Source organism: Methylogaea oryzae (assembly GCF_019669985.1).
GTDB classification, from domain to species: domain Bacteria; phylum Pseudomonadota; class Gammaproteobacteria; order Methylococcales; family Methylococcaceae; genus Methylogaea; species Methylogaea oryzae.
This window is the reverse complement of record NZ_AP019782.1, coordinates 1-55,710: the sequence shown is the minus strand read 5'-3', so window position 1 is coordinate 55,710 and position 55,710 is coordinate 1. Positions and strand designations below refer to the sequence as shown.

Genomic DNA, 55,710 nt, shown 5'->3' with positions numbered 1-55,710 from the left:
GCATTTGTCCACCGTGCAGGACCGCCATGCTTTATATGTGGAACCGCTGATTTTCGAACGGCGTTGGAGCGTGCCGGCCGCGTCGTTGTCGCCGGAACAATTGGCGGCCCTGCAAAAGGAGTTCAACGTGGACTACGTGCCGGGCCGACCCCTGGCCGGGCTGTCCAAGCGCGTCACCGGCCACATCCTGGTCACCAATTACGATACGGCCATGCTCAGCAACGAGGAACGCATCCGCCTGCACGAGGAAGCCGACCAAGGCCCGCCCAACGCGATCACCGTGGACATCCGGCCGGAATATCCCGGCGGCGAACTCCCCTTCCACGGCAGCTTCCGCTTCCGCAGCTTCCACAACGTGCTGGACTTCATCGGCCAGGACATCGCCGAAGCGCCGGAATACGACGTGCCCAGGCATCCGCAAACCCCGCCGGTGAGCGAAAACCCGGTGCACACCATGGAAGTGCTGGTGGCCGACAGCGAACCGTCCGACGCCGACGTCAGCGTCAACCTCAACGGCCGTTATTACGCGGTGAAGCCGGATTCCGGCTATCAATGGAACCGCGAGGCGTTCCGTCTGCTGTCGCAAGTGTTCCAGATGACCATGACCGAACTGCCCCAATTCGGCGTGCCCAGCATCACCATCGCCAAGTAGCCGCCGCCGGTCTTTGGGCCAAGGCCGGCCGGTATTTATACGGAATTTTTACAACGCCTCTGCCATAGTGATCCCTTAAGGAAGCTCTGATCAAGTCAGAGCTTCCCGCGACACAGGGATGTGTCGCCCCGATCAAGGGCGCTAAGCCATTGATCGGGGAGCTTTCGGAAAATCGCATTTTTCGAAAGCGATCTCTGACAAGTCCTGGATGGACTTGTTCAGAGTTGCCTTAAGCGCCAACGCTTTCCCGCTTTGCAGGTGATCCATGGAATCGCTCTTCATCCTCCTGATCGTGGCGTTTTTCGCCGTCACCCTGGCGTTGGTATACGGCTGCGAAAAATTGCGAGGCGCGCCATGAGCGGCATTTATCTCCTTAGCGCCCTGCTGGCGCTGCTGGTCTTCGTCTACCTGGTCGCCGCGCTGCTCTACCCGGAGAAATTCTGATGACGGGCCAAGGCTGGCTGCAAATCCTGCTCTACCTCGCCGCGCTGCTGGCCCTGGCCAAACCGCTGGGCGTTTACATAGCGCGGGTTTATCAAGGGGAGTCCGCGGCGAATCGCTGGCTGGCCCCGCTGGAGAAGTTCGCCTATCGCCTGTGCGGCATCGACGCTCAGCGGGAAATGCGCTGGACCGATTACGCCGCCGCCATGCTGATATTCAACCTGCTGGGCGCGCTGGCGGTATTCGCCCTGCAACGACTGCAAGCCGGGTTGCCGCTGAACCCTCAGGGCTTGCCCAATGTTTCCGCCGATTCGGCCTTCAACACGGCCGTCAGCTTCGCCAGCAACACCAACTGGCAAGGCTACGGCGGCGAAACCACCCTGAGCTACCTGACGCAGATGCTGGGGCTGACGGTGCAGAATTTCCTGTCCGCCGCCACCGGCATGGCGGTGCTGGTGGCGCTGGTGCGGGGCTTCGTGCGGCGCAATACGGAGACCATCGGCAACTTCTGGGTGGACCTGACCCGCGGCACCCTGTACATCCTGCTGCCGCTGTCGCTGTTGCTGGCGCTGGCCTTGGCGAGCCAGGGCGTAGTGCAGACTTTCGCCCCCTATCAGACGGTGGCGCTGGCGGAAAAAGCCGAGACCAAGGAACAAACCATCGCCGTAGGCCCGGCCGCCTCGCAAGTGGCGATCAAGCAGCTGGGCACCAACGGCGGCGGCTTTTTCAACGCCAACTCCGCCCATCCGCTGGAAAATCCCACCCCCTTGTCCAATTTCCTGGAAATGCTGGCCATCCTGCTGATCCCCGCGGCGCTGTGCCACACGTTCGGCGCCATGGTCGGAGACAACCGGCAAGGCCGGGCCGTCCTGGCGGCCATGACGCTGGTATTCGCCGCCGCGCTGTTCGCTACCGTAAGCGCCGAACAAGCCGGCAACCCACGGCTCGCCGGCTTGGGCCTGGATCAGGCCGGCGGCAACATGGAAGGCAAGGAAACCCGCTTCGGCATCGCCAACTCGGCGCTGTGGGCCGTCGCCACCACCGCCGCCTCCAACGGCTCGGTCAACGCCATGCACGACGCCTTCACGCCCCTAGGCGGCATGGTGCCGATGTGGCTGATGCAACTGGGCGAGGTGATCTACGGCGGCGTCGGCTCCGGCCTGTACGGCATGATCGTATTCGCCCTCGTCGCCGTGTTCGTGGCGGGCCTCATGATCGGCCGCACGCCGGAATACCTGGGCAAGAAAATCGAAGCTTACGAGATGAAAATGGCGGCACTGGTCATCCTCATCCCACCGCTATTGGTGCTGGGCGGCACCGCCGTCGCCGTGATGACGGAAGCCGGCAGAGCCGCCGTCGCCAACCCCGGCCCCCACGGCTTCAGCGAAATCCTCTACGCCTTCTCCTCGGCGGGCAACAACAACGGCAGCGCCTTCGCCGGATTGTCGGCCAACACGCCTTTCTACAACGTCACGCTGGGACTGGCCATGCTGATTTCCCGCTATTGGCTGGCGGTGCCGGTGCTAGCCATCGCCGGCTCCCTCGCCGCCAAGAAAACCGTGCCGGCCGGACCGGGCACGCTGCCCACCCACACGCCATTGTTCGTCGCCCTGCTCGTCGGCACCGTGCTGCTGGTGGGCGCGCTGACCTTCATCCCCGCCCTGGCCCTGGGGCCGGTGGTGGAGCAGTTGCAGATGATCGGCGTGCGCTGAATCATTTGGTGGAGGTTGTGCCACGCTGGACACTCGATACCCAGCGTTGTACGTTAACGCGTACATTCACGGAGCCACCTATGGACGCGATTACTTACACGACCGCTCGTGCAAACCTCGCCAGCACAATGGATAGGGTTTGCAACGACCACGAGGCGTTGATCATTACCCGCAACGGCGAACAGTCCGTTGTGATGCTTTCGCTCGAAGACTACAAGGCGCTGGAGGAAACCGCCTATCTCCTGCGTACTCCCGCCAACGCCAAGCGGCTTCTTTCCGCCATTGCACAACTGAACGCCGGCAAAGGCGTCGAGCAAGAACGGGCCCCGTGAAGCTGATCTTCTCGGACGAGGCCTGGGAAGATTACCTGCATTGGCAAAAGCAAGATAAGCGCATGGTGGAACGGATCAACAAGCTGATCTGTGAAGTACAGCGCGAACCGTTCAGCGGAGTGGGCAAGCCCGAGCCATTGAAACATGCACTATCGGGCTTTTGGTCACGGCGGATTACGGACGAGCATCGCATGGTGTACCGCATAGCCAATGATGCGCTGGAAATTGTGCAACTCCGTTTTCACTACTGACCTCATGGCTGCGGACATTGCCAAGGCGTAACCCAATTCTGTAGGGCGCAATAGCGGTCCTCCGCGTATTGCGCCGCATGGCGGCCTATCCGATTTTATTTGCGCTCGCCGTCAACGACGTCAAGACTGGGTGGCGTCGCCCAATTCGCTGGATATATCCCCTGCTCGACATACCGATGGAAAGTTGAGTAAGGCCAATCCGCCACATGTTTGACCAAGCCATGCTTGATCGGATTGATATGGCAATAGTCGATATGTGCGGCGTAATCCGCATCATCCCGGATCACGTGATCCCAGAACCGCCGCTGCCAGATACCTCTTTCCCCGCGCGCGATGCGCACGGCCGATCTCCGCTCTGTGACAGGCAAAGCCTTGGAAAATTGCTGTTTGATGATCCGCCAACGATTGGCGTTGTCCACATCGCCCGGCGGCAATGTCCATACGCAATGCAAATGTTCCGGCAACACCACCCAGGCATCGATATGAAACGGCCGGCGATGGCGGGTTTCCCGGACAACCTCGCGCAGAATATCGACGTGGCGCGTAAGAAGATCGTTGGCGTATCTTTCGAGCAAGTTCACCGTGAAAAAGTACGTCCCTCCAGGAACACGGTAACGTCGGTAGTCGGACATCGGGTTTCCTTGAAATCGACCATGGACGGGGTTTATATAGGCGGCTCGTTGCTTAGCCAACCCTTATGTGGCCTTGAACGCCTCCATTCGGTGCAATACGCGGAGGACCGCTATTGCACCCTACGAATGCGGGTTACGGGTTGCGTGCTGCCGGGTTATGCCACATCGGTTTCAGCGCGTATGCCTAAGCAGTGCGCGACATCGGCGGAAATACGAATATTTTCCTCCAGTGGAAGGGCAAGCCATTCGGTCATTTCATTCAGGCCTGAGTATCCCAATTGAAGAAAGTCAACCACCTTGTCGGTGTCGTAGACAATTTGCTTGGCGACAAGGCGAGTCGATCTGCCGTCAACCCAAGAGACATTGGTCTGGCATAGGGCGAATGTCTTTAGCGTTGACGTGGGTTGCTGCGTTCGAACGAAGAAAAACAACTCTGGTAGAGCGGGGGAAAGAATCGAAATGTACTCTCGAACCACGGGGATCTCAAATAGTTCTCGCGGATCATTTTCGTAGCCGAAAAAGCTGAGTTCGACTTTCCCTTGATTCTCGAGTGCCAACTCTCTTGTCACGCGAAGGCGGTCAAAGAATTCTCGTGTTCGAGTGATGTCTTTCGACTCGACCTCTGGTCGGTCAATAATGAAGTGAAGATAGTCTGATTCGGCAAGAAGATTGTTTACCGCCCAATAGGCTTCTAGTGCTTCTCGGTGGTCCATCAACGGTGGAAGTAGTGCCTCGATCTTAGCTTTTGACTCGCGCAAAATATTCTCGAAAAACACTGTAATTTTCCAGTTGTCGCCGGCAGGCTGGGTCTCTTGGGGCAGAAAGCGGACCCAGTAGCATTCCTTTGACTCTGGATGGCATAGCACAATCAAGACGGGAATTGGGTAGTTGGCCAAGTAATTGAAATGCTTTTGCTCTCCTCGATAGATGTAGCCCCATCGATTCTTCTCTTGAAAGAAACTCTTTCCGTACTTGATCTGCACGGCGAGAAGCTGTCCAGTTACGTGGCCGTCCATGGTTACAACCTCAACCTGCCCATCGATGCCGAAATCGTGTTCTTGATGGTTGCGTTTGAATATCCATCCGAACTCATCGAATACGATGTTCGATACCACTTGAACACCACGCTCACCTTGTTGAGCTGCGTGGGAGAAACGCGGGAGATCGGTATTCATGGAGCATAACAAGTGATTGTACGGTTTCTACCTATCTATACAGGCCGCCAGACATCTTGACAAGCAGCTCATATTTTCCATCGCGCTCCTAACGGCCTATCTTCCCGGGTCGCCAAGTTATACAGATACGGAAATCCTGCCATGTGGCTGTTTCCTTCGATGTGGCCGGACGCTACCAGCGAGCGTCGCTATATCCGTGGTCACGGTCAGGCCTCGCGCTTCAATCTTGACGGCTTTTTTACAACGCCCGGTATAGGCTTTCCCGTGGCGGCCGTCTTTCAGCGGCAGCCTCGCCATTTACCGGGAGCCTTCCATGAGCCATAAGCCCCATTCCGCCGGCTTGTTCGATCGGGCCATCGTGCAACAGGCGCTGGTCGATGCTTTCCGCAAGCTGGCGCCGCGCCAGCAGTGGAAGAATCCGGTGATGTTCGTCGTGTATCTCGGCAGCTTGCTGACCACCGTGCTGTGGTTGCAGGCGCTAGGTGGCGAAGGCGAGGCGCCGTCCGGTTTCATCCTGGCCGTTACGCTATGGCTGTGGTTCACGGTGCTGTTCGCCAACTTCGCCGAGGCGGTGGCGGAAGGGCGCAGCAAGGCGCAGGCGGCGTTCCTGCGCTCGGCCAAGCGCGATATCGCCGCCAAGAAATTGGACGAGCCGCGTTACGGTTCCAACTATTCCAAAGTGGCCGGCTCCACCCTGCGCAAGGGCGACGTGGTGCTCATCGAAGCCGGCGATTTCGTGCCCGGCGACGGCGAGGTGATCGAAGGCGTGGCCTCGGTGGACGAAAGCGCCATCACCGGCGAATCGGCGCCGGTGATCCGCGAGTCCGGCGGCGACTTCAGTTCGGTGACCGGCGGCACGCGGGTGCTGTCGGACTGGCTGGTGGTGCGCATCGCCGTCAATCCGGGCGAAGCCTTCCTGGACCGCATGATCGCCATGGTGGAAGGCGCCAAACGACAGAAGACCCCCAACGAAATCGCCCTGACCATCCTGCTGGTGGCGCTGACCTTGATCTTCCTCATGGCCACCGTGACCTTGCTGCCCTTCTCCCTCTACGCGGTGGAAACCGCCGGCGCCGGCCGGCCCATCACCATCACGGTGCTGGTGGCGCTGTTGGTGTGCCTGATCCCCACCACCATCGGCGGGCTGTTGTCCGCCATCGGCGTGGCCGGCATCGGCCGCATGATGCAGAAAAACGTCGTTGCCACTTCCGGCCGGGCGGTGGAAGCGGCCGGCGATGTGGACGTGCTGCTGCTGGACAAGACCGGCACCATCACCCTGGGCAACCGCCAGGCAGCGGCTTTCCTGCCGGTGGCCGGCGTCAGCGAAAAGGCCCTGGCGGACGCCGCGCAGCTGGCTTCCCTGGCGGACGAAACGCCGGAAGGCCGCAGCATCGTGGTGCTGGCCAAACAGAAGTTCGGCCTGCGCGAGCGGGACGTGCACGCCCTGGACGCCACCTTCGTGCACTTCAGCGCCCAGACGCGCATGAGCGGCGTCAATTTGGGGTCACGGCAGATCCGCAAGGGCGCGGCCGACGCCATCCGCCAGTACGTGGAAGAATGCGGCGGCAACTTTCCGGCAGAGATGCGCAAGCTGGTGGACGACGTAGCGCGGCGGGGCAGTACGCCGCTGGTGGTGGCGGAAGGTCGCAGCGTGCTGGGCGTCATCGAGCTGAAGGACATCGTCAAGGGCGGCATCAAGGAGCGCTTCATCGAGCTGCGCCGCATGGGCATCAAGACGGTGATGATTACCGGCGACAACCGCCTGACCGCCGCCGCCATCGCCGCCGAAGCGGGGGTGGACGATTTCCTGGCGGAAGCCACGCCGGAGACCAAACTCAAATTGATCCGCGATTACCAGGCCGACGGCCGGCTGGTCGCCATGACGGGAGACGGCACCAACGACGCCCCGGCCCTAGCCCAGGCCGACGTGGCGGTGGCGATGAATTCCGGCACCCAGGCGGCCAAGGAGGCCGGCAACATGGTGGATTTGGACTCCAACCCCACCAAGCTGATCGAAATCGTGGAAACCGGCAAGCAAATGCTCATGACCCGCGGCGCGCTGACCACCTTCAGCCTGGCCAACGACGTGGCCAAGTACTTCGCGATTATCCCGGCCGCGTTTGCCGGCACCTACCCGCAATTGAACGCCCTCAACGTCATGCATCTCGCCAGCCCGGACAGCGCTATCCTGTCGGCGGTGATCTTCAACGCGTTGATTATCGTGGCGCTGATTCCCCTAGCCTTGAAAGGCGTTGCCTACCGGGCGCTCGGCGCCGAACAACTGCTGCGGGACAATCTGCTGCTGTATGGCCTGGGCGGGCTTGTCGTGCCGTTCGCCGGCATCAAGCTCATCGACCTCATGCTTACCCAGCTCGGTCTGATTTAAAGGAGCTGCACCATGCGTCAGCACTTGAAAACCGCCGCCGCCATGCTGCTGTTGTGGAGCATCGCCACCGGCATTGCCTACCCCCTGCTGGTCACCGGCATCGCGCAAATCGCTTTTCCCTTCCAGGCCAACGGCAGCCTGATCGTTCAAGACGGCAAGCCGGCCGGATCGGCGCTGATCGGCCAGCCGTTCAGCGGCCCCCAATACTTCTGGGGCCGGCCGTCGGCCACGGCGCCCATGCCGTACAACGCCGCCGCGTCCGGCGACTCCAACCTGGGTCCGGCCAATCCGGCCCTGGCGGAAGCGGTCAAGGCGCGTATCCAGGCACTCAAGGACGCCAACCCCCACAATACCGCGCCGATACCCGTCGATTTGGTCACCGCCTCGGCCAGCGGCCTGGATCCCCACATCAGCCCGGCCGCGGCGGAATACCAAGTAGAACGCGTGGCGCGGGCGCGCCGGCTGCCGCCGGAAAAAGTGCGCGAGCTAGTAAAAAAACATACCGCAGGCCGCCAACTGGGCGTGCTGGGCGAACTGCGGGTCAATGTGCTGCAACTCAACTTGGCGTTGGACGCCTTGCGCTGAGCGAATCCCATGGGCCGTATACCACCTGCTTGGGCTGTATGTGCGCTGGCGCTGTCGCTGTGGAACGGCAGCGCCGCAGCACAACTCGCCGACCCTTACCGCCTTCCGCCCAGCAAGCAAAACCTCGAACCGTGCCGGCTGGCCGCCCTGGCGTTGGCGCCCGGCACGGTGGAAAATCTCGGCTTGCTCTGGCAGCAAGGCCATTACCGGTTCCGCTTCGACATCCGCAGCAGCGACGGACAGGCGCGGAAAGTGTTTTGCGACGGCGCCACCGGCCGCATTCTACCCATGGAAACGAATCCCATGTCCAACACCACGGTGCCGCCGCTGGACCTCGCGCCCGACGGCCGGCCCGGAATCAAACATGGCGCCCCCTGACCAGCGCCCCGACCCCGATGACCTGCTCGCCAAGGTCGAGCGCGACGAGGCCAAGGCCCGGCGCGGCCGGCTGAAAATTTTTTTCGGCGCTTCCGCCGGCGTCGGCAAAACCTTCGCCATGCTGCTGGCGGCGCGGGAGCGGCGCGCCGAAGCGGTGGACGTGGTGGTGGGGCTGGTGGAAACCCACGGCCGCAAGGAAACCGCCGCCTTGCTGGAGGGGCTGGAAATACTGCCCGTCCATCACCTCGCCTACCGCGGCACCCGTCTACGCGAATTCGACCTGGACGGCGCCCTGAAACGCAGGCCGACCCTCATCCTGGTCGACGAACTGGCCCACAGCAACGTGCCCGGCTCGCGCCATCCCAAGCGCTGGCAGGACGTGAGGGAATTGCTGGACGCCGGCATCGACGTCTACACCACCCTCAACGTGCAGCACCTGGAAAGCCTGTGCGACGACGTGGGGCAAATCTCCGGCATCCGCGTGTGGGAGTCGGTGCCGGACACGGTGTTCGAAGAAGCCGACGAAGTGGAACTGGTGGACCTGCCGCCGGACGAACTGCTGAACCGCCTCAAGGAAGGCAAGGTTTACCTGCCGCAACAGGCGGAAAAAGCCGTTCAGCATTTTTTCCGCAAAGGCAACCTCATCGCCCTGCGCGAACTGGCGCTGCGCTGCACGGCCGACCGAGTGGACGCGCAGATGCAGGACTACCGCGACGACCACGCCATCCGCGACGTGTGGCAGGTGGGAGACCGGGTGCTGGTGTGCATCGGGCCTTCGCCCATTTCCGAACGGCTGGTGCGCGCCGGCAAGCGGCTCGCTGCCGGCCTCCACGCCGACTGGATCGTGGCTTACGTGGAAACCCCCAAATTGCAGCGCCTGCCCGCGGAACGCCGCGACCAAGTGCTGGCCGTGCTGCGCCAGGCGGAACGGCTCGGTGCGGAAACGGTGACGCTGAGCGCGCCGGACATGACCGAAGCGATCCTGGATTTCGCCAGGGAACGCAACGTCACCAAGATTTTCATGGGCAAGCCGACCCGGCGCGGCTGGAAACGCTGGCTGCTCGGCTCGGTGGTCGACCGGGTGATTGCCGAAGCCCACAACATCAACGTCTACCTATTGGGCAGCCCGCGGGGGGAACCGGCGGCACGGGAGGCGCAACGCGCCCCGCCGCGCGACGAAAGCGACTCGGCGCGCAAGCGCCACGATAGCGGCTATCTGTGGGCCGTCGCCACCATCGCCCTGAGCACGCTGGTCGCCAAGACCCTGCTCGGCCACTTCGAGCTTGCCAATCTGGTCATGATCTATCTGGCGGGGGTGGTGTTCGTCGCTTCCCGCTTCGGCCGCGGGCCATCCATCCTGGCCTCGCTGCTGGGCGTGGCGGCATTCGACTATCTCTTCGTCACGCCCTATTTCAGTTTTACGGTGGCGGACACCCAGTATGTGATCGTGCTGCTGGCCCTGTTGGCGGTGTCCATCGTCATCAGCCAACTGACCGCCAATATGCGCTCCCAAGCCAAAATCGCCGCTCACCGGGAGCGTCGCGCCTCGGTGCTCTACGCCATGTCGAAGGAGCTGTCCGCCAGCCGCAGCGAGGACGACATCGTGCGCATCGCCGTGCGCCACATCCGCACGGAGTTCGGCAGCCGCAACGCGATCCTGTTTCCCAACGGCAACGGCCGCATCGTCTATCCGACCGACGCGCCATTGCCGGAGTCGCTCGCCGGCTGCGATTTGGGCGTGGCGCAGTGGGTACTGGACCACGACCAGATGGCGGGCCAAGGCACCGACACGTTGCCCGGCGCACAGGCCGTCTATTTTCCTTTGATCGGCGCCGAGGGCTCCATGGGGGTGCTGGCCTTGCTGCCGGCCAACCTGCGGCGGATTTTCCTGCCGGAGCAGCGGAAATTGCTGGAAACGTTCTGCCGTCAAATCGCCCAGGCCGTGGAACGGGTGCGTCTCGCCGAACAGGCCAAGGCCACCTTTGTGCAGATGGAGGCCGAACGCCTGCGCAACTCCCTGCTCAGCTCCATTTCCCACGACCTGCGCACGCCCCTGGCCACCATCGTCGGCTCCGCCAGCACCCTGGCGGAAAACGACGACAAACTGCGGCCGGAAGACCGCCGCGAATTGAGCCGCGCCATCTACGACGAAGCGCGGCGCATGTCCAACCTGGTCAACAATATTCTCGACATGGCGCGGCTGGACGCCGGCATGGTAAGCCTCAACCGGCAGTGGAACTCCTTGGAAGAGATCGTCGGCACGGTGCTGACGCGGCTGGGCAAACCGTTGCAAGGCCGGCCGCTCCAGGTCCGCCTGCCCACCGCCCTGCCCCTGCTTTACGTGGACGCCGTCATGATCGAACAGGTACTGATAAACCTGCTGGAAAACGCCGCGCGCTACACCCCGGCCGGCAGCGCCATCGAAATTTCCGCCGAGCAGGAGGCCGATCGGGTACTGATCGCCGTCGCCGACCATGGGCCGGGGTTCCCCTCCGGCCAGGAAGAGCAGCTATTCGAAAAGTTCTACCGCGTCCATCGGGAAGGGGCGCAAAGCGGCGTCGGGCTGGGGCTGGCCATCTGCAAGGCCGTCGTCGAGGCCCACGGCGGGCACATCCAGGCCAGGAACCGCAGCGGCGGCGGCGCGGTCTTCGCCTTCGCCTTGCCGGTGGAGCGGACCCCGCCCGAAATCGAGGCGGAAAGCGAGACGCAGCCCTAGCCATGGCAACCGCCACAGCCACCATCATTGTCATCGAGGACGATCCTCAGATGCGCCGCTTCCTCCGCACCAGCCTGGGCAGCCAAGGCTTCCAGGTGTTCGAAGCGGATACCGGCCAACGGGGCCTGATCGAAGCGGGCCAGCGCAAACCGGACATCCTCATCCTGGACCTGGGCCTGCCGGACATGGACGGCGTGGAGGTGGTCAAGGCGCTGCGGCAATGGACGCAGCTGCCCGTCATCGTCCTCTCGGCGCGCAGCACCGAGCAGCATAAGATCGAAGCGCTGGACGCCGGCGCCGACGATTACCTGACCAAGCCCTTCGGCATCGGCGAACTGCTGGCCCGCGTCCGCGTCGCCCTGCGCCACTCCGCCGCCGGCCAGCAGCCGGCGGCGCTGTTCGAGGCGGGCGACATCAAGGTGGACCTGTTGCAGCGGCAGGTGTTCGTCGGCGAGCGCGAAGTGCACCTGACGCCCATCGAATTCCGCTTATTGTCCGTGCTGGTGAAAAACGCCGGCAAAGTGCTGACCCACCGGCAGTTGCTGAAAGACGTCTGGGGACCGGGCCATGCGGAGGACGCCCATTACCTCAGGATTTACATGAGCCAGCTGCGCCACAAGCTGGAAGCGGATCCCACCCGGCCGCGCTATCTGACCACCGAGTCCGGCGTCGGCTATCGCTTGCGCTACGGCCCGTCGCCGGACTGAAGGCGAACGCCCCCGCATCCGCGTCGCTCAGCACGCCGGCCTTCTCCATCGCGTCCGCCGTTATTCGGCCTCCATTTTTTACGCGTTTTTGATACCGGCCTGACTAAAGTCTGCGGCAAAGGGCGACATGCCCTCCCCAGACTGTCACGAGGTTATGAAAAAACGACTTGTTGCTGTCCTGTTAAGCGGTCTATTCATTTTATCGGCCTGCCAATCCGGCGACGGCGAAACCGAGCTGGCAGGCTCGGCACAGGGCACCACCTACCACATCAAACTGGCGGGCGACATGCCGGCGGCACAACGGGATGGCCTGAGCGCTCGCATCGAAGCAACTTTCGATGACATCGACCGCAAGCTGTCCAATTATCGCGACGACTCCGAAATTTCCCGCTTCAACCGCCTCAACAGCAGCGACTGGGTGCCGGTTTCGCCGGAAATCGCCCGGCTGGTGGATATCGCCAAGCAGGTGTACGAGCGCTCGGAAGGTTGCTACGACCTGACGGTGAAGCCGCTGTTCGATTTGTGGGGCTTTTCCAAACACGAAAGCCGCGTGCCCAGCCAGGAGGAAATCGACGGGGCGCTGGCCCACGTCGGAATGTCCCGCGTCGAGGTGGATTTGGCGGGGGCGCGTATCCGCAGGCTCGATCCGGCGATGCAGATCGATTTATCGTCCATCGCCCAGGGCTACACGGTGGGAGCCATAGCGGATCTGCTGGACAGCGCCGGAATACACGACTACCTGGTGGAAGTGGGCGGCGAGATGAAAGTCAAAGGCCGCAAGGCCAACGGCCAACCTTGGCGAGTCGCCATCGAGACGCCGAACCCGTTCACCCGCGAAGTCGAGCGGATACTGGAAATGCGCGAACAACAGGGCATGGCGATCATGACCGCCGGCACCTACCGCAACTATTTCGAGGCCGACGGCCAGACCTATTCCCACATCCTCAACCCGAAGACCGGCCGGCCGGTCACCCATCACCTGGCTTCGGTCACCGTCCTCCACGACGACCCCACTTGGGCCGACGCCTGGGACACCGCCCTGCTGTGCGTGGGCGAAAAGGAAGCCGCCAAGATCGCCGAAACCGAACGCCTCAAGGTGCTGCTGATTTACCGGGACGAAGGCAAATTCGTACAACACGCCAGCCAGGCGTTTATTTCCTCTCAAGAGCCACAGCCCTAAGAGCCAGCCCTTGCGGGGCTACCCACCCCTCCGTGCGCCCAATTAAAACCTCAAGAATCCCCTATGAAAACCACCTCGCGCCGCAGCAAAACCCTCCAACTATCGGCTTTAATATTCGCTTGCCTTTTACCCGTGCTGGGCTTTGCCCAAGAAACGGCTGCCGCAACGCCGGCTGACCTGAAATACAGTTTTCTCGGCTATTTTGCGATTGTAGTCACGGTGATGGCCTATGCCATCGCAATGACCGAAGACCTGCACCAACTCAGCAAGGCCAAACCGATGGTTCTAGGCTCCGCGCTAATTTGGTTTGCCATCTTTACTTACTATTCGATAGAGCACGGCAGCGCAAAAACCATCGCCCCAATTTTCCAAAGCAATTTGACAGCCTACGCCGAGTTATTTCTATTCATTACCGTATCGATGACGTTTTTAAATGCCATGACCGAACGAGGCATTTTCGATGCATTGCGAATCGTGTTAAGCAACAGGCAGTACAGCTATCGGCAATTATTCTGGATTACCGGCGCGCTGGCTTTTGTGTTGTCTACCGTCATTAGCAGCCTGACGGTGGGCTTGCTGATGGGATACATCATCCTGGAAATAGGCAAAGGCCAGCCCAGATTCGTCGGCCTGGCAGGGCTGAACGCCGTCGTTGCGGCTAATGCCGGCGGCACCATGAGCCCCTTAGGCGGCATTTCCACATTTTTCGTTTGGCAGCAAAACATGCTGCATTTCACCGAGTTCTTTTATTTAACCATCCCCTGCATAGTCAATTTCTTGGTGCCGGCAATCATCATGCACTTCTCTGTCACCAAGGAAGCTCCCGCGTTTTCGCGGGACATACCGATTTTGAAGCGCGGCAGCAAACGGATTATTTTAATATTCATACTCACGTTCAGCGCTACCGTTTTATCGAATGTTTTTCTTGATATGCCGGCAATCGTTGGAATGATGTTCGGCTTGGCTATACTGCAATTCTTTGCCTACTATTTAACGAAATCGGAAAAAACCTATCGCCTCGCAACCGAGCACGAAGCCTACGACGAACACGAAATACAAATCTACATAGCATCAAAGAAGGGCTTCGATGTTTTCAAGTGCATCGCGGGAGTCGACTGGGATACATTGATGTTTTTCTATGGCGCGATGATGATTGTCGGCGCGCTTAGCTTTCTCGGATATTTAGATGCCATGGCGCATTATTTATTTACGGAAATCAACGCCACCTTGGCGAACGTCATGATCGGCTTGGCTTCTTCGTCCATCGACAACGGCACATTGATGTTCGCGGTGTTGAACATGCACCCGCCGTTCCCGGTAGGACAGTGGTTGTTGCTTACCTTGACGCTGGGAGTGGGTGGCAGCTTATTGGCGATCGGTTCCGCGCCTGGCCTGCACGTGCTGGGATTGATGAAAGCGCATATGAAAGAAGGCGAAGGCTATACTTTTACCCTGCACCTGCGCTGGATGCCCGCCGTTCTGCTGGGTTTTTTCGCCAGTATCGCCACGCTGTTTTTAGTTAACGGCGGCAAGTTCTAGTTTCGATCCAGGCGTTTTTAATGTCCCCATCCGGCGCCAGCACACGCAGTCCGAACGCAAACGCCTCGCCGGCCCGCGCGTTGGGAGCCGAGGCAAGGCGGCGGCGCGGGCGCCTGAAGATTTTCTTCGGCGCGGCGGACGGCGTGGGGAAAACCTATGCCATGCTGCTGGCGGCGAAAGAGCGGAACCGGGACGGCGGGGAAACGCTCGTGGGCATCGTCGAAACCCACGGCAGCAAGGAAATCGCCGAGTTGCTGGAGAACCTGGAATCGCTGCCGCGGAAAATCGTCTTGCAACGCGGCCTTTCCCTGCAGGAATTCGACCTGGATCAGGCGCTCGCCCGCCGACCGTCTTTGATCCTGGTGGACGAACTCGCCCACAGCAATGCGCCGGGAGCGCGCCATCGCAAACGCTGGCAAGACGTCAAAGAGCTGCTGGACGCCGGCATCGATGTCTACACGACGCTGAATGTGCAGCACTTGGAAAGCCTGCACGAAGATGTCGGTAACATCACCGGCATACGGGGTTGGGAGACCGTCCCGGATACGGTATTCGACGAAGCCGACGAAGTGGAGCTGGTGGACCTGCCGCCGGACGCGTTGCTGGCACGACTGGCGCAGGGCAAGGTTTGCCTGCCTCGGCAAGAGGAAAGGGCGAACCGTCATTTCTTCCGCAAGGGCAATCTCATCGCCTTACGCGAACTGGCCCTTAGGCGCACCGCCGAACGCGTCGATGCGGAAATGCGCGAGTACCGCAGCGATCACGCCATCCGCAAAGTCTGGCAAGCGGGCGAGCGCATCCTGGTTTGCGTCGGCCCGGACTCCCGCGCCGAACGCCTGGTATGGGCAGGCAAACGCTTGGCATCCAGCCTGCACGCGGCGTGGATCGTCGCCTACGTGGAAACCCCGAAGTTGCAGCGCCTGCCGCCGACGCAACGCGACGAGGTGCTGCGCGTATTGCGCCTGGCGGAACGACTGGGGGCGGACACCGCGACCTTGTCCGGACCGGACATGACCGAAGCGATCCTGGATTTCGCGCGCGAACACAACACGACCAAACTGGTCATGGGCAAGCCGGGCCGCAAGGGCTGGCGGCGCTGGTTTCTCGGCTCCGTGGTGGACAGCGTCATCAGCCGGGCGCACGACATCAACTTCTACCTGTTGGGCAGCGAACCGGAAGACGCTTCCCTTGCCGAACCGGCCGCCGCCCTCGAACAGCTCGACAGCGGCCTTGCGCCCACCGCCGACAGAGCCGGCTATGCCGGCTATTTCTGGGGCATCGTCACGCCGCACCTGTGCACGCTGATCGCTTGGCCGCTGCGCAACCATATCGGATCGGCCAGCATCCTGATGGTTTACCTGCTCGGCGTATTTCTCCTGGCCACCCGCTACGGGCTGGGACCCTCCCTGCTCGCCTGCCTGCTCACCGCCCCCGCGTTCGCCTTTTTTTTCGCGCCGCCGATCTTTTCCTTCGCTATATCGGATACGCAGAACCTCATCGGGCTGGCGGTCATGACCCTGGTCGCCGTCATCACCAGCAACCTCATGCAGAATGTGCGTTCCCAGGCCAAGATCGCCGCCTTCCGGGAAAGGCGCGCCGCCGCGCTGTACGGCCTGAGTAAGGAGTTGGCCGGCGCCCGCGAGGAGGAGGATATCGTCGACATCGCCGTGCGGCACGTGCAAGGCGAATTCGGCGGCTCGGCCGCATTGCTGCTGCGTAACGAGAAAGGAGAACTGGCCTACCCGACCGCCGAGTCGCTGCCTGCGCCCCTGCGCGGCATCGACCTTCGCGTGGCGCAGTGGGTGTTCAAGCACGGCCAGGTGGCCGGCAAAGGCACGGACACGTTGTCGGAAGATCGGGCGATTTACATTCCCCTGTGCGGCTCGCAAGAAGCCATCGGCCTGCTGGCCCTGGAGCCGGCCAGTTTGCGCCGGGTATTTCTGCCGGAACAAAGACGGTTGCTGGAAACCTTTTGCAACCAGATCGTCCAGGCTTTGGAACGGGTCCAGTCGGCGGAACGGGCGAAAAACGCCTCCATCCGCGCAGAAACGGAAGCCTTGCGCAACTCCCTGCTCGGCTCCCTCTCCCACGACCTGCGGACGCCGCTGACCAACATCGTCGGCGCCTCCGGCGCCCTGGTCGTGAACGATGCCTCGCTGCAGCCGGAAGATCGGCGCGAACTCAACCGCGCCATTCACGAGGAGGCGTTGCGCATGTCGGACTTGACCAGCAAGCTTCTGGACATGGCGCGCCTTGAGGGCGGCGAAATCGCCCTGGATCGGCAGTGGTACGCACTGGAAGAAATTGTCGGCAGCGCCCTGGGCCAGCTGGAAAAGCCGTTGCAGGACAGGCCGGTGACTGTCCGGCTGCCGGAGGGCGTGCCGCTGGTGTGGGTGGATGCCGTGCTGCTGCAGCAGGTATTGGTCAACCTGCTGGACAACGCCGTGAAATACACGCCGCCCGGCAGCCCTATCGACATCACCGCCGAATTATCCCCCTATCGGCTGACGATTGCGGTAGAGGACCGTGGGCCGGGAATTCCGGCGGGAATGGAGCAAAAGCTGTTCGATAAGTTTTACCGGCTCCAGGCGGAAAGCGCGCAAAGCGGCGTGGGATTGGGTTTGGCCATCTGTAGAGCCGCCGTGCAAGCCCACGGGGGCGAAATGAGCGTCGAAAGCCGCCAAGGCGGCGGGGCGGCTTTTTCCCTAACCCTGCCGGTGCAAAAGGATCCGCCTCCCATGGCCGAAGAAGATGCATCGGAGGAACCGCCATGACGGACGAGGAACCCTTGGTGTTGGTCATCGAGGACGATCCGCAAACCCGGCGCGTCCTCAGAACCAGCCTGGGCGGCCTGGGCTGGCAAGTGGCGGAAGCCAATAGCGGCGACAACGGCTTGGCCCAGGCCAAAAGCCGCCCCCCCGATGTGGTGATTCTAGACCTGGGGCTGCCGGACATGGACGGCGTGGCGGTGGTTCGGGCGATACGCAAAAATTCCGAAGTGCCCATTATCATTTTGTCGGCTCGCTCCCAGGAAGGCGACAAAATACGGGCGTTGGATACCGGCGCCGACGATTACCTGAGCAAACCGTTCAGCGCCGGCGAACTGGAAGCGCGCCTGCGCGCCCTGTTGCGGCGCGCCGCAAAAAACACGGCAAACCGCGAGCTGTTCCAGGTAGACGACTTGACGGTGGACCTCACGCTACGCAAGGTCTGCCTGGCCGAATGCGAGATACGCCTGTCCCGCATCGAATACCGCTTGCTGGCTGTCTTGATCCGCAATGCCGGCTTGGTAGTTACCCACCGGCAGTTGCTCCGCGAGGTGTGGGGACCATCCCACGTACACGATGCCCACTACGTGAGAGTCTACATGGCGCAACTGCGCCACAAGCTGGAAGCCGACCCCGCACGACCACACTATCTGCTCACCGAAGTTGGCGTAGGCTATCGCCTTCGCTGCGGCAACGACTTCGGCAACGCCTAACCATCACTCACTGTCAGGAGAAATCATTGTGTTCGGACTTTGTCAGCGGCTAGTCGCAACGTTATTGATCGTCGCGGCCGGCAGCGCCAGCGCCGACGATGCGCCGCCCCAGGGCCTGCTGGAATCCCTCACCGGCAAGGACGCCGCCGCCTGGACCGGCCTGGATCGATTCGGCCTCAACGCCGGCGGCTGGGCCGCGGCGGGTTTCACCTACAACAGCGACAGCCCCGCCAGCCACAACAACGGCCCGGTGTCCTTCAACTACCGTTCCAACGAATTCCACCTGTACCAGCTCAACCTGTTCGTGGAACGGCAGACGCAAAAAGGCGACGATTGGGATTTCGGCGGCCGCATGGACGTCATGTTCGGCACCGACACGCCCTATACCCAGGCCACCGGACACTGGGACATGGGCCTGATCGACAAGCGCGACCTGCGCCTGTACGACCTGGCCCTGCCGCAGGCCTATGTGGAGGTTTACACGCCTTGGGGCAACGGCGTCACCACCAAGATCGGCCATTTCTACAGCATCATCGGCTACGAATCGGTGCCGTCCTGGCCCAACTTCTTCATGTCGCACACTTACAGCATGAAGTCCTCGCCCTTCACCACCACCGGTTTCCTATCCAGTTACGCGGTCAACGACAACGTCAGCGTGCAAACCGGCGCCGTCACCGGCCCGGACAACTTCGACCGCAAGCTGGGCGCCTGGAGCTACCTGGGCGGCGCCAGCTGGAACAGCGACGACAAGGCCACCGGCTTCAGCTTTTCCATCCTCAACGGCCCCACGGACGACACCCGCTCCTCCAACCTCAGCTATTACACCGCCGTTTTCCACCAGGACTTCGGCACCAAGCTGCACTATGTGCTGCAACACGACCGCGGCTTCCAGCACGCCGCCATCGGCAAGCAGGACGCCGAGTGGTATTCCGTGGTGCACTACCTCACTTACGACGTCGCGGATACTTGGGGCGTGGGCCTGCGCGGCGAGTGGTTCCGCGACGACGACGGCGTGCGCTACACGGACGGGGCGGCCAGTTATTTCGCCCTTACCGGCGGCGTCAATTGGAAGCCCACCGGCTGGCTGATGCTGCGGCCGGAAGTGCGCTACGACTGGGCCGACGCCCAGCGCAACCCCTTCGACGGCGGCCACGAGCCGGACCAGCTGCTGCTGGGCCTGGACGCGGTGGTGCGCTTCTGAACCGGCTTTTTCCCGCCGGGCGGCGGGCGTACACTGTCGCTCCATCCACCGCAGGCGAATCCCCATGGCCGAACCGCGCAGCTTCATTCCCCTACCCATCGCCGTCCTCACCGTGTCGGACACCCGCAGCGAGGACAACGACACCTCCGGCAAAGCGCTGGTGGAACGCCTGATCGACGCCGGCCACCGCTTGGCGGAAAAACGCATCGTGCCGGACGACATTTACCAAGTGCGCGCCGTCGTCTCGCGCTGGATCGCCGACGACGGCGTGGGCGTCGTCATCACCACCGGCGGCACCGGCGTCACCGGCCGCGACGGCACGCCGGAAGCGGTGCGCCCGCTGCTGGACAAGGAGCTGGACGGCTTCGGCGAAGTGTTCCGCGCGGTGTCCTTCCACGACATCAAAACCTCCACCATCCAGTCGCGCGCCCTGGCGGGCGTCGCCAACGGCACCTATATTTTCTGCGTCCCCGGCTCCACCGGCGCCTGCTGCACCGCCTGGGACCACCTCATCAAAGACCAGCTGGACTACCGCACCCGGCCCTGCAACTTGGCCGAACTGATGCCCCGTTTGCTGGAAAAATAATCCCCGTCAAGCAGAAGGAACGCCGCCATGAAAAGACCGATCCTCGCCGCCCTGCTCGCCTGCGCCGCCAACGCCCAAGCCGCCGGCCCCAATATGCGCCCCGGCCTGTGGGAAATCACCAGCCAAACGGAAATGCCCGGCCTGCCCATGGCCATGCCCGCCATGACCATGCAGCACTGCTTCACCGCCGCCGACGTGGCCCAAGGCGAAAAATCCGTGCAGCCCGACGCGGGCGACGCCAACTGCAAAGTGTCCGGCTACAGCCTGCAAGGCAACACCGCCACCTGGACCCTGCAATGCGACAACATGCGCGGCCAAGGCCGCATGACCTATTCCGGCGACAGCTACTCCGGCAGCACCGAGCTGCAAATGCAGTCGGACGGGGAAACGCAGACCATGAAACAGACCATGAATGCGCGGCGGGTGGGGGATTGCGCAAAATGAAACCGCAGCGCATAAGCCGGAGTTCGCGATTGATAGGGTGCGCGATCGCTTACCGCCTCTACAATCATCCCATTCTTGATTTCCCATAAGGAGCCAACCATGCACGTCACCTTCGAAGAAGCGCAAAAAGCCATCGCCGCCGCCATCAAGAAAGCCGAGGAAACCGGCACGCAGATGTGCATCGCCATCGTCGATTCCGGTTCCAACCTGAAAGCCTTCGCCCGCATGAACGACGCCTGGGTGGGCAGCATCGACATCGCCGTCAAGAAGGCCAAGACCGCCTGCTACTTCGGCATGCCCACCGGCCAGATCGGCCAGCTGTCGCAGCCGGCCGGCCCCTTGTACGGCATCGAGCATTCCAACGACGGCTTGATCACCTTCCCGGGCGGCCTGCCCATCGTCAACCAGGATGGCATCCTGGTGGGGGCCATCGGCGTGAGCGGCAGCTCGGTGGAAAACGACCACATCGTCGCCAAAGCCGGCGCGGAAGCCATCGGACTGTCCGATTTGCCGGCCCATCCCTGGCGCACCTGAGCCGGGGGATTAAAAGGCCTGGACCTTCTTAGCACTCCCTCACCCCAACCCTCTCCCGTAGGGAGAGGGAGCCGGAAGACGACTGACACGAATCGGCGGAACCGCTTCCCGTTCCGCCCTGCACATCCCCGCCTTTTCCGCCCCCGCCCAAGGGTATAATGCCCCCATCGCAACAAGCCCCGGATATCCCCATGACGATCCGCCTGGGCGTGGTGATGGACCCCATCTCACGCATCAACATCAAGAAGGACACCTCCTTCGCCATGCTGCTGGAAGCCCAGGCGCGCGGCTGGGAGCTGCACTATATGGAGCTCAACGACCTGTACCTGCGCGACGGCCGGGCTTACGCCCGCTCAAGGCGGGTGGAGGTGGAGCGCAACGAACAAGGCTGGTTCCGTTTCCTGGACGAAACCGACGCCGCCCTGGACGAGCTGGACGTGGTGCTGATGCGCAAGGACCCGCCCTTCAACCAGGAATACATCTACGCCACCTACCTGCTGGAGGCGGCGGAAAATCGCGGCCTGTACGTGGTCAACAAACCCCGCTCCCTGCGCGACGCCAACGAAAAACTGTTCACCGCCTGGTTCCCGCAGTGCTGCGCCCCCACCCTGGTGGCGCGCGAGGCGTCCCGCATCCGCGAGTTCCTCAAGGAGCAGGGCGAAGTGGTGTTGAAGCCCCTGGACGGCATGGGCGGCGCGTCCATCTTCCGCGTGCGGGAGGACGACCCCAACCTGAGCGTGATCCTGGAAACCATGACGGAGCACAACAGCCGTTTCGTCATGGGCCAGCGCTACCTGCCGGAGATAGTCAGCGGCGACAAGCGCATCCTGGTCATCAACGGCGAACCGGTGCCCTACGCCCTGGCGCGCATCCCCGCCGCCGGCGAAAGCCGCGGCAATCTGGCGGCCGGCGGCAGCTACGAAGGCCGCAAGCTGTCCGCCCGCGATTTCTGGATCGCCCAGCAGGTGGGGCCGGCGTTGAAAGAGCGGGGCCTGGTGTTCGTCGGCCTGGACGTGATCGGCGATTACCTCACCGAAGTGAACGTCACCAGCCCCACCTGCGTGCAGGAGTTGGACAAGCTGTTCGGCCTCAACATCGCCGGCCAATTGATGGATCACATTGAACAAGCGCTTACCGACCGCTGCTGAAGTGCTGGCCTGGGGCGAAGGCTCGACCGACCGCCTCAGCCTGGCGCTGTTCCTCGCCGCCCTGCTCCACGCCGTGGTGATCCTGGGGGTGAGCTTCAGCGCGCCGGACCGCCCGCGCGAGCGGGAACCGCTGGAAATCACCCTGTCCCACCTGCCGTCCAAGCAGGCGCCGAAAAAGGCCGATTACCTGGCGCCGGAAAACCAGGTGGGCGGCGGCGAGGGAAAAACCAAGGCGGCGCCCCAGGTCGAAGCCGCGCCGTCCCTGCCGTCCGGCGGCCAGCCGCAAGCGGGCGAGGCGGACACCGACCAACCCGCCCCCAGCCAGCAGCAGCCGCTGCTGACCCAATCCAAGTCCGCCCACCATAAAATCGCCGCCGCGCCGGCCAAGGACAAGCGCCGCCGCAACGAAGCGCCGCAAAGCATCGACCTGGCGGCGGTGCAGCGGCAGATCAGCGAATTCAGCAACGAATTCGTCCAGGCCCAGGAACAATACGCCAAGCAGTCGAAGATTCTTTACGTCAACTCGGTCAGCGCCCATAAATACGCCGCCGCCGCCTACGAAAAAGCCTGGCAGGACAAAATCGAACGGGTCGGCAACCTCAACTACCCCGACGAAGCCCGCCGCCAGAGCCTGTCCGGCAGCCTGCTGCTGAGCGTGGGCATCAACAAGGACGGCACCATCCACAGCATCAAGGTCCGCCAGTCCTCCGGCCACGTGGTGCTGGACGACGCCGCCAAGCGCATCGTCGAACTGGCCGCCCCCTTCGCCCCCTTCCCCGCCGGCCTGCGCGAAGAAGCCGACGTGCTGGTCATCACCCGCACCTGGAAGTTCTTCAGCGATTCGCATTTGTCTACGGGGCCTTAGCGCCCGTCCTTGCAGGCACCGCCCGCTAATCCCATACTATCCCCATGACCGAATTCGACAGCCTCGCCAACCAATTCCTGATCGCCATGCCGGCCATGGAGGATCTGTTTTTTACCCGCACCGTCACTTTCATGTGCCAGCACAACGCGGACGGGGCGCTGGGCATCGTCATCAACCGGCCGTCGGACCTGACCCTGGGCGACATCCTGACGCAGATGAACATCGAGTCCCACAATCCCGCCGTCAACCGCATGCAGGTGCTCATCGGCGGCCCGGTACACCCGGAAAGGGGCTTCGTCATCCACGAGCCGCCGGGCCAGTGGGAGTCGAGCATGCGCATTTCCGACGACATCGCCTTGACCACCTCCCGTGACATCTTGGAAGCGGTCGCCAGAGGCGAAGGCCCTCGGCACGTGTTGGTCGCCCTGGGTTATGCCGGCTGGAGCGGCGGCCAGCTGGAGAAGGAAATCCTCGGCAACGCCTGGCTGAACACGCCCATCGACCGCAGCATCCTGTTCGAACGCCCCACCAACCAGCGCTGGAAGGATGCCGTGGCGGCCATGGGGGTGGACGTCGCCCTGCTGTCGTCGCAGGCGGGGCATGCCTGAGGCGGCGCTGCGGCCTGCGGCGGCCGAAGGCACTTTTTTAGGTTTCGATTACGGCAGCAAGCACATCGGCGTGGCGGTGGGCCAGCGCGTCACCGGCACGGCCAGCCCGCTGGAAACCGTTCGCGTCGTCGGCCATAAGCCCGATTGGGAAGCCATCGCCCGTCTCATTGCTACTTGGCGGCCGGAAGGCCTGGTGGTGGGCATCGCCTACCAGCAGGACGGTTCGGAAAACCCCATCACCCAAGCCATGCTGCGCTTTTCCCGCCAGTTGCACGGACGCTTCAGCCTGCCGGTGCATACGGTGGACGAAACGCTGACCACTTTCGACGCGCGGCAGATGCTGTACGACGACCTGAAAGTGCGGCGCAAAACTTATTTGCAGGCCAAGGACGAGCTGGCCGCCCAACTGATCCTCCAAACCTGGTTAAGCCTGTGACCGATCTCGATATCAACCAACTGCTGGACACGCTGGAAGCGGAACTGCGCCGCGAAATCGCCGCGCGCGGCCTCGCCGACCCCGCCATGGTGGGCATCCTCACCGGCGGGGTGTGGATCGCGCAAAAGCTGCACGAGCGGCTGGGACTGAAGGACCCGCTGGGCCTGCTCAACATCAGCTTTTACCGCGACGATTTCTCGCAAATCGGCATGCATCCGCAGGTGACGCCCAGCAGCCTGCCCTTCGACGTGGACGGCCGCGACATCCTGCTCATCGACGACGTGCTGTACACCGGCCGCACCATCCGCGCCGCCCTCAACGAGGTGTTCGACTACGGCCGCCCGGCCAGCGTGATGCTGGGCGTGCTCATCGAGCGGGACGGCCGGCAGATTCCCATCCGCCCCGATTGCTGCGGCGCGCGGCTGACCCTGCCGCCGGGCCAACGCATCAAACTGACCGGTCCAGAGCCCTTGGGCTTGGAACTGCGCGAGGCCGCTTCCGGAGCATAAGCAAACCAGCCATGGCAGACCATTCGCTATCCCAAGACTTGCAGCTGGACAGCCAGGGCCGGCTGCGCCACTTCCTCACCATCGAAGGACTCAGCCGCGACCTGCTGGTGCGCATCATGGACACGGCGGAATCCTTCACCAGCGTCACCGAGCAGACGGTGAAAAAAGTCCCGCTGCTGCGCGGCAAAAGCGTGGTGAACCTGTTCTTCGAGAACAGCACCCGCACCCTGGCCACCTTCGAGCTGGCCGCCAAGCGGTTGTCGGCGGACGTGCTCAACCTCAACATCCGCACCTCCTCCACCGCCAAGGGCGAAACCCTGCTGGACACCATCCGCAACCTGGAAGCCATGCAGGTCGACCTGTTCGTGGTGCGCCACGCGGAAAGCGGCGCGGCCCACTTCATCGCCCGCCACTGCGCGCCCCACGTGTCCGTCATCAACGGCGGCGACGGCCGCCACGCCCACCCCACCCAGGCCATGCTGGACATGTTCACCATCCGCCGCGTCAAAGGGCCGGATTTCGGCAAACTCAAGGTCGCCATCGTCGGCGACATCCTCCACTCCCGCGTGGCCCGCTCGCAGATCGCCGCCCTCAACACCCTGGGCGCGGGCGAAATCCGCGTGGTGGCGCCGAAAACGCTGTTGCCGGTCCAGGTGGAAAGCCTCGGGGTCGCGCCCTACACCGATTTGGACGCCGGCCTGGACGGCGTGGACGTGGTGGTGATGCTGCGCCTGCAGCGGGAGCGCATGAACAGCGCCTTCCTGCCCAGCGAGAGCGAATATTTCCGCTGCTTCGGCCTCACCGAGCAGCGTCTGGCCCGCGCCAAGCCCGACGCCATGGTCATGCACCCCGGCCCCATCAACCGCGGCGTGGAAATCGACTCGGCGGTGGCCGACGGCCCCCGCTCGGTGATCCTGCAACAGGTCAACCACGGCATCGCCGTGCGCATGGCGGTGCTGTCCATGTGCACGCCGGGAGGCCACGCATGAGCGGACGCATCCTGATACGCGGCGGACGGCTGATCGACCCAGCCAACGGCGTCGACGCCGTGGCCGACCTGTACTTGGCCGACGGCCGCGTCGCCGCAGTGGGCCAGGCTCCCGACGGCTTCCAAGCGGACGAGACCGTCGACGCCGGCGGACTGGTGGTCTGTCCCGGCTTTATCGACCTATGCGCACGATTGCGCGAGCCGGGCCACACCCACAAAGCCACCATCGCCAGCGAAACCGCCGCCGCCGCCAAGGCCGGCGTCACCACCCTGTGCTGCCCGCCGGACACCGGCCCGGTGATCGACACGCCGGCCGTCGGCACCCTCATCCAGGAAAAGGCCGAACAGGCCGGCAAGGCGCGGGTGCTGCCCATCGGCGCGCTGACCCGCGAACTCAACGGCAAGGACCTGAGCGCCATGGCGGCGCTCAAGGCGGCCGGCTGCGTGGCGGTGGGCAACGCCTACCAACCCTTGGCCAACAGCCAGGTGTGGCGCCACGCCCTGGAATACGCCGCCACCCACGACCTGTTGGTGATGATCCGGCCGGAAGACCCCTGGCTGAAGGAACAGGGCTGCGTCCACGAAGGACGCTTGGCGACGCGGCTGGGCCTGCCCGGCATTCCCGAATCGGCCGAAACGGTGGCGGTGGCCCAGGCCCTGGCCCTCATCGAGCAAACCGGCGCCCGCGCCCACTTCGGCCAGCTGAGCTGCGGCCGCGCCGCCGCCATGATCGCCGAAGCGCAAAGCCGCGGCGTGGCGGTGAGCTGCGACGTGGCGATCCACCAATTGCACCTGACCGAGGACGACGTGGACGGCTTCGACGCCCGCTGCCACGTCTCTCCGCCGCTGCGCACCGCCGCCGACCGGGACGCCCTGCGGCTGGCCGTGGCCAGCGGAGCCATCGCCGCGCTGTGTTCCGACCACCAGCCCCACGAACCGGACGCCAAGCTGGACACCTTCCTCTCCACCGAACCGGGCATGGCCGCGCTGGAAACCCTGTTGCCGCTCACCTTGCGCCTGGTGGAACTCGGCCTGTTGAGCCTGCCTGCCGCGCTGGAACGCCTCAGCGCCGGCCCGGCGCGTATCCTCGGCCTGCCGCGGGCCGGCCTGGCGGTCGGCGATGCGGCGGACGTATGCGTGTTCGATGCGAACCAGGTATGGAAAGCGGAAGGGGCGCACTGGGCCAGCCGAGGCCGCAATACGCCATTCTGGGGACAGGAAATGCGCGGGGCGGCGCGCTTGACGCTGCTCGCGGGAGAGACGGTCTACCGGGCGGACAACCGCTAGACCGGATCGTTACGGGCGCGCCCGGCGAAAGGCCCGCCCGTCCCGAATCACATAAAGGCCGACTTGTTGGCGGCTTTTTCCCTGGCGGCGTTCTTGGTGACGAGCCGCTTGTCCACCAGTTCTTGCAGGCATTGATCCAAGGTCTGCATGCCTTCCTTGCGGCCGGTCTGGATGGCGGAATACATCTGCGCCACCTTGTCCTCGCGGATCAGGTTGCGGATGGCCGGGGTGCCCACCATGATTTCGTGCGCCGCCACGCGGCCGCCCTCGGCTTTTTTCAGCAGGGTCTGGGAAATCACCGCTTGCAGGGATTCGGACAGCATGGAGCGCACCATGTCTTTTTCCGCCGCCGGGAACACGTCGATGATACGGTTGATGGTCTTGGCCGCCGAGGTGGTGTGCAGGGTGCCGAATACCAAGTGGCCGGTTTCGGCGGCGGTCATGGCCAGGCGGATGGTTTCCAAGTCGCGCATTTCGCCCACCAGGATCACGTCCGGATCTTCGCGCAGGGCCGAGCGCAACGCCTCGTTGAAACCCAGGGTGTCGCGGTGCACCTCGCGCTGGTTGATGAGGCTTTTCTTGCTTTGGTGCACGAATTCGATGGGGTCCTCCACCGTGAGGATGTGGGAATAATCGTTTTCGTTGATGTGGTTGATCATGGCCGCCAGGGTGGTGGACTTGCCGGAACCGGTGGGGCCCGTCACCAGCACCAGGCCGCGCGGGAAAGCGGCGAACTCGGCGAAGGACGACGGACAGTTGAGTTGCTCCAGGCTGAGGATTTTCGACGGGATGGTACGGAACACCCCGGCGGCGCCGCGATCCTGGTTGAAGGCGTTGACGCGGAAGCGGGCCACGTTGGGCAGCTCGAAGGAGAAGTCCGTTTCCAGGAACTCTTCGTAATCGCGCCGCTGCTTGTCGTTCATGATGTCGTAGATCAGCGCGTGGGTCTGCTTATGGTCCAGCGGCGGCACGTTGATCTTGCGCATGTCGCCGTCGACGCGAATCATGGGCGGCATGCCCGCCGACAGGTGCAAGTCGGACGCACCGTTTTTGACGGAAAAGGTAAGCAGCTCGGCTATATCCATACGATCACCCTGCGGGTTATTGGTAGACTGAAAATTAAAACGTCGATGGCGTCGGCGCACCCCTCGGGTTGACGCGAAAAGCCCCCGCAGCAAACGCCGGCCACAGTATAGACAAAAAGGTTTTCCCCCATGAATCCATTGGAACAGCGCTTGGCCGCCGTCAAGTCGCGCCTGCTGGCGGCCGAACTCGCCGCCGGGCGCCGCGCCGGCGACGCCCGGCTGGTGGCGGTGAGCAAAACCCATCCGGCGGAAACCTTGGCCGCCGCCTACCGCCTGGGCCAGCGCCACTTCGGCGAGAACTACCTGCAGGAGGCCCTGGACAAGCAGGCCCGGCTCGGCCACTGCGACATCACCTGGCATTTCATCGGCCCGATCCAGTCCAACAAAACCCGCCCCATCGCCCAGCACTTCCACTGGGTGCACAGCGTGGACCGGCTCAAAATCGCCCAGCGCTTGAGCGAGCAACGGCCGGCCTACCTGCCGCCCCTCAATGTGTGCCTGCAAGTGAACGTCAGCGGCGAAGACAGCAAGTCCGGCGTCTCGCCCGGCGAGGCGGCCGAGTTGGCGGCGGCGGTGGCCGCCCTGCCCCGTTTGCGCCTGCGCGGCCTGATGGCCATCCCCGCCCCTTGCGACGATCCGCACCAGCAAAGACGCCCCTTCGCCCAGTTGCGGACGCTGCTGCAACCGCTGCAAGCCAGCCTGGGCCTGGACACCCTATCCATGGGCATGACCGACGACCTGGAAGCGGCGGTGCAGGAAGGCGCCACCCTGGTGCGCATCGGCACCGCCATTTTCGGCCGGCGCGACTACGGCAAGGACGGCGGCGATGCTGCGGGCGGCCAGGCACTGCGCTAGAATGCACCGATCCTTTATTTCCAGTACTGCGGAGCACGGGCCCGGCCCATGAAACAACAAACCATAGGCTTTATCGGCGGCGGCAATATGGCCCACGCCCTCATCGGCGGCCTGGTCGCCGACGGTTTCTCGGCCCAGAAAATCTGGGTGACGGACCTGGACCAAAACAAGCTGGCCGAGCTGAAGGAACAGTTTCACGTCAACACCAGCGCCGACAACCAAAGCACGGTAGCGCAATGCGACATCGTGGTGCTGGCGGTCAAGCCCCAGGTGCTAGCCGGCGTGGCGAAAGACATCGCGGCGGCGGTGCAGGCGCGCAAATCGCTGGTGGTCTCCATCGCCGCCGGCGTGCGGGCGGCGGACTTGCAACGCTGGCTGGGCGAGGAAACCGCCATCGTGCGCTGCATGCCCAACACCCCGGCCCTGGTGAAAACCGGCGCCACGGCCCTCTACGCCAACGCCCGCGCCGGCAAGAGCCAGCGGGAATCCGCCGAAAGCGTCATGCGCGCGGTGGGCTTGACGGTGTGGGTGGACGACGAAAACCTGCTGGACGCCGTCACCGCCCTGTCCGGCAGCGGCCCGGCCTATTTCTTCCTGTTCATGGAGGCCATGGAAAGCGCCGGAAGGGAGCTGGGCCTGGACGACCGCACCGCCCGTTTGCTGACCCAGCAAACCGCCTTGGGCGCCGCCAAGATCGCCATGGAATCGGCGGAAACGCCGGCCGAGCTGCGCCGCCGCGTCACTTCCCCCGGCGGCACCACCGAACAAGCCATCCGCACGTTCGAGGAAGGCGGTCTGCGGGAGTTGGCGCGCAACGCCATGCTGGCCGCCGAGCGGCGTTCGGTGGAGATGTCCAACCAGTTCGGTGCGCAATGATGGAAACGGATTACTGGCTGGCGCCCCTGCACTTTATCGTCCACGCCCTGGCGACCCTCGCCACCGGCGCGGTGATGCTGCGCCTGATCCTGCAACTGGTGCGGGCCGACTATTACAACCCCATCTGCCAGTTCCTGGTCAAAACCACCCAGCCGGTGCTGCGTCCGATGCGCCGGATGATTCCGTCCGTGGGCCGCTTCGACACCGCCTCCCTGGTGTTGATGCTGCTGCTGCAGATCGCCGCCGTGGCCGTGCTGCTCAGCCTGCAAGGCATGAGCCTTCCCTCCCCCGCCGCGATAGGGGTGCTGGCCGTCATGCGCTCGCTGGAACTGGCCATCGACCTATACGTCGGCGTGATCATCGGCAGCGCGGTGATTTCCTGGGTCGCGCCCCACAGCCACAGCCCGCTGGCGTCCTTGCTCTACAGCCTGTCCGAACCCTTGCTGCAGCCGGCCCGGCGCCTGTTGCCGGCCATCGGCGGCCTGGACCTCTCCCCCATCGCCGTGTTGATGGCGCTGGAACTGGCCCGCATGTTGCTGCTGCCGCCGCTGCAACAGCTGTTCCGCCTGGTGGGATGATGGCGTCCTGGTACGAATGCCGGGACGACGAGGTGACCCTGGCGTTGCGCATCCAACCCAAGGCCAGCCGCGACCAGTTCGCCGGCATCCAGGGAGACCGCTTGAAAGTCCGCATCACCGCCCCGCCGGTGGACGGCAAAGCCAACGAGCATTTGCTGGCGTTCCTGGCGAAAACCTTCCGGGTGGCGAAAAGCCAGGTTCAATTGCTGTCCGGCGAGACCGGACGGGAAAAAAGGGTGCGCATCACGGGCACTCGGCTGTGGCCCCAGTTTTTGGCCGAGGTCACACAAATAAAGGCGGCGTAGATTACACTAATCGGCAAATCCGGCGGCCTCATACCCAGGTAAACCGCCCCAAGAGCGAGAACGGACGATGAGCGACGACCAAATACAAGAAAGACTGCACGCCTACCGGGAATGGCGCGGCCAAATCGCCCAGGCATTGCAGAGCTACCGGGCGTGGCTGGACAAATACGGCCTCGGCTCGCCGCAGGAAGACGAAAGCATCACCAGCATGCTGCACAGCCTGATGTCGGACCGCATCACCGTCGCCTTCGCCGCCGAATTTTCCCGCGGCAAAACGGAACTGATCAACGCCCTCTTCTTCGCCCAGACCGGCGTACGCCTGCTGCCCTCCTCGCCCGGCCGCACCACCATGTGCCCGACGGAAATCTTTTTCGACAAGGCCCACGGCAGTTACATCCGCCTGCTGTCCATCGACACCCGCCTCAACGATATGCCGTTGAGCGAATACAAGCTGCACGCGGAAAGCTGGATGCAGATCGACCTGGATTGCAACTCCATTCCGCAGATGCAGCACGCGTTCAAGGAGCTGGCGGCGGTGAAGCGCGTCAGCGTCGCCGAGGCCACCCAACTGGGCCTCTACGCCGAGGACACCGGCACCCAGGTGGCGGAAGACGGCACCGTGGACATCCCCTGCTGGCGCCACGCCCTCATCAGCTTCCCCCACCCCTTGCTGCAGGAAGGCCTGACCATCCTCGACACCCCCGGCCTCAACGCCCTGGGCAGCGAGCCGGAACTGACCCTGAGCATGCTGCCCAGCGCGCAGGCCGTCGTCTTCGTGCTCGCCGCCGATACGGGCGTCACCAAAAGCGATATGGACATGTGGCAGAACCACGTGCGCGGCTTCGGCGCCAGCCGCAGCCGGGGCTTGGCCGTGGTGCTCAACAAGATCGACGCCATGTGGGACGAGCTGCAGGACGAAACCGCCCTGGAGCGCACCATCCACAAACAGGTGGACAGCACCGCCAAAATTCTGGAAGTCGATGAAAAGGCCATTTTCCCCATTTCCGCCAAGCAAGCCTTGCTAGCCAAGATCAAGCACGATCCCGCCCTGCTGGGCAAAAGCCGCTTGCCGTCGCTGGAGCGTTACCTGGGCGACGACGTGGTCAGTCAACGGCGCACCATCATGATGAACGTGGTGAACGACAAAGTCGGCGGTTTGGTGCAGGACTCCGCCAACGTGCTGGCGGCCCAGATCAAAGAGCTGGATAAGCAGCTCGCCGACCTGCGCGGCGTCGACAGCAACAACCACGCCACCATTAAAGGCCTGATGGTGGAAACCCGCGAACAGCAGGGCCGCTACATGACCAGCGTGGAAGACTTCCAAGCCAGCCGCCGCGTGCTGTCGGTGCAAGCGCGCATGCTGGTGGACTCCCTATCCCTGGAGCGGGTGGACGGCATCATCAAGCAAACCCGCCGCGACATGGCCAGCAGCTTGACCACCATCGGCATGAAGGGCGTGATGAAAAAGGTATTGGACGACCTGCACGCCATCGCCAACCGGGCCGGCGACATCGCCGGGGAAACCCAGCAGCTGGTGCAAGCCATTTACAAGAAATTCGAGGAAGAACACGGCTTCGCCGCCGCCAAGCCGGTGCAGTTTTCCATGCGCAAATACCAGTTGGACTTGGAACAGCTGTTCGCCGAAGGCGAAGCGTTCCGCAACAGCGCCTCGGCCGCCTTGCTGGAGCAAAGCGTCGTCATCCAGCGGCTCTACGGCACCGTCGTGGCGCGCGCCCGGGACATCATCGTGCAAGCCAACAAGGACGCCACCAACTGGGGCGCCATGGTGCTCTCGCCCCTGGTCCTGCAGATCAAGGACCATAAAAAAGCCATCGAAACCCGCCTGGAAATGCTGCGCAAAATCAGCGAATCCACTCAGACCCTGGACGAAACCATCGCCGAGCTGGAACAGCAGCTGGCGCCGCTGCGCCAGCAGTACGGCGAGCTGGAGGACGTGCTGAACGCGCTGCGCGGCGGCGCGGAAATTCCGCAAAAGGCCGCCGCGTAAGACGCCGGCGCGTCCTCCCCGGGCGCCGGCAGCCATGGACCGGGGAGAGGCGGCCCGCCGCCTCTTCCGGCCGGCATCGCCAATCTAGGCGGCCTTTACGGCGATGGCCTGCACCACCGCCCCCAGCCCCGTGTGATAAACGCCTTCCACCACGTTGCGCTCCAGCTCCTCGAGGTGGATAAACCGCAAACCATCCAAATCCGCCAGCAACGACGCCTTGGTGGTCATGGCATCCGCCGACTTGCCGCCGCCGGTGTCGTGGAGCAACTGCTCCGGCGTGTAAGCCTCCAACAGGAATACCCCGCCCGGCTTGAGCCCGGCGACCGCCGCTTTGTACAAGCGACTGCGCAGCGCCGACGGCAACGGGCAGAAAATGGACACGATGCCGTCCCAGGCATTGTCGCCGATTGCGTACTCCGCCAAATCGGCGTGCACCCACTCGACCTCAACGCCATGCTCCCCGGCGAGCTTTTCCGCCTTTTTCAGCCCCACCGCCGAGCCGTCGACCGCGGTAACCGAATAGCCCTGTTCCGCCAAAAACACCGCGTTGCGCCCTTCCCCTTCGGCCAAGCTCAGCACCCTGCCCTTGGGAATGGCCCGGTAATTTTCCGCCAGAAACTGATTCGGCTCTTTGCTGTAGGCATACTCCTCGGCGCTGTATCGTTCATCCCACATGGGTTTCTCTTTAGTCGGTGATTCTTCGGCAAGTAGCCCGTATGAAGCGCAGCGTAATACGGGGCGGTGCGCGAGACCAAACCCCGGATTCCGCTGCGCTCCATCCGGGCTACGCGGCTGTGCGCTCGCCATCCGCGTTAGAAGGTAGGGCGTCAATAGTGGTCCTCCGCGTATTGCGCCGCAAGGGTAGCACCTACATACGGCGCATTACGCTAAGCTAATGCGCCCTATATCAATACGACTTACGAGTTGAAGACCAACCCCAAATCGCAACGGCATTTGTTGGGTTACGCGGAGGACCGCTAACCCAACCTACGAGCTCGAGCGAAGGGTTAGCCGTCATTCTCTCCAGCCGCCATTGCTTGCTCGATGAGACGCTGACGAATTGCGGTGAGTTGCTCAATACCTAGGACGGCGCGGAGCCTTTGTTCGACGGCCTCAATGGTGACGTCTGTGCGATCAGCGGTAGGTAGCTTTGCCTCGCCAAGAGCCATGACTTCTTTGAACACCTCATACATCTCGTTGATCGCCTTCGGGCGCTCTGGGTCGTTGGTTCCACGCAACGCCTCAACGAGATACGAGGAGGCTCCAATCTTGCGGAGTGCGGCCTCGAACGGGACAAGCCCGTCCAGGATTCCCTTGGTCAACCAAGCAGAGTACTGGCTCTTCAACTGAACCAGCTTGGAGGCATGTTCAAGTGCTTTCTGCGTCGGTCCCTCCTTGAAGAGCGTTCCAACGGTCAGATGCACTTCAGCCATGTACTTCTCGCAAAATTCGGCGTGCTTGTCGAAAGCTTTGCTTGCCATGTGTGACGCTGCACCAAGACTGAAAGCTTGCTGTTGCTGCTGCAGGAGCAACTGGCGCTCAAAGGCGGCTTGGTCGCGAAACACCTGGAACAGTGCGGCGAAGAGTGCTCCGAGGGCGGGCACCGCTGAGATCGCTTGGAGTGCGCTGTATGCGGGAACGACTGAAGCGACCAGGGCTGAGCCTATAAACACAAACAGTAGAACGAGGTATACGCTCGGGCGGTGCTTCATGACGGCTAACCGTTGATTAAGCAAAATCTTGTACAACGGCGCTATACGGAATCCGTTTAGCACCGATATACCGGAATATTTCGACTGAACCAGCACGCCAAACGGGCGGCGAAAGACAGGAAATGGTGTGCATGATGTCCGTCTCCTTACGGTTGGCCAGCCGGCGAAGCCGGCGGATTGGAATTCCCTGGGAGTATACGGCGAGAGCCGAAGTCGATGGAAGACCGCGGCGGCTTACCTCCTTGTAGTCTGGATGCCGATGATCCGTGCCGGCATGAGGACTTAGACCTTGCGGTAGAGAATATCCCACACGCCGTGACCGAGCCTGCGGCCACGCTGTTCGAACTTGGTGCCGGGGCGCAGGGCTTCGCCGTCGACGAAATCGCCTTCGGAGGCGGCGTTGGCCAGCAAAGGGCAGGCTTTGAGCACTTCCAGCATGTGCTGGGCGTATTGTTCCCAGTCGGTGGCGGCGTGGAAGGTGCCGTCCTGTTTCAGCTTGCGCGCCACGAGGTTGACGAAGCGGTCGTTGACGATGCGGCGCTTGTGGTGGCGGCTTTTCGGCCAGGGGTCGGGGAAGTAGAGTTGCACGCCGCTAAGGGTTCCGTCGGGGATGCAGTGCTCCAGCACTTCCAGGGCGTCGTGGCGGTAGAGGCGCAGGTTTTCCACGCCCTGCCGGCCGATGCCCATCAGGCAGTGGCCAACGCCGGGGCGGTGGACTTCGATGCCGATGTAGTTTTTGTCCGGGTTGGCGGCGGCGTGTTCCACCAGGCTGTCGCCGTTGCCGAAGCCGATCTCCAGCACCAGGGGCGCCCTGCGGCCGAAAGCGGCCTCGGCGTCCAGGGGCTGGGCCGGGTCCAAGCCGTAGACGGGCCACAGCTTGTCCAGCGCTTCCTGCTGGGCGACGGTGATGCGGCCGTCGCGCAGCACGAAGCTGCGGATACGCCGGTGGAAAGGCTGCTCCGTGCCGACGACTTCGTCCGCCATCAGAAGAACGTGCCGCTGATGGGGGAAGAGGCCGAGGCGTAGCGCTTGCGCGGCATGCGGCCAGCCAGGAACGCTTCGCGGCCGGCTTCGATGGCTTTCTTCATGGCCGAGGCCATCAGCACCGGTTTTTGCGCTTCGGCGATGGCGGTGTTCATCAGCACGCCGTGGCAGCCCAGTTCCATGGCGATGGCGGCGTCCGAGGCGGTGCCGACGCCGGCGTCCACCAGGATAGGCACGTTGGCGTTTTCCAGGATGGTGAGGATGTTGTAGGGGTTGCGGATGCCCAGGCCCGAACCGATCGGCGCCGCCAGCGGCATCACCGCCACGCAGCCGATTTCTTCCAGGCGCTTGGCGATGACCGGGTCGTCGCTGGTGTAGACCATCACGTCGAAGCCGTCCGCCACCAGGGTCTTGGCCGCCTCGATGGTGGCGACCACGTCGGGGTACAGCGTTTTCTGGTCGCCCAGCACTTCCAGCTTCACCAGTTTGTGGCCGCCCAGCAGCTCCCGCGCCAGACGGCAGGTGCGCACCGCGTCTTCGGCGGTGTAGCAGCCGGCGGTGTTGGGCAGGATGGTGTAGCGATCCGGGGGGATCACGTCGAGCAGGTTGGGCTCGTTGGCGTTCTGGCCGATGTTGCTGCGGCGGATGGCGACGGTGACGATTTCGGCGCCGGAAGCCTCGGTGGCGAGGCGGGTTTCTTCCAAATCCTTGTATTTGCCGCTGCCTACCAGGAGGCGCGAGCGATAGGCTTTGCCGGCGATGACCAGGGGGTCGCCTTGGCCGCCGCCGATTGCGTGTACGATTTCCACTTGATCTCCCGATTGCAGGGTTCGGCTTTGATATTGGCCGTGGGGCACGATTTCCCGATTGAGTTCCACGGCGATGCGGCGCTGCGTCAGATCCAGCTGGGCGATCAAGTCCGCCAGGGTGGCGCCGTCCGCCACGGCGGTGGCTAGTCCGTTGACCTGAATTTCCATGGCGCTCACCCGTTGCGGCGCCGGCGCACGGCGTCGGCCAACTCGTTCAACAGGACGACGGTGTCGTCCCAGCCCAGGCAGGCGTCGGTGATGCTCTGGCCGTAGACCAGTTCGCTGCGGGGCTTGGGCGCTTGGTTGCCCGCCACTAGGTGGCTTTCCGCCATGATGCCGAATATGCGCTGGTCGCCGCCGGCGATCTGGCCGGCCACGTCGCGGCCCACGTCCATTTGCCGCTGGTACTGCTTGAGGCAGTTGGCGTGGCTGAAGTCGATCATGATGTTGGGCGGCAGTCCGGCCGCTTCCAGGGCCTTGGCGGCGGCGTCCACGCCGGCCGCGTCGTAGTTGGGCTGCTTGCCGCCGCGCAGGATGATGTGGCTGTCCACGTTGCCGGTGGTGGAGAAAATCGCCGAATGGCCGGCCTTGGTCAAGGACAGGAAATGGTGCGGACGCTGCGCCGCGCCGATGGCATCCGCGGCTACTTTGACGCTGCCGTCGGTGGCGTTCTTGAAGCCCACCGGACAGGACAGGCCGGACGCCAGCTCGCGGTGCACCTGGCTTTCCGTGGTGCGGGCGCCGATGGCGCCCCAGGCGATCAGATCGGATACGTATTGGGGCGTAATCAAGTCCAGGTATTCGGTGGCCGCCGGCATGCCCATGTCGCTCAGCTCCAGCAGCAGCTTGCGCGCCAGGCGCAGGCCTTTGTTGATGTTGAAGCTTTCGTTGAGATCAGGATCGTTGATGAGGCCTTTCCAGCCCACCGTGGTGCGCGGCTTTTCGAAGTAGACGCGCATGACGATGACCAGGTCGCGCTCCAGCAGCCGGCGTTGTTCCAGCAAGCGGCGGCCGTATTCCAGGGCGGCGTCGGGATCGTGGATGGAGCACGGGCCGACGATCACCAGCAGGCGGTCGTCCTCGCCCTGCAGGATGCGGTGGATGGCGTGACGCGCCTCCGACACCGTGCGGGCGGCAGATTCGGTGATGGGATATTCGCGGTGGGCTTCGACGGGGGCGATGACTTCCTTGATCTCGCAAATGCGCAGATCGTCCGTGGCGAATGAGTTCGGCCTGTCGGCCTGGTTGGACAAGGGTTTCATGATGACGGCTCAGCCCGGGGCACTGGTTTGGTCCGGCGACGGTTTTGATGTTATTGCTGTCGCGCAAAACGCCTATTATGCCACGGCGCGGGCCCCGGCCGGTATCGGGCGGGCCCGGCCCCTATTCTTCCTCGTACGCTTCTTGCGCCGGAGGGGTGTCCAGCCAGGCGGGCAAGGCGCTGCCGCGCAGCCGCGCGGCGGCGAAATCCACCGTTTTGGCGATCGCCGCCGCGCCGGCCACGGCGATGGCGTCGAAGATGCAGTAGCCCGCCGAAATGCCGCAAGGCGGATTGGCTTGGGACAGCCCGAAAAACGGCCATTGGGTTGCCCAGGCCCAATTGCCGTAGAAGGTGCCGACCAGTTCCAGGTAGGTGGTGATGAAGAAGGCCGCCACATACAGCGGATGCGTCCGGCCCACCAGGATGAAGACGAACAACAAGGCGAACAGCGCCGCCCCGCCCATGTCGCCTCGCTCGGCGAAAAACAGGCCCCAGGCCGCCCAGGCGGTGCCACCGATCAGCGCCAGATTGGTCAGCCAGGCGTGGTGGCGGCGGAAGTAGTCGCTGCGCCCCAGCGCCGCCGCCGCCAGGTAAACCATGCCGTGGCCGGGGGAGACATACAGGGGCACGTTCTCGAAGCGATAGGAATAGAAGTGCCAATGGGGCGAAAACAGGTATTCGGCGGCGGTGGCGATGCCGACGACGATGGCCGCCTGGATGCGCACGTGCCAGGTTTCGCCTTTCATCAGGCCTAGCAAAATGCCCCAGGCCAACACGCCCAGCGCCTGCTGCAACGGCAGGGTGGCGACGGAATCCACCAGCAGGCCCAGCCCGGCGGCGGCGCAGACGACGGCCACCACGACCAGGTCGCGGGGCGTTTTACGCAGTACGGAGAACGATACGGCCACGAGAAAACCCTATTGTATGGAAATCGGCCTCACGGCCCTCTTTTCAGCGCGAAGCTCAAGCCTTCGCCCGCCTCGTCCCCCAGGCAGATCACCGAATGCCAGACGCAAGTGTCCAAGGAATACTGCGGCATCAGCAAAACGTCGCCGGGGCGCAGCACGTAGGCGTAGCCCCGCTCGATCAAGTGGCGGAAGAAATCCGGGGTGCGGTCCAGCAATTGCTCGGCCAGTTCGTGATCGCGCTCTTCCAAGTAGCAGGCCAGGGCCTGCCGGTCCTTGGCCAGTGCCCGCAGATCTCCCCACTGCTCCGCCGGCGCGGCGGCCAAATAGGCGTCGATTTCGTCCAGCAACTTGGGCTTGGACAGGGCCAACCAAAAAGTGGAACCGCTCATTTGGGCGAACACCACGCCGTCGTGACCGCGCTCCACGTCGTGGTGCATCTGGGCGCCGCCGTTGGGGGCGTTGAAGTAGACGATGCGTTCGGCGAAGGCCAGTCGCTCGCAATCCAACATGTGGGCCAGCAGGGCGTTCAATCCGGCGTGCGCCGTGACGGCGGCCGACTCGGGAAAGATGGCGTCCGTCAGCTTGGCGGCCCACATTTGCCGCTCGGGATCGGCCGCCACGTCTTCGTAGCCCTCCATGCCGAAGGAAAAGCGGAATCGCAGGCTGGCGTCGTCGTCCTCGAAAGACAGCCAAGACGCTTTGCACCATAGGTCGTCGGCCGCCAGTTCGTCATTTTGCCAAGCATCGAAATAAACCTTCTCGATGCCCTGGTCGTCGTGTTCCTCGTAGCTGGTGCCGGTCAGGGCGAATTCGGGCGGCAGGCGGCGGGCGTAGGGCTCGCCCTCGAACGACTCGGCCACGTCGCTTCCTTCCAGGGTTTGCTCCATCAGGCGGTGGGCTTGCGCGATGTCCTGTTCGAAACCGGGCAGCGTGTCGGCCAGGATGCCCGGCAGCATAACGGCTTCGTTGTTGCGCCACGCCGCCCGCACCCGATCGGCGTCCGGCATCGGAGGCTCGCCCGCCGACTCGATCCAGCCGTAGCTCAAGCCGCGCCGCAGCAGCGGCTGCGCCCGGGGGCCGGCGTCTTGTTGCGTCGCAAAATAACGAATCGTCATGGATGAATGTTCTCGCGTCGGTTTGCCGTCCCGCCGGGGGACGGCCCAGGATCAAAACACCATGCCGCCGGAAGGGGCGATGATGTCCAGCATATCGAACAACTCGAGGTTGGCTTCCTGCACCACGGGCGCGATGGCCGCCGCTTCCAGGCCGCTCATCTCCCAGGCCTTGGGCGATATGGGCGAATAGGCCAACGGCGCGGCGCCGCGGCGGCTGGGTTCCACGCCGTCGGCGATGGCGTTGGCCATGTGCACCAAGCAAGCTTCCAGCATGTATTCCGGCGCCAGTTCCGGCGCGTGATGGTAGCGCACCGGCATCCACAGGCTCTCCGGCAACTGCCAATAGCGCATGAGTTCCGCCCCCACCTCGCTATGGTCGTGCCCCAGCAGCTTTTGCTCCATCTGGCAGCGGTGGTGCGGATATTTCGGCAGCAGGGCGACCACCTTGCGCATGGCGTCGGGCGCTTGGTGGGCCAGCACCAACTGCCCCACGTCGTGGAGCAGGCCGGCGACGAACAGGCGATCCACCGAGGGCAGCTTGCAGAGCTTGCCCAGTTGCTTGGCGACAATGCCGGTAAATACGCTGTGGTGCCAATAGGCGGCCATGTCCACCAAATCGGACGGCGGCTTTTGGAAGGCGTTTCCCACCGACGACGCCAGGGCGAGCATGCGCAGTTCCTGCATCCCCAGGATGCTGACGGCGCGCGCCACGGAATCCACCGGATTGCGCATGGCGTATACCGGGCTGTTGACGAAACGCAGCAGGCGCGCGGTCAGCGCCGGATCGTGGCTGATGACCTCGCCCAATTGGGCGGCGGTGGTGTGGGGATTGTTGAGCATCTGGCTGATGCGGAAATAAGCCTGCGGCAGGGACACCAGGTTGGAGACCCCCGCGACCATTTCCTTGATGTCCAACGGCTTCGGTTTGAACCACATGCCCGCAATCCCTCCTAGTCGGCACGGCTGGCTTTTTCCTCCAGTCCCGACAGCCCGAAACGGCGTTGCAATTCCGCCAGCACCAACTCCGGCCCCAGCCCTTGCTGGGCCAGCAGGACCATGCTGTGGAACCAAAGGTCGGCGGCTTCGTAGATCACCTGGTCCTTGTCGCCGCCCTTGCCGGCGATAACCAGCTCGGTGGCCTCTTCGCCGATTTTTTTCAGGATGGTGTCCAGCCCCTTGTGATACAGGGAAGCCACGTAGGATTGCTTGGGATCCTGGCTTTTGCGCTGCTCCAGCACAGCGGCGAGTTGGCGTAATACGTCGTCGTTCATGACTATTGATAGATGGCCTTGGGGTCTTTTAATACCGGCTCCACCGTCGCCCATCGCCCTTCTTTGAAGCTGCGGTAGAAGCAATGGTGGCGGCCGGTATGGCAGGCAATGCCGCCCGCCTGTTCGACGAGCAGCAGGATGACGTCGCCGTCGCAATCCAGGCGGATATCATGGACTTTTTGCCGATGGCCGGACTCCTCGCCCTTGCGCCACAGGCGCTGGCGGGAACGCGACCAATAAACGGCGTAACCTTCCGCCACCGTCAAGCTCAGCGCTTCGCGGTTCATCCACGCCACCATCAAAATCTGGCCGCTGCCGACTTCCTGGGCCACGGCGGTCACCAAGCCGTTGCCGTCCCAGCAGACATCTTCCAACCAATCGCCGCTCATGGCAAACGTACCTCGATGCCGCGCTCCGCCATGCGCTCCTTGGCCTGGCGCACGGTGTATTCGCCGAAATGAAAAATACTCGCCGCGAGTACGGCGTCCGCCTTGCCTTGGGTGATGCCGTCGGCCAAATGATCCAGGTTGCCGACGCCGCCGGACGCGATCACCGGCACGGCCACCGCTTCGGACACGGCGCGGGTCAGGGGCAAGTCGAACCCCGCCTTGGTGCCGTCGCGATCCATGCTGGTCAGCAAAATTTCGCCGGCGCCGTATTCCACCATCCGTTTGGCCCACTGCACCGCGTCCAAACCGGTGGGCTTGCGGCCGCCGTGGGTAAAGATTTCCCAGCGATCCGCCTCGCCCGGCTGGCTGACCTTTTTCGCGTCGATGGCCACTACGATGCACTGGGCGCCGAATTTTTCCGCCGCTTCGCGCACGAACTCCGGATTGAACACGGCGGCCGTATTGATGCCGACCTTGTCGGCGCCGGCGTTCAGCATGCGGCGGATGTCCTCCAGGGTGCGGATGCCGCCGCCCACGGTGAGGGGAATGAACACCTGCCCCGCCACCTGCTCCACCACGTGCACCATGGTGGCGCGATTGTCGGAGCTGGCGGTGATGTCCAGAAAGGTCAGCTCGTCGGCGCCTTCGGCGTCGTAGCGACGGGCGATTTCCACCGGGTCGCCCGCGTCGCGGATATCGACGAATTTGACGCCTTTGACCACCCGGCCGTTGTCCACGTCCAGGCAAGGAATGATGCGCTTGGCTAAACCCATGTTGTTACCGTTTCAGTCGCGTCGGAGGCGCATCGGGCTCCCCCGACGAAAGGCGGGGGAGCGTGGCCGCGTCAATAAGTTTCGGCCAGCTTGAGGGCTTCGGAGAAATCCAGCGTGCCTTCGTAGATGGCGCGGCCGGTGATTGCGCCGATGACGCCGTCGCCCACCACGGCGCCCAAGGCGCGGATGTCGTCCATATTGGTGATGCCACCGGAGGCGATGACCGGGATGTTGATGGCCCGCGCCAGCCGCGCCGTGGCTTCCACGTTGACGCCCTGCATCATGCCGTCGCGGCTGATGTCGGTGTAGATGATGGCTTCGACGCCGTCGTCCTCGAACTTTTTCGCCAAGTCGATCACGTCGTGCTGGGACAGCTTCGACCAGCCGTCGATGGCGACCTTGCCGTCCTGGGCATCCAGGCCGACGATGATGTGGCCGGGAAACTCCACGCCGATTTCGCGGACGAAATGGGGGGCGGTAACCGCCTTGGTGCCGATGATGACGTAGCTTACGCCCGCATCGATATAAGCCTGGATGGTGTCCTCGTCCCTGATGCCGCCACCCACCTGGAGGCGCACGTCGGGATAGGCCTCGGCGATGGCGTGAATGACGTCGGCGTTGCGCGGCCGACCGGCCACCGCACCGTCCAAATCCACCAGATGCAGACGCTTGGTGCCCGCCTCCACCCAACGTCCAGCCATGGCCACGGGGTCTTCGGAGAATACGGTGTCGTCGTCCATGCGCCCCTGGCGCAGGCGCACACACTTGCCATCTTTCAAGTCAATCGCCGGTATCAGCAACATACGGACCTCGAAGCCTCGCTTACGATAAGGAAACGCTATGCGTTCAATGTTATCAACAGGTGCCGTCCCACCCAAGGAAATTCTCCAGCAGGCGCAGACCGGCATGCTGGCTTTTTTCCGGGTGAAATTGCACCGCGAACAGATTGCCCTTCGCCAATGCACAAGCGAACGGCGTGGGGTAATCCGAAGTGGCGGCCACCGTGGACGCGTCCTCCGGCCGAGCGTAGTAGCTGTGCACGAAATAAAAACGGCTGTCCTGGGCAATGCCTTGCCACAGCGGGTGTTCGCCGAGCTGCCGCACGGTGTTCCAACCCATGTGGGGGATTTTTAGCGGCTCTCCCTGCGCGTCGCGCAGGTCGTCGGCAAAACGCACGACGCGCCCCGGCAATATGCCGAGTCCCGCGACGCCCTCGTTTTCTTCGCTGAAGTCCAACAGCGCTTGCATCCCCAGGCAGATGCCGAGAAAAGGCTTTTCCGCCGCCGCCTGGCGCAAGGTGTCTTCCAAATCCAGTTCCCGCAGCGCGTGCATGCAGTCGCGAATGGCGCCGACGCCGGGAAACACGACGCGCCCGGCGGCCTGGATCAGCGCTTTGTCGTGGGTAATGCGAATGTCGGCTCCGGGCGCAACGCGCTGCAAAGCCTTGGCGATGGAATGGAGGTTTCCCATTCCGTAGTCGACTACGGCGACGGTGGACATAATATTGCGGCTTAAGAGTTACAAACTGCCTTTAGTGGAAGGCATGGCGCCTTGCATGCGTTCGTCGGCTTCCACGGCGTTGCGCAGGGCGCGGCCGAAGGCCTTGAAGATGGTTTCCGCGATGTGGTGGGAATTGACGCCTTTGAGGTTGTCGATGTGCACCGTGGCGCGGGCGTGGTTGGCGAATCCCTGGAAAAACTCGCGGAATAAATCGGTCTCAAACTGGCCGATGTGCTCGCGGGGAAACGTCACGCCGTAAAACAGGCCGGGACGCCCGGAAAAATCGATCACCACTCGCGACAGCGCTTCGTCCAAAGGCACGTAGGCATGGCCGTAACGCCGAATGCCCTTGCGGTCGCCCAACGCTTGGTCGAAAGCCTGGCCCAGGGTTATGCCCACGTCCTCCACCATATGGTGGGCGTCGATATGCAGATCCCCTTCGGCTTGCACGTCCAGGTCCATTACCCCGTGACGCGCCACCTGGTCGAGCATGTGCTCCAAAAACGGAACGCCGGTAGCGAAACGGCCTTGGCCGCCGCCATCCAGATCTAGGCGTACCTGGATGCGGGTTTCCAACGTGTTTCTTGCGACTTCCGCGATTCGTCCCATGATTGCCATTGGCTAAAAATATGATCAAACGAAGGGCTGCGCCCCTATGCCGGGCATGATAACCGTCCCGGCAGGGAATGCCAAACCCGGCGAAGGCTTACACGGTTTGTAAGCCTAGGCTTACATAAACTTCAGCTTAGGCTTGCATACATACGCTGGCGATACGATCACAATAGAACCGTCGCCAAACCGCGGGATAAGGAATTTCTAGGAGTCTTTGACAGGAAGTCCCCAAGGATCGGGTCAGTTCTGCCAACCAAGCAGGCGATGGTTACCCCAGCGGATAGGATGCCCGCTGGGGTTTTTTATTGCCGTCGACTTTCGTAACGCTTATCCCCGCTCGCGCAATGCCTGCTCGGCTTTGCCGTGAATCCCGCCGAAGCCGCCGTTGCTCATGAATATCACGTGGTCGCCCGGCTTCGCTTCCAGGCACACATGCCGCACCATGGCATCGATATCGTCATAGATTTCGATATTGTCGGCCGCCCCGACCGCCGACGACAAATCCCACGCCAGCGCCTGCGGACGATAGAGCAGCGCGCGGTCGGCCGTACGCAGGCTTTCCCCCAAAGCGGCGCCGTGCACGCCCAGTCGCATGGTATTGGAACGCGGCTCCAGCACGGCAATGATGCGATCTTTGCCCACCCGAGCGCGTAGGGCTTCCAGGGTTGCGCGCACCGCTGTCGGATGGTGGGCGAAGTCGTCGTAGAGGGAAACGCCGTCCACCTGCGCGCGCAACTCCAGCCGCCGCTTGATTCCCTGAAAGCGCGCCAGGGCTTGCAATGCCCTCTCCGGCTCCACGCCCGCATGACTGGCGGCCGCCAAGGCGGACAGGGCGTTCATGACGTTGTGGCGTCCCACCATGGACCACGCCACCTCTCCCAACGGCCTGCCTCGCAAGGAAACGGCGAACTTGCCGCCGTCCTCGCTGAGCAACTGCGCCGACCAATCGGATTCGCCGCTGTTTAGAGCGGTACGCTGTACCGGCGTCCAACAGCCCATGGCCAAGGTTTCGTCTAGGGCCGCGTCGTTCTGCGGAGCGATCAACAAGCCGTTGCCTGGCACCGTGCGCACCAAGTGGTGGAATTGGCGCTGAATGTCGGTTAAATCCGGAAAAATATCGGCGTGGTCGTATTCCAGGTTGTTCAGGACGGCGGTACGCGGCCGGTAATGGACGAACTTGGAACGCTTGTCGAAAAACGCCGTGTCGTATTCGTCGGCCTCCACCACGAAGTGGGGCCCGCTCCCCAAGCGTGCCGAGAGGCCGAAGTTTTGAGGAATCCCGCCCACCAGAAAGCCAGGATCGTAGCCGCAATCCTCCAATATCCAGGCGAGCAGGCTCGTGGTGGTGGTCTTGCCGTGGGTTCCGGCGACGGCCAGCACCCAGCGATCTTTCAGTACGTGTTCGTAGAGCCACTGGGGACCGGACACGTACGGCAGCCCTCGTTCCAGCACCGCCTCCACTTCCGCGTTGCCGCGCGACATGGCGTTGCCCACCACAACCAGGTCCGGCGCCGGGTCGAGATTCTCCGCGCGATATCCCTCCATCAAGCGAATGCCCTGGCTTTGCAATTGGGTGCTCATGGGGGGATAGACGTTTTGGTCGGATCCGCTGACACGATAGCCCAGTTGCTGGGCCAGCACCGCCAAGCCGCCCATAAACGTGCCGCAGACGCCCAATATGTGAATGTGTTTAGGTTGGCTCATGTTCTTAATTTCGCGCTTCGCTATGGGTCATTTTTTCGGCGGCGGGGCTTTGGCGCCGGCCGCCCCTGGACCGTCTTTTTTGTCCCCGGCGGTCGCTGGAGCTTTGGCTCCTCCCTTGCCTTTATCCTTGGGATCTTTGACTTCCTCTGGGGGAGGCTCTTGCTCCTTCGCTTTGGCGCCGGCTTTTTCCAATAGTCCGACGATAAGTTTGTTGCCGGTTTTTTTCGCTTTCTCCAGTACCATTTCGCCGCCCGCATCGGCGCCGTTCACATCGGCGCCGGCATTGATCAGCAGGGTCACCAACTGGTGCTCGCCGTAGATCACGGCGTCCATGAGTGCGGTGATCCCTCGCGGATCGGCCATCTTTACGTCGGCGCCGTATGCCAACAACGCCTTCGCGACGCGTTGGTTGCCGTGCGCGGCGGCCAGCATCAGCGACGTGCGGCCCGCGGCGGTCTTGGCATTCACGTCCATGCCTTGCGCCAATGCGGTTTCGACACGGCTCACGTTTCCCTGCGTTACCGCCAACCATAGGTCTTCGTTGAGACTCCCGCCGCCGCCGGCGCCGTCCTCGGCATAGGCGGCCATGGCCACGCTTAACAATACGGCCAGGACGATCCCGCCCCGGGGTTTCGCGCCCTGCCCGGCTATTCGGTTAAAATGCAACATAACTAGTCTGCGCTTCTCATCGGGTGGGGTGTTCCATGAAGGATCAAAAGCATAGCATTGTCGTAGAGGCGGTTAGTAAATTCGTGGACTCCGATTCGGAGCCGGTAGCCGGCCGCTACGTGTTCGTTTATACCATCACCATCAGCAATCGAGGCGAAGTCCCAGCGCGGCTGTTGTCCCGGCGCTGGCTGATCACGGACGCCCACGGCAGGGAGCAGGAAGTTCAGGGCGACGGCGTGGTCGGCGTGCAGCCTTATTTACAGCCCGGCGAATCGTTTCGTTATTCCAGTTCAGCCATGATCGCTACCCCGGTCGGTATTATGAAGGGTAGCTACGCTATGGTGACCGACGATGGGGAGCGCTTCGACACCGAGATACCGGCGTTCACGCTGGCCATTCCTCGTACGCTGCACTAGCCCCACATGGCGCTCTACGCCATCGGCGATATCCAGGGCTGTTACACCTCGCTGCTCCGCCTACTGGATAAGCTCTCCTTCGATCCCACCGCGGACCGGCTCTGGTTCACCGGCGATCTGGTCAACCGGGGACCCCACTCTCTCGACACGCTTCGTTTCGTCAAGCAATTGGGCGACGCGGCCGTCACGGTGCTGGGCAACCACGACCTGCACTTGCTGGCGGTCGCCGCGCGGAAGCGCAAGCCGCACCGGAAGGACACCCTGGACGAGGTGCTCGCCGCGCCCGACGTAGACGAGCTGCTGGACTGGCTGCGGCGACGGCCGTTGCTGCATTGGCAAGCACCCTACTGCCTGGTGCATGCCGGCCTGCCTCCCCAATGGGACTTGGCGACGGCCGCAAGCTGCGCCGCGGAAGTCGAAGCCGTGTTGCGGAGCGACAACTACCAAGCGTTCTTCGACCACATGTACGGCGACGTGCCCTATCAATGGTCTCCGCAACTCGAAGGCTGGGAACGGCTGCGTTTCGTCACGAACTGCCTCACCCGGTTACGCTATTGCGACAAGGACGGAAGGCTGGATTTGACGTTCAAGGGGGCTCCGTCCACTCAGGACGCTCATCTTGCTCCCTGGTTCGCCGCGCCCAATCGCCGCAACCGCGAAACGGAAATTGTATTCGGCCATTGGTCGACCCTGGGCTTTTACGCAGGCGACGGCTGTTACTGTCTGGATAGCGGCTGTCTGTGGGGAGGAGAGCTCACGGCGCTGCGCTTGGACGGTGAAAAGCGCCGCACCAGCGTCTCGTGCCGCGCCTCGCTGCCGCCAGGTTCCGTTAACACTTAAACGATCCCTCGCCCTCTCCTCGCTCCAGAACCAAATAGCAATAGCGGTAAGGGTTTTGCGCGTCCGGCTCGTGGCATTGCCGTCCCTGCTCTCGCCACGCGTCCTGGTCGTAAGTCGGAAAGTAAGTGTCTCCCTCGAAGTCCGCGTCCACCAGCGTCAGGTAAAGACGGCTCGCCTGGGCGAGGGTTTGCGCATACAGTTCCGCGCCGCCGATCACCATCACTTCATCCGCATCCGCCGCTTTCCAGGCGGACTCCAGGCTGTCCACGACGGTGCATCCGTCGGCGCGGTAGTCCGCGTTGCGGGTCACCACGATGTTGTGTCGTCCCGGCAGAGGGCGGCCGATGGACTCGTGGGTGCGCCGCCCCATGACGATCGGCTTGCCCCACGTAAGCGCCCGGAAGTATTTGAGGTCTTCTGGCAGACGCCAGGGCAGGCGATTGTCGATGCCGATCACCCGATTGCGCGACATTGCCACTACCAGGGAAATTCGCATCTTCGCCTCTCCTTACACCGCGACCGGTGCGGAAATATGCGGATGCGCCCGGTAATCGTCCAAGGTGAAATCGTCGTAGGCGAATTGGAACAGGTCGGTGACTTCTGGATTGAGGCGCATGGTCGGCGGCGGATACGGCTCTCGGCTGAGTTGCAGATCCGCCTGCTCGAGATGATTCAAATACAAATGCACGTCGCCGAACGTGTGTATGAAATGCCCCGGTTGCAGCCCGCTCGCTTGCGCCACCATCATGGTCAGTAAGGCGTAGGAGGCGATATTGAAAGGCACGCCGAGGAACACGTCCGCTGAGCGCTGGTACAGCTGGCAGCTAAGACGGCCGTCGGCGACGTAAAATTGGAACAAGGCGTGGCACGGCGGCAACGCCATTTGTTCGATATCCGCCACGTTCCATGCCGAAACGATGAGTCGGCGCGAGTCGGGATTGACGCGTAGTTGCTCCATGAGGCCGCGCAGCTGGTCGATATGCCTGCCGTCAGCGGCAGGCCAGGATCGCCATTGATAGCCGTAGACCGGCCCCAATTCGCCGTTGGCGTCGGCCCATTCGTCCCATATGGTCACGCCGTGTTCGTGCAGATAGCGAAGATTGGTGTCTCCCCGCAAGAACCAAATCAGCTCGTGGATGATGGAGCGAAGGTGCAGTTTTTTGGTGGTGAGCAACGGAAATCCCTGAGCCAAATCAAAGCGCATTTGGTGGCCGAACAGGCTCAGGGTACCGGTACCGGTGCGATCGGCTTTGCGCGTGCCGCACTCCCGTACTTGGCGCAGTAAGTCGAGATACTGGCGCATATCAAGTACCGGCTTGGCGGCGGTAAGCGTAGGCCATCAGCGCCACGCCGACGGCGATCATCGGCACGGTCAACAACTGGCCCATGGTCAACCAGCCGAACGCCAAATAGCCCAACTGAGGATCGGGAACGCGCACGAATTCGACGAGAAAGCGGCAGGCGCCGTAGCCAATCATGAACAATCCGCTCACCGCAACGGTGGGCTGTCTATGGCGACTGAAAGCCATCAGCACGGCAAACAACAACACTCCCTCTAGGCCCGCTTCGTAAAGCTGGGAAGGATGGCGCGGCTCCATGCCCGCATCGGGAAAAACGATTCCCCACGGCAGATCCGTAGGCTTTCCCCACAACTCCCCATTAATGAAGTTGCCGATGCGTCCCGTAAAGAGCCCGATGGGCACCATGGGGGCGATGAAGTCGGTCAAAGGGAAAAAACCGATTTTGGTGCTACGCCCCAGCCACCACAACGCGATGAAGACCCCCAGCATGCCTCCGTGAAAAGACATGCCCCCTTGCCACACTTTAAGCAACGCCGCGGGATCGTCCAACAGCACGGGGAAGTTGTAGAACAGCATGTATCCCAAACGCCCTCCCAGCACCACCCCCAGAGCGGCATAGAAAATCATGTCGTCCACGACTTCCGGCGCCCACTCCGGATGTTGCTGCGGGGCTCTCCGCCGAGCCAGCCACCAAGCGCCCAGAATACCGACCACGTACATCAAACCATACCAATGGATCTGCAACGGCCCCAAACTGATGGCTACAGGGTCGATATTCGGATAAGCAATCATGCTGGGTTATACGTCCAGGTTGGCTACTTCAAGGGCATTGCGTTCGATAAAGTCGCGGCGCGGCTCCACCTGATCGCCCATTAGCGTGGTAAACACCTCGTCGGCGGCGATGGCGTCTTCGATGCGCACCTGTAGCAGACGCCGGCTGTTGGAGTCCAGCGTGGTTTCCCAAAGCTGCTCGGGATTCATTTCGCCCAAGCCTTTGTATCGCTGGATCTGCTGCCCCTTGCGGGCTTCTTTCATCAGCCATTCGAACGCCACCGGGAAGTCGGCCACCGGATGGCGCTGCTCGTCCATGGTGATGGTGGCGCCGGACGCGGCGAACAAATCGGTGTTTTCTGCGGCGAAGGCGGCAATACGCGCGTAATCGGTGCTGCGGAAAAACCCGGTCGGCACGGAAAAACTGCGACGCAGGCCGTGCAGGCGACGCTCGACGATCACCAACGGTTCGTCGCCGCTGGTGTCCAGCGTAAACGAGTACACCGGACCCGTCTGGTTTTTATTCAGTTGCAGCATCACTTGCTCATACCACTGACGCTGTTGCTCGACATTGTCGGCATCTTTCAATGGCCGCACCGATATCAACGCGCCGAGGAACTCTTCATCGTAACGACTGGAGAGCCGATGCACCACGGCCAAGGCTTCCAAATAATCGCGCGCCAATTTCTCCAAGGGCGCCCCCTGGATGGGCGGCGCTTCATCGGCGGTGTAGAGCCGGGCTTTTTGCAGGGCCAGTTGCAATAGGTATTGGCTCAACTCACCGTCGTCCTTGACGTAGTGCTCTTGTTTGCCTTTCTTGACCTTGTACAACGGCGGCTGGGCGATGTAGATGTGGCCACGCTCCACCAGTTCCCGCATCTGCCGGTAAAAGAATGTCAGCAGCAAAGTGCGGATATGCGAGCCGTCGACGTCCGCGTCGGTCATGATGATGATGCGGTGATAGCGCAGCTTTTCCGGGTCGTATTCGTCTTTGCCGATTCCGCAGCCGAGGGCGGTAATCAAGGTACCGACTTCTTCCGATGAAATCATGCGGTCGAATCGCGCCCGCTCCACATTGAGGATTTTGCCTTTTAGGGGCAATATCGCTTGGGTACGACGGTCCCGGCCCTGCTTGGCGGAGCCGCCGGCGGAGTCGCCCTCGACGATGAAGAGTTCGGATAAGGCCGGATCTTTTTCCTGACAATCGGCCAGCTTGCCGGGCAGACCGGCGATATCCAGGGCGGATTTTCGTCGCGTCAGCTCTCGCGCCTTGCGAGCGGCTTCGCGGGCCCTGGCGGCTTCCAGCATTTTGTTGGCGATGATTTTGGCGTCGGCCGGATTTTCCAGAAGGTAGGTTTCGAACTGCTCGTTCATGGTGGATTCCACCACCGGCTTTACTTCGGAAGATACCAACTTATCCTTGGTTTGGGACGAGAACTTCGGATCCGGCACTTTCACGGACAATACGGCAGTCAACCCTTCTCGGGCGTCGTCGCCGGAAGTTGGCGTCTTTTGTTTTTTCAGCGCCGCTTGGCTGTCGATGTACTGATTCAAAGTGCGCGTCAACGCTCCGCGAAACCCCGCCAAATGGGTACCGCCGTCGCGTTGCGGAATATTGTTGGTGTAGCAGAAGATGTTTTCCTGGTAGGAGTCGTTCCATTGCATGGCGACTTCCACTTCGATATCGTCTTTTTTCGTCTTGAAACTGAACACCTTGCCGGTCAACGGCGTTTTATTTTTGTTGAGATGCTCGACGAAAGCCCGGATACCGCCTTCGTACTCGAACAAGTCCTCCCGTTCGCTACGCTCGTCGTAAAGATGGATCTTCACCCCGGAATTTAGGAAAGACAACTCTCTCAGGCGCTTGGCGAGAATGTCGTAATGGTATTCCAGGTTATTGGTGAAGGTTTTGGCGCTGGGCTTAAAGCGAATGGTTGTTCCGCTCACGCCCTCGTCTACGTCTCCGACGACGGCAAGAGGCGCCTGCGGCTCGCCCTCGGCGTACTCCTGGCGATAGAGTTTTCCGCCGCGGCGTATCTCCAACCGCAACCATTCGGACAGGGCGTTCACCACGGAAACACCCACCCCGTGCAAGCCGCCGGAGACCTTATAGGCGTTGTCGTCGAATTTGCCGCCGGCGTGCAACACGGTCATGATCACCTCGGCGGCGGAACGGCCCTCTTCCGGGTGCATGTCGACGGGGATACCGCGGCCATCGTCGCTCACGGTGACCGATCCATCGGTGTGCAGCGTTACTTTAACTTCTTTGCAGTATCCAGCCAGGGCCTCGTCGATAGAGTTATCCACTACCTCAAACACCATGTGATGCAGCCCGGTACCGTCATCGGTGTCGCCGATATACATGCCTGGGCGCTTGCGCACCGCATCCAGGCCCTTTAGGACCTTAATGTTTGAGCTATCGTACTGTTCCGTTTCTAGGCTCATTTGCCTCTGCCCTCATGGATTTATGCCGTGTTTGGCCGATGCAACGACGCCATGTTCCACGTGGAACATAGCCGCGTCGGCACCGAAACCAATGCCTTCAAACTGATCCCAACCCGTGCCGGTAACCAGCGCCTGCAAGTCCGATTCTTGCAAATACCCCAACAACCTGCGGCGGTTGATCGTGTCCAACTCGGCAGAAAGATCGTCCACCAACAAACAAACCTCGCCGCCGTCTCCCCGAAACCGCGCCATTCGCGCCTGAGAAACCTTAAGCGCCGCCACGACGAGCTTTAACTGTCCTCGCGACAACACCTGCTTAACCGGATGCCCATCAACCGAGATACGGAAATCCCCTCGATGCGGCCCCACCGACGTATATCCCAAACGACGATCCTTGTCCCGCGAGCGGCCCAATATTTCAGACAACGCCACGCCTGGCGGCCACCCGGCATCGTAAGAAAAATCCACACCACCGAGATCCGCAGCCAAGCGGCTTACCGCGTCGGCGAACCATGGACCGAGCAATTCCACATATTCGCCCCGGAGCCTAGCCAGCGCCTCGCCGTAACGTTCAAGCTCCTTCTCCCAGGTGGCTAACAATCCGGCTGAACCGCCGCCCCGCAACAACGAATTACGCTGTTCGAGACACTTGCCGTAACGACGCCAGCACGACAGAAACGTCGCGCCCCAGGTTTGGAAAGCGCCCCAATCCATGTACTGCCGACGCAGTTCCGGAGACGACTCCAATAAAATTTGTGACGACGGCTGCAACAACACCACCGGCAACAACGCCGCCAATTCCGCTTGCTTTTCGCAGACGCGGCCGTCGACGCGGCGACGGCGCTCAGCGCCGACTACGCTGATATCGATCTGTGTAAAACCCGGGGAAGCCGAGGACCGCAACTGCCCTGCCACCGATAGCGACTTCTCCCCATAGCTAATCAGCCCCCGAACATTTCCGGAACGGAACGACCGACCCTGACTAAGCAAGTGGATGGCTTCCAGCACCGAACTTTTACCGCTGCCGTTAGCACCGACCAGCACGTTCAAGCCGGGAGCAAGCGCAACGTCGGCGTGGCGCACGTTGCGCACCGCCGAAACGATCAGCCGCGCCAGCGCCACAAAATCGTTCCGGCCGCCTCGATTAAAGACGTAGCGGCATTACGACAAAGCGGCTGGCCGCGTCGCCTTCCGACGCGATCACGCAAGCGGTGCTGCCATCGGCGATGCCAAAGCGTATGCTTTCGCCGCCGCAATGGTTCAGCGCATCCATGATGTAGCTGCCGTTATAGGCGGTTTCCAAAGGTTTACCCTGATAATCCACATCGACTACGTCGCTAGCCTCTTCCTGCTCTGGGCTCGTAGCACTTAAGGAAAGGGTGCCGGCGGTGAAGTCGAAACGAACGCTTTTGAATTTTTCCTGGCAAACAACCGACACGCGGGCCAACGCCTGCTTCAGCGATTCTTTATCAACGCTAATCACCCGGCCCACATCGCTGGGAATAACGCGTCGGTAATCCGGGTATTTCGCGTCCACCAACTTCACCGAAAACACCGTATCGCCTATCACCGCGCGCAGCGAATTGCCGCCGAGGGTCAATTCAACCTCACCGGACCAATCGCCCAACAGGCGATGCAATTCGACCACGCCCTTTCGGGGAATAATCACCTGCTTTTGCGCGTTGACCGGCGCATCCAGAATCTGTTCGCTATAGGCGAGGCGATGGCCATCCGACGCCACCGCCCGCAACGCCGTGCCTTCCACTTCCAGCAACAAGCCGTTCAGGTAAAAACGCACGTCCTGCAGCGCCATGGCGAACATGCTCTGCTCCAGCGCCCGCCGCAACTTCGAACCGTCGATAACGAAACGCTCCTCCACCGCCGGGGCTTCGAAGCTTGGGAAATTATCGACCGGCAGAGTCGCCAAGGTGAACCGCGCCTTGCCGGACTGCAACCGCAGCTTATCCCCTTCCACCAACAGACCCACATCGCAGCCATCCGCCAACGAACGGCAAATGTCCAGCAGCTTGCGCCCGGGAGCGGTAACCGCGAGTTGTTCCGAGACCTCGGGCAAGGCCGCCTCGGCGATCAACTCCATTTCCAAATCCGTCGCCGTCAACGACAATCGGCCCTGCTCGCTGTGAATCAGCACATTACCGAGTATGGGCAACGTCTGCTTGCGCTCCACAACGCCCATCACTTTTTGCAGCAGTCCGAGCAAATCCGCTCTGGCGACATTCAATTTCATGGCGACGGCCCTCTTGAACCCTTAATTCAACTCGAAATAACCCGCAGCAAATTGGAGTAATCGTCGGACAAGCGACTGTCGCTCTCCCGCAATTCCTTGATCTTTCGGCAGGCATGAAGCACGGTGGTATGGTCGCGTCCGCCGAAAAACTGGCCGATTTCCGGCAGGCTGTGGCTGGTCAACTCCTTCGCCAACGCCATGGCCAGCTGTCGTGGGCGGGCTACGTTGCGACTGCGACTGCTGGATAGCAAATCGGCGACGCGAATCTTGTAGTACTCCGCCACCGTCTTCTGGATGTTGTCGATATTGACTAGCTTATCCTGCAGCGCGATGAGGTCGCGCAACGCTTCCTTGGCGAAATCGAGGGTGATGGTTTCTCCGGTAAACTGCGAATTGGCGATTACGCGCCGCAACGCCCCTTCCAATTCACGCACGTTGGAGCGAATGCGTTTGCCGATAAAAAACGCCACTTCGTCCGACAACATCACGCCGGAATGGGTCGCCTTGTTTTTCAGAATCGCCACGCGCGTTTCCAAATCCGGCGGCTCCACGGCCACGGGCAACCCCCAGCCGAAGCGCGACTTCAGGCGCTCTTCCAAACCCTTGATTTCTTTTGGATATCTGTCGCACGTAAGCACCATCTGGTGCTTATTTTCCAACAGCGTATTAAAGGTATGAAAAAACTCTTCCTGCGAACGCTCCTTGCCCGCAAAGAATTGGATATCGTCGATCAACAACGCATCGACAGAACGGTAGTGATCTTTGAACGCATTGATAGCGTTATGCTGCAACGCCTTAACCATGTCCGACACAAAGCGCTCGGAATGCAAATACACCACGTTCGCGCCGGGGTTATGCTTGAGGATGTTGTTGCCAATGGCATGCATGAGGTGGGTTTTTCCCAATCCCACGCCGCCGTAGATGAACAGCGGATTGTAGGCGCGGCCGACGTTCTCCGACACCTGGAATGACGCGGCCTTGGCCAATTGGTTGGACTTGCCCTCGACGAAATTTTCGAAGGTAAATGCGGTATTGAGGTTGTTGGGAACCGATTGCCGACGCGCGACACTGGATTTTTTCACCGCCGGCGCCTGCAGCGTCGGCGCAGTCGCAGCGGCCGACGGCTTGCTGCCGATTTCCAGGATGACCGCGGCAGGGGCGTCGCCGCTACCCAGCCCCGCCACCAGCTCTTCGATACGCGGCAAAAAATGCTGCCTCACCCAATCCAACACGAACCGGTTCGGCGCCAGCAGCCTTAACTCGGCCTCGCCCTCAACCGCTTGCAGCGGTCTGATCCAGGTATTGAACTGCTGCGCCGGCAACTCGTTTTGCAACTTGTCGACGCATTGCTCCCAAACGGTCATGCTCCCCCGGGTGTGCACACTGCCTGTCCGAGCGCGCCGAAACGCGCAAATATGCAGAAAATTCGAGGCCTTATAATACTCGAATGCGCCGAAGTTATCCACAACAGCATTGACGTCCGCGCGGCGGCCCCGTATCAT

The 55,710-nt window shown here is 62.4% G+C and carries 58 protein-coding genes (1 of these 58 only partly in view); 32 read left to right on the top strand and 26 right to left on the bottom strand.

The features are described 5' to 3' along the window. The 5 genes from K5607_RS00290 to K5607_RS00270 all read left to right on the top strand — a co-directional run. Positions 1 to 652, top strand: the 3' portion of a protein-coding gene (locus tag K5607_RS00290; RefSeq protein ID WP_246598919.1) for a hypothetical protein. 560 nt of this gene lie to the left of the window's left edge; 652 of the gene's 1,212 nt are visible here — the last part of the coding sequence; its start codon lies beyond the left edge, outside the window; its stop codon occupies positions 650 to 652. A 354-nt stretch (positions 653 to 1,006) separates the two neighbouring features. Next, positions 1,007 to 1,096, top strand: coding sequence for a potassium-transporting ATPase subunit F (locus tag K5607_RS00285; protein ID WP_054773423.1), 90 nt, complete (start codon positions 1,007 to 1,009; stop codon positions 1,094 to 1,096). After that, entirely contained in the window at positions 1,096 to 2,805 is a 1,710-nt protein-coding gene (kdpA, locus tag K5607_RS00280; protein WP_054773424.1) for a potassium-transporting ATPase subunit KdpA, read from the top strand. Before K5607_RS00285 ends, kdpA begins: the two co-directional genes overlap by 1 nt. A gap of 80 nt (positions 2,806 to 2,885) precedes the next feature. Continuing rightward, entirely contained in the window at positions 2,886 to 3,137 is a 252-nt protein-coding gene (locus K5607_RS00275; protein WP_082411478.1) for a type II toxin-antitoxin system Phd/YefM family antitoxin, read from the top strand. Then, entirely contained in the window at positions 3,134 to 3,388 is a 255-nt protein-coding gene (locus tag K5607_RS00270; RefSeq protein ID WP_054773426.1) for a Txe/YoeB family addiction module toxin, read from the top strand. The genes K5607_RS00275 and K5607_RS00270 overlap by 4 nt, the downstream gene beginning before the upstream one ends. 95 nt (positions 3,389 to 3,483) lie before the next feature. Here the strand turns inward: K5607_RS00270 and K5607_RS00265 are convergent, their stop codons facing one another. Beyond that, positions 3,484 to 4,020 (bottom strand): REP-associated tyrosine transposase, encoded by a 537-nt coding sequence (locus K5607_RS00265; RefSeq protein WP_221047857.1) that lies wholly within the window; start codon positions 4,018 to 4,020, stop codon positions 3,484 to 3,486. A 155-nt stretch (positions 4,021 to 4,175) separates the two neighbouring features. Continuing rightward, the gene (locus K5607_RS00260) at positions 4,176 to 5,195 is read right to left on the bottom strand and encodes a DUF4365 domain-containing protein (RefSeq protein WP_082411479.1); all 1,020 of its coding nucleotides are present in this window, start codon (positions 5,193 to 5,195) and stop codon (positions 4,176 to 4,178) included. A gap of 313 nt (positions 5,196 to 5,508) precedes the next feature. Between K5607_RS00260 and kdpB the strand changes: the two genes are divergently transcribed. The 20 genes from kdpB (at position 5,509) to K5607_RS00160 (ending at position 26,773) form a co-directional block, all read left to right on the top strand. Then, positions 5,509 to 7,581, top strand: a complete 2,073-nt coding sequence (kdpB, locus tag K5607_RS00255) for a potassium-transporting ATPase subunit KdpB (protein WP_221047856.1) — start codon at positions 5,509 to 5,511, stop codon at positions 7,579 to 7,581. 12 nt (positions 7,582 to 7,593) lie between these two features. Next, positions 7,594 to 8,166 (top strand): potassium-transporting ATPase subunit KdpC, encoded by a 573-nt coding sequence (kdpC, locus tag K5607_RS00250; RefSeq protein WP_221047855.1) that lies wholly within the window; start codon positions 7,594 to 7,596, stop codon positions 8,164 to 8,166. Positions 8,167 to 8,175: 9 nt separating this feature from the next. Then, a complete protein-coding gene (locus K5607_RS00245; protein WP_221047854.1) occupies positions 8,176 to 8,544 on the top strand; it encodes a PepSY domain-containing protein in 369 nt (122 codons plus the stop codon). Beyond that, complete coding sequence (locus K5607_RS00240; protein WP_221047853.1) at positions 8,531 to 11,260, top strand: sensor histidine kinase; 2,730 nt, start codon at positions 8,531 to 8,533, stop codon at positions 11,258 to 11,260. The genes K5607_RS00245 and K5607_RS00240 overlap by 14 nt, the downstream gene beginning before the upstream one ends. 2 nt (positions 11,261 to 11,262) lie before the next feature. Beyond that, on the top strand, positions 11,263 to 11,967 hold the full coding sequence (gene kdpE / locus K5607_RS00235; RefSeq protein WP_221047852.1) for a two-component system response regulator KdpE: 705 nt from the start codon (positions 11,263 to 11,265) through the stop codon (positions 11,965 to 11,967). A gap of 154 nt (positions 11,968 to 12,121) precedes the next feature. Continuing rightward, positions 12,122 to 13,147, top strand: a complete 1,026-nt coding sequence (locus K5607_RS00230; protein ID WP_054773811.1) for an FAD:protein FMN transferase — start codon at positions 12,122 to 12,124, stop codon at positions 13,145 to 13,147. A gap of 63 nt (positions 13,148 to 13,210) precedes the next feature. Then, positions 13,211 to 14,686 carry a sodium:proton antiporter NhaD gene (gene nhaD / locus K5607_RS00225; protein ID WP_221047851.1) on the top strand — a complete coding sequence of 492 codons (1,476 nt, stop codon included), beginning with the start codon at positions 13,211 to 13,213 and terminating at the stop codon, positions 14,684 to 14,686. A gap of 20 nt (positions 14,687 to 14,706) precedes the next feature. After that, entirely contained in the window at positions 14,707 to 17,460 is a 2,754-nt protein-coding gene (locus K5607_RS00220) for a sensor histidine kinase (RefSeq protein ID WP_221047850.1), read from the top strand. After that, entirely contained in the window at positions 17,457 to 18,167 is a 711-nt protein-coding gene (locus tag K5607_RS00215; RefSeq protein ID WP_221047849.1) for a response regulator, read from the top strand. The genes K5607_RS00220 and K5607_RS00215 overlap by 4 nt, the downstream gene beginning before the upstream one ends. 28 nt (positions 18,168 to 18,195) lie before the next feature. Beyond that, positions 18,196 to 19,368, top strand: coding sequence for a porin (locus tag K5607_RS00210; RefSeq protein ID WP_221047848.1), 1,173 nt, complete (start codon positions 18,196 to 18,198; stop codon positions 19,366 to 19,368). Between the two features lie 64 nt (positions 19,369 to 19,432). Further along, positions 19,433 to 19,954, top strand: coding sequence for a molybdenum cofactor biosynthesis protein B (gene moaB, locus K5607_RS00205; RefSeq protein ID WP_054774555.1), 522 nt, complete (start codon positions 19,433 to 19,435; stop codon positions 19,952 to 19,954). A gap of 27 nt (positions 19,955 to 19,981) precedes the next feature. Continuing rightward, entirely contained in the window at positions 19,982 to 20,398 is a 417-nt protein-coding gene (locus K5607_RS00200) for a DUF3617 domain-containing protein (RefSeq protein ID WP_054774556.1), read from the top strand. A gap of 99 nt (positions 20,399 to 20,497) precedes the next feature. Continuing rightward, positions 20,498 to 20,932, top strand: a complete 435-nt coding sequence (locus tag K5607_RS00195) for a GlcG/HbpS family heme-binding protein (protein WP_221047847.1) — start codon at positions 20,498 to 20,500, stop codon at positions 20,930 to 20,932. 191 nt (positions 20,933 to 21,123) lie between these two features. Next, positions 21,124 to 22,080 carry a glutathione synthase gene (gene gshB / locus K5607_RS00190; RefSeq protein WP_054774557.1) on the top strand — a complete coding sequence of 319 codons (957 nt, stop codon included), beginning with the start codon at positions 21,124 to 21,126 and terminating at the stop codon, positions 22,078 to 22,080. Further along, positions 22,052 to 22,945 (top strand): energy transducer TonB, encoded by an 894-nt coding sequence (locus K5607_RS00185; protein WP_221047846.1) that lies wholly within the window; start codon positions 22,052 to 22,054, stop codon positions 22,943 to 22,945. The genes gshB and K5607_RS00185 overlap by 29 nt, the downstream gene beginning before the upstream one ends. 44 nt (positions 22,946 to 22,989) lie before the next feature. Continuing rightward, entirely contained in the window at positions 22,990 to 23,553 is a 564-nt protein-coding gene (locus K5607_RS00180; RefSeq protein ID WP_221047845.1) for a YqgE/AlgH family protein, read from the top strand. Continuing rightward, the gene (gene ruvX / locus K5607_RS00175; RefSeq protein ID WP_221047844.1) at positions 23,546 to 23,989 is read left to right on the top strand and encodes a Holliday junction resolvase RuvX; all 444 of its coding nucleotides are present in this window, start codon (positions 23,546 to 23,548) and stop codon (positions 23,987 to 23,989) included. The genes K5607_RS00180 and ruvX overlap by 8 nt, the downstream gene beginning before the upstream one ends. Beyond that, positions 23,986 to 24,498: a bifunctional pyr operon transcriptional regulator/uracil phosphoribosyltransferase PyrR gene (pyrR, locus tag K5607_RS00170; protein WP_054774455.1), complete on the top strand. Its 513-nt coding sequence runs from the start codon at positions 23,986 to 23,988 to the stop codon at positions 24,496 to 24,498. Before ruvX ends, pyrR begins: the two co-directional genes overlap by 4 nt. Positions 24,499 to 24,509: 11 nt before the next feature. Next, entirely contained in the window at positions 24,510 to 25,487 is a 978-nt protein-coding gene (locus tag K5607_RS00165) for an aspartate carbamoyltransferase catalytic subunit (protein WP_054774454.1), read from the top strand. After that, positions 25,484 to 26,773: a dihydroorotase gene (locus K5607_RS00160; protein ID WP_221047843.1), complete on the top strand. Its 1,290-nt coding sequence runs from the start codon at positions 25,484 to 25,486 to the stop codon at positions 26,771 to 26,773. Before K5607_RS00165 ends, K5607_RS00160 begins: the two co-directional genes overlap by 4 nt. Positions 26,774 to 26,820: 47 nt before the next feature. Here the strand turns inward: K5607_RS00160 and K5607_RS00155 are convergent, their stop codons facing one another. After that, positions 26,821 to 27,858, bottom strand: a complete 1,038-nt coding sequence (locus K5607_RS00155) for a type IV pilus twitching motility protein PilT (protein WP_054774927.1) — start codon at positions 27,856 to 27,858, stop codon at positions 26,821 to 26,823. Positions 27,859 to 27,987: 129 nt separating this feature from the next. Here K5607_RS00155 and K5607_RS00150 point away from each other — a divergent pair, with 129 nt between their 5' ends. From K5607_RS00150 to K5607_RS00130, 5 genes are all read left to right on the top strand, one after another. Then, the gene (locus K5607_RS00150; RefSeq protein ID WP_221047842.1) at positions 27,988 to 28,713 is read left to right on the top strand and encodes a YggS family pyridoxal phosphate-dependent enzyme; all 726 of its coding nucleotides are present in this window, start codon (positions 27,988 to 27,990) and stop codon (positions 28,711 to 28,713) included. A 48-nt stretch (positions 28,714 to 28,761) separates the two neighbouring features. Beyond that, entirely contained in the window at positions 28,762 to 29,589 is an 828-nt protein-coding gene (proC, locus tag K5607_RS00145) for a pyrroline-5-carboxylate reductase (protein WP_221047841.1), read from the top strand. Continuing rightward, the gene (locus tag K5607_RS00140; RefSeq protein ID WP_221047840.1) at positions 29,589 to 30,167 is read left to right on the top strand and encodes a YggT family protein; all 579 of its coding nucleotides are present in this window, start codon (positions 29,589 to 29,591) and stop codon (positions 30,165 to 30,167) included. The genes proC and K5607_RS00140 overlap by 1 nt, the downstream gene beginning before the upstream one ends. Continuing rightward, positions 30,167 to 30,472 (top strand): DUF167 family protein, encoded by a 306-nt coding sequence (locus K5607_RS00135; protein ID WP_221047839.1) that lies wholly within the window; start codon positions 30,167 to 30,169, stop codon positions 30,470 to 30,472. Before K5607_RS00140 ends, K5607_RS00135 begins: the two co-directional genes overlap by 1 nt. A gap of 67 nt (positions 30,473 to 30,539) precedes the next feature. Further along, positions 30,540 to 32,480, top strand: a complete 1,941-nt coding sequence (locus tag K5607_RS00130) for a dynamin family protein (protein ID WP_221047838.1) — start codon at positions 30,540 to 30,542, stop codon at positions 32,478 to 32,480. A gap of 84 nt (positions 32,481 to 32,564) precedes the next feature. Here the strand turns inward: K5607_RS00130 and K5607_RS00125 are convergent, their stop codons facing one another. From K5607_RS00125 to K5607_RS00050, 16 genes are all read right to left on the bottom strand, one after another. Continuing rightward, positions 32,565 to 33,155, bottom strand: coding sequence for an SAM-dependent methyltransferase (locus K5607_RS00125; RefSeq protein WP_054774116.1), 591 nt, complete (start codon positions 33,153 to 33,155; stop codon positions 32,565 to 32,567). A 332-nt stretch (positions 33,156 to 33,487) separates the two neighbouring features. Next, positions 33,488 to 34,192, bottom strand: a complete 705-nt coding sequence (locus K5607_RS00120) for a hypothetical protein (RefSeq protein WP_221047837.1) — start codon at positions 34,190 to 34,192, stop codon at positions 33,488 to 33,490. 282 nt (positions 34,193 to 34,474) lie between these two features. Continuing rightward, on the bottom strand, positions 34,475 to 35,176 hold the full coding sequence (trmB, locus tag K5607_RS00115) for a tRNA (guanosine(46)-N7)-methyltransferase TrmB (protein WP_054774118.1): 702 nt from the start codon (positions 35,174 to 35,176) through the stop codon (positions 34,475 to 34,477). After that, complete coding sequence (gene thiS / locus K5607_RS00110; protein WP_221047836.1) at positions 35,176 to 36,153, bottom strand: sulfur carrier protein ThiS; 978 nt, start codon at positions 36,151 to 36,153, stop codon at positions 35,176 to 35,178. Before thiS ends, trmB begins: the two co-directional genes overlap by 1 nt. A 5-nt stretch (positions 36,154 to 36,158) precedes the next feature. Further along, complete coding sequence (gene aroG / locus K5607_RS00105) at positions 36,159 to 37,247, bottom strand: 3-deoxy-7-phosphoheptulonate synthase AroG (RefSeq protein WP_221047835.1); 1,089 nt, start codon at positions 37,245 to 37,247, stop codon at positions 36,159 to 36,161. Between the two features lie 121 nt (positions 37,248 to 37,368). Continuing rightward, complete coding sequence (locus K5607_RS00100) at positions 37,369 to 38,154, bottom strand: hypothetical protein (RefSeq protein ID WP_221047834.1); 786 nt, start codon at positions 38,152 to 38,154, stop codon at positions 37,369 to 37,371. A 29-nt stretch (positions 38,155 to 38,183) separates the two neighbouring features. After that, complete coding sequence (locus K5607_RS00095) at positions 38,184 to 39,269, bottom strand: hypothetical protein (RefSeq protein ID WP_221047833.1); 1,086 nt, start codon at positions 39,267 to 39,269, stop codon at positions 38,184 to 38,186. 51 nt (positions 39,270 to 39,320) lie between these two features. Continuing rightward, positions 39,321 to 40,205: an HDOD domain-containing protein gene (locus K5607_RS00090; RefSeq protein WP_221047832.1), complete on the bottom strand. Its 885-nt coding sequence runs from the start codon at positions 40,203 to 40,205 to the stop codon at positions 39,321 to 39,323. A 14-nt stretch (positions 40,206 to 40,219) separates the two neighbouring features. Next, on the bottom strand, positions 40,220 to 40,540 hold the full coding sequence (locus tag K5607_RS00085; protein ID WP_054772783.1) for a phosphoribosyl-ATP diphosphatase: 321 nt from the start codon (positions 40,538 to 40,540) through the stop codon (positions 40,220 to 40,222). A 2-nt stretch (positions 40,541 to 40,542) separates the two neighbouring features. After that, complete coding sequence (gene hisI, locus K5607_RS00080) at positions 40,543 to 40,929, bottom strand: phosphoribosyl-AMP cyclohydrolase (protein WP_054772784.1); 387 nt, start codon at positions 40,927 to 40,929, stop codon at positions 40,543 to 40,545. After that, positions 40,926 to 41,702: an imidazole glycerol phosphate synthase subunit HisF gene (gene hisF, locus K5607_RS00075; RefSeq protein WP_221047831.1), complete on the bottom strand. Its 777-nt coding sequence runs from the start codon at positions 41,700 to 41,702 to the stop codon at positions 40,926 to 40,928. Before hisF ends, hisI begins: the two co-directional genes overlap by 4 nt. Positions 41,703 to 41,773: 71 nt before the next feature. Then, entirely contained in the window at positions 41,774 to 42,505 is a 732-nt protein-coding gene (gene hisA / locus K5607_RS00070; protein WP_054772785.1) for a 1-(5-phosphoribosyl)-5-[(5-phosphoribosylamino)methylideneamino]imidazole-4-carboxamide isomerase, read from the bottom strand. Between the two features lie 52 nt (positions 42,506 to 42,557). Further along, positions 42,558 to 43,202 carry an imidazole glycerol phosphate synthase subunit HisH gene (hisH, locus tag K5607_RS00065; protein ID WP_221047830.1) on the bottom strand — a complete coding sequence of 215 codons (645 nt, stop codon included), beginning with the start codon at positions 43,200 to 43,202 and terminating at the stop codon, positions 42,558 to 42,560. Positions 43,203 to 43,220: 18 nt separating this feature from the next. Continuing rightward, positions 43,221 to 43,814, bottom strand: coding sequence for an imidazoleglycerol-phosphate dehydratase HisB (gene hisB, locus K5607_RS00060; RefSeq protein ID WP_221048856.1), 594 nt, complete (start codon positions 43,812 to 43,814; stop codon positions 43,221 to 43,223). A 327-nt stretch (positions 43,815 to 44,141) separates the two neighbouring features. After that, positions 44,142 to 45,518, bottom strand: coding sequence for a UDP-N-acetylmuramate:L-alanyl-gamma-D-glutamyl-meso-diaminopimelate ligase (gene mpl, locus K5607_RS00055; protein WP_221047829.1), 1,377 nt, complete (start codon positions 45,516 to 45,518; stop codon positions 44,142 to 44,144). 27 nt (positions 45,519 to 45,545) lie between these two features. Next, positions 45,546 to 46,106, bottom strand: a complete 561-nt coding sequence (locus tag K5607_RS00050) for an ankyrin repeat domain-containing protein (protein ID WP_281427723.1) — start codon at positions 46,104 to 46,106, stop codon at positions 45,546 to 45,548. A 116-nt stretch (positions 46,107 to 46,222) separates the two neighbouring features. On the opposite strand from K5607_RS00050, the gene apaG reads away from it, so the two are divergent. Both apaG and K5607_RS00040 read left to right on the top strand, forming a co-directional pair. Further along, complete coding sequence (apaG, locus tag K5607_RS00045; RefSeq protein WP_054772787.1) at positions 46,223 to 46,603, top strand: Co2+/Mg2+ efflux protein ApaG; 381 nt, start codon at positions 46,223 to 46,225, stop codon at positions 46,601 to 46,603. A 6-nt stretch (positions 46,604 to 46,609) separates the two neighbouring features. Beyond that, positions 46,610 to 47,443 (top strand): symmetrical bis(5'-nucleosyl)-tetraphosphatase, encoded by an 834-nt coding sequence (locus tag K5607_RS00040; protein ID WP_054772788.1) that lies wholly within the window; start codon positions 46,610 to 46,612, stop codon positions 47,441 to 47,443. Here K5607_RS00040 and folA read toward each other — a convergent pair. The 7 genes from folA to dnaA are packed head-to-tail and all read right to left on the bottom strand — an operon-like array spanning position 47,433 to position 55,572. Further along, positions 47,433 to 47,939, bottom strand: coding sequence for a type 3 dihydrofolate reductase (folA, locus tag K5607_RS00035; protein WP_054772789.1), 507 nt, complete (start codon positions 47,937 to 47,939; stop codon positions 47,433 to 47,435). The two genes, K5607_RS00040 and folA, sit on opposite strands and share 11 nt — an antisense overlap. Before the next feature lie 12 nt (positions 47,940 to 47,951). Then, positions 47,952 to 48,746 carry a thymidylate synthase gene (locus K5607_RS00030; protein ID WP_221047827.1) on the bottom strand — a complete coding sequence of 265 codons (795 nt, stop codon included), beginning with the start codon at positions 48,744 to 48,746 and terminating at the stop codon, positions 47,952 to 47,954. 1 nt (position 48,747) lies between these two features. Then, positions 48,748 to 49,536, bottom strand: a complete 789-nt coding sequence (gene lgt / locus K5607_RS00025; RefSeq protein ID WP_054772790.1) for a prolipoprotein diacylglyceryl transferase — start codon at positions 49,534 to 49,536, stop codon at positions 48,748 to 48,750. A 6-nt stretch (positions 49,537 to 49,542) separates the two neighbouring features. Beyond that, the gene (gene gyrB, locus K5607_RS00020) at positions 49,543 to 51,960 is read right to left on the bottom strand and encodes a DNA topoisomerase (ATP-hydrolyzing) subunit B (protein ID WP_054772791.1); all 2,418 of its coding nucleotides are present in this window, start codon (positions 51,958 to 51,960) and stop codon (positions 49,543 to 49,545) included. Positions 51,961 to 51,972: 12 nt separating this feature from the next. Then, complete coding sequence (gene recF / locus K5607_RS00015) at positions 51,973 to 53,082, bottom strand: DNA replication/repair protein RecF (protein WP_221047826.1); 1,110 nt, start codon at positions 53,080 to 53,082, stop codon at positions 51,973 to 51,975. Positions 53,083 to 53,104: 22 nt separating this feature from the next. Continuing rightward, positions 53,105 to 54,208, bottom strand: a complete 1,104-nt coding sequence (gene dnaN, locus K5607_RS00010; protein ID WP_054772794.1) for a DNA polymerase III subunit beta — start codon at positions 54,206 to 54,208, stop codon at positions 53,105 to 53,107. 26 nt (positions 54,209 to 54,234) lie between these two features. After that, complete coding sequence (gene dnaA, locus K5607_RS00005) at positions 54,235 to 55,572, bottom strand: chromosomal replication initiator protein DnaA (protein ID WP_221048855.1); 1,338 nt, start codon at positions 55,570 to 55,572, stop codon at positions 54,235 to 54,237. Positions 55,573 to 55,710: the final 138 nt, after the last annotated feature.

Excerpts from the sequence above, each read along its gene's own strand:
- K5607_RS00245 (WP_221047854.1), top strand. The coding sequence starts at position 8,176 with ATGGGCCGTATACCACCTGCTTGGGCTGTATGTGCGCTGGCGCTGTCG.
- K5607_RS00150 (WP_221047842.1), top strand. The coding sequence starts at position 27,988 with ATGAATCCATTGGAACAGCGCTTGGCCGCCGTCAAGTCGCGCCTGCTG.
- kdpE (WP_221047852.1), top strand. The coding sequence starts at position 11,263 with ATGGCAACCGCCACAGCCACCATCATTGTCATCGAGGACGATCCTCAG.
- nhaD (WP_221047851.1), top strand. The coding sequence starts at position 13,211 with ATGAAAACCACCTCGCGCCGCAGCAAAACCCTCCAACTATCGGCTTTA.
- hisF (WP_221047831.1), bottom strand. The coding sequence starts at position 41,702 with ATGGGTTTAGCCAAGCGCATCATTCCTTGCCTGGACGTGGACAACGGC.
- hisA (WP_054772785.1), bottom strand. The coding sequence starts at position 42,505 with ATGTTGCTGATACCGGCGATTGACTTGAAAGATGGCAAGTGTGTGCGC.
- K5607_RS00095 (WP_221047833.1), bottom strand. The coding sequence starts at position 39,269 with ATGACGATTCGTTATTTTGCGACGCAACAAGACGCCGGCCCCCGGGCG.
- K5607_RS00220 (WP_221047850.1), top strand. The coding sequence starts at position 14,707 with ATGTCCCCATCCGGCGCCAGCACACGCAGTCCGAACGCAAACGCCTCG.
- dnaN (WP_054772794.1), bottom strand. The coding sequence starts at position 54,208 with ATGAAATTGAATGTCGCCAGAGCGGATTTGCTCGGACTGCTGCAAAAA.
- thiS (WP_221047836.1), bottom strand. The coding sequence starts at position 36,153 with ATGGAAATTCAGGTCAACGGACTAGCCACCGCCGTGGCGGACGGCGCC.
- aroG (WP_221047835.1), bottom strand. The coding sequence starts at position 37,247 with ATGAAACCCTTGTCCAACCAGGCCGACAGGCCGAACTCATTCGCCACG.
- K5607_RS00040 (WP_054772788.1), top strand. The coding sequence starts at position 46,610 with ATGGCGCTCTACGCCATCGGCGATATCCAGGGCTGTTACACCTCGCTG.
- ruvX (WP_221047844.1), top strand. The coding sequence starts at position 23,546 with ATGCCTGAGGCGGCGCTGCGGCCTGCGGCGGCCGAAGGCACTTTTTTA.
- moaB (WP_054774555.1), top strand. The coding sequence starts at position 19,433 with ATGGCCGAACCGCGCAGCTTCATTCCCCTACCCATCGCCGTCCTCACC.
- K5607_RS00285 (WP_054773423.1), top strand. The coding sequence starts at position 1,007 with ATGAGCGGCATTTATCTCCTTAGCGCCCTGCTGGCGCTGCTGGTCTTC.
- K5607_RS00160 (WP_221047843.1), top strand. The coding sequence starts at position 25,484 with ATGAGCGGACGCATCCTGATACGCGGCGGACGGCTGATCGACCCAGCC.
- gyrB (WP_054772791.1), bottom strand. The coding sequence starts at position 51,960 with ATGAGCCTAGAAACGGAACAGTACGATAGCTCAAACATTAAGGTCCTA.
- K5607_RS00275 (WP_082411478.1), top strand. The coding sequence starts at position 2,886 with ATGGACGCGATTACTTACACGACCGCTCGTGCAAACCTCGCCAGCACA.
- K5607_RS00240 (WP_221047853.1), top strand. The coding sequence starts at position 8,531 with ATGGCGCCCCCTGACCAGCGCCCCGACCCCGATGACCTGCTCGCCAAG.
- apaG (WP_054772787.1), top strand. The coding sequence starts at position 46,223 with ATGAAGGATCAAAAGCATAGCATTGTCGTAGAGGCGGTTAGTAAATTC.
- K5607_RS00215 (WP_221047849.1), top strand. The coding sequence starts at position 17,457 with ATGACGGACGAGGAACCCTTGGTGTTGGTCATCGAGGACGATCCGCAA.
- K5607_RS00090 (WP_221047832.1), bottom strand. The coding sequence starts at position 40,205 with ATGTGGTTCAAACCGAAGCCGTTGGACATCAAGGAAATGGTCGCGGGG.
- K5607_RS00050 (WP_281427723.1), bottom strand. The coding sequence starts at position 46,106 with ATGGCCGCCTATGCCGAGGACGGCGCCGGCGGCGGCGGGAGTCTCAAC.
- lgt (WP_054772790.1), bottom strand. The coding sequence starts at position 49,536 with ATGATTGCTTATCCGAATATCGACCCTGTAGCCATCAGTTTGGGGCCG.
- K5607_RS00085 (WP_054772783.1), bottom strand. The coding sequence starts at position 40,540 with ATGAACGACGACGTATTACGCCAACTCGCCGCTGTGCTGGAGCAGCGC.
- K5607_RS00165 (WP_054774454.1), top strand. The coding sequence starts at position 24,510 with ATGGCAGACCATTCGCTATCCCAAGACTTGCAGCTGGACAGCCAGGGC.
- K5607_RS00030 (WP_221047827.1), bottom strand. The coding sequence starts at position 48,746 with ATGCGCCAGTATCTCGACTTACTGCGCCAAGTACGGGAGTGCGGCACG.
- K5607_RS00135 (WP_221047839.1), top strand. The coding sequence starts at position 30,167 with ATGGCGTCCTGGTACGAATGCCGGGACGACGAGGTGACCCTGGCGTTG.
- folA (WP_054772789.1), bottom strand. The coding sequence starts at position 47,939 with ATGCGAATTTCCCTGGTAGTGGCAATGTCGCGCAATCGGGTGATCGGC.
- K5607_RS00195 (WP_221047847.1), top strand. The coding sequence starts at position 20,498 with ATGCACGTCACCTTCGAAGAAGCGCAAAAAGCCATCGCCGCCGCCATC.
- K5607_RS00155 (WP_054774927.1), bottom strand. The coding sequence starts at position 27,858 with ATGGATATAGCCGAGCTGCTTACCTTTTCCGTCAAAAACGGTGCGTCC.
- hisH (WP_221047830.1), bottom strand. The coding sequence starts at position 43,202 with ATGTCCACCGTCGCCGTAGTCGACTACGGAATGGGAAACCTCCATTCC.
- mpl (WP_221047829.1), bottom strand. The coding sequence starts at position 45,518 with ATGAGCCAACCTAAACACATTCACATATTGGGCGTCTGCGGCACGTTT.
- kdpC (WP_221047855.1), top strand. The coding sequence starts at position 7,594 with ATGCGTCAGCACTTGAAAACCGCCGCCGCCATGCTGCTGTTGTGGAGC.
- K5607_RS00200 (WP_054774556.1), top strand. The coding sequence starts at position 19,982 with ATGAAAAGACCGATCCTCGCCGCCCTGCTCGCCTGCGCCGCCAACGCC.
- K5607_RS00180 (WP_221047845.1), top strand. The coding sequence starts at position 22,990 with ATGACCGAATTCGACAGCCTCGCCAACCAATTCCTGATCGCCATGCCG.
- K5607_RS00260 (WP_082411479.1), bottom strand. The coding sequence starts at position 5,195 with ATGAATACCGATCTCCCGCGTTTCTCCCACGCAGCTCAACAAGGTGAG.
- dnaA (WP_221048855.1), bottom strand. The coding sequence starts at position 55,572 with ATGACCGTTTGGGAGCAATGCGTCGACAAGTTGCAAAACGAGTTGCCG.
- hisI (WP_054772784.1), bottom strand. The coding sequence starts at position 40,929 with ATGAGCGGCGATTGGTTGGAAGATGTCTGCTGGGACGGCAACGGCTTG.
- gshB (WP_054774557.1), top strand. The coding sequence starts at position 21,124 with ATGACGATCCGCCTGGGCGTGGTGATGGACCCCATCTCACGCATCAAC.
- K5607_RS00120 (WP_221047837.1), bottom strand. The coding sequence starts at position 34,192 with ATGAAGCACCGCCCGAGCGTATACCTCGTTCTACTGTTTGTGTTTATA.
- K5607_RS00265 (WP_221047857.1), bottom strand. The coding sequence starts at position 4,020 with ATGTCCGACTACCGACGTTACCGTGTTCCTGGAGGGACGTACTTTTTC.
- kdpA (WP_054773424.1), top strand. The coding sequence starts at position 1,096 with ATGACGGGCCAAGGCTGGCTGCAAATCCTGCTCTACCTCGCCGCGCTG.
- K5607_RS00230 (WP_054773811.1), top strand. The coding sequence starts at position 12,122 with ATGAAAAAACGACTTGTTGCTGTCCTGTTAAGCGGTCTATTCATTTTA.
- K5607_RS00125 (WP_054774116.1), bottom strand. The coding sequence starts at position 33,155 with ATGTGGGATGAACGATACAGCGCCGAGGAGTATGCCTACAGCAAAGAG.
- kdpB (WP_221047856.1), top strand. The coding sequence starts at position 5,509 with ATGAGCCATAAGCCCCATTCCGCCGGCTTGTTCGATCGGGCCATCGTG.
- K5607_RS00130 (WP_221047838.1), top strand. The coding sequence starts at position 30,540 with ATGAGCGACGACCAAATACAAGAAAGACTGCACGCCTACCGGGAATGG.
- proC (WP_221047841.1), top strand. The coding sequence starts at position 28,762 with ATGAAACAACAAACCATAGGCTTTATCGGCGGCGGCAATATGGCCCAC.
- trmB (WP_054774118.1), bottom strand. The coding sequence starts at position 35,176 with ATGGCGGACGAAGTCGTCGGCACGGAGCAGCCTTTCCACCGGCGTATC.
- K5607_RS00140 (WP_221047840.1), top strand. The coding sequence starts at position 29,589 with ATGGAAACGGATTACTGGCTGGCGCCCCTGCACTTTATCGTCCACGCC.